A 57,671-nucleotide genomic window follows, 5' to 3' on the forward strand; every position below is an offset into this window, starting at 1 on the left:
ATATTTACCATCCCATTCATTTGAAAAATACAAGCCTCTTTCCTGAATCCAACCATCAAAATCTTTTGCCGTAATTTTGTTTGGAGCATTCAAAATCGGATGTTCAGGCTTCAAAAATCTTATTTCGGCCTCCTCTACTGTAACACGGTCACGAGAAAGTTTGAAGTCGTAAGGTCCTAAACCTCCATCAATTTTTTGTAAGTTATTATTCACCTGATATTGCACTACCATGTTTCCTCCACTTTGTACATATTCCATCAATTTCTTTTGATAGAATTTCAGACGTGGTTCCGTGTTATAGGCACGTACACCAACCACAATAGCGTCGTATTTACTCAAATCTTCATCCAATTCCTTCTCTCCTAACATAGTAACTTTATAACCAATCTGACGCAATGCCGCAGCCACTTCGTCACCCGCACCCATGATATAGCCAATATTATTACCCTTTTTCTTGATATCTAACTTCACAATTTTAGCCTCTGCTACAGGGAACAAGGTTTGTGGAGGAATATGGTCATACGCCACTGTCAACAAACCTTTGTCTGAAGTACCACTTGGAGTCGTTACCACCGCTCGGAAAGTTGCTTCACTTGCACTTGCATGCGTAATATCCGCTGGCGATACTTTAAACACTACTTTTTGTTCTTGGTATTTATTAGAGAACTGAAAAATGGTGGTGGTCGGGTCCACTTTCCATCCTTTTGGCACTTCTAATGCTACACTACCACGTGCATCTGCTTTGTTTGCCTTCAGGGTTACCTCCACTTCCTTCGGTTGATTATCAGCAAATACATATACCTTATCAGCAATGTTGGCAGTTACTTCAGGACGAATTTCGTAGGTACGATACAACTCGCCTCTAACCTCGTCGGTATATTTATAAATAACAGGCGTTTTGAAAGTAAAATCTTTCCCTTCAATCGTGAAAGTAAGTTCAGCTTGCAAATCAGCAGGTTTTTCAGGCAAACCGATAATAGCCGCATCATCTACACGGTACATTCCTTTGCCCATTTTCTTTTCGGCTAACCAATACGGTTGTGTCAAAGGTTGATTGGCAGGAATCGTAACAGGAAAAGTAATGCGATTTAACTCATTATTACCAAGCGATTGAGTCAAAGTTGTATCTTTTTCAAAACCAGTCAAATGTACTTTTTTCAGAGAAACATTCGCCTCAGAACGCTTGATATAGCTTAAAGCCACATTCACTTTTTCGCCACGCACCGCCGAAAATTCATTCGGGTTTGCTTCAAAATAAAGTCCAGAGCAAGCTACAATTAGGCTTTCTAATTCTTTTTTCTTCTGAGTTTTCCAATACTCATCCTGAATTCCTTCTACTTTTTGGTACGCTTTTACCAAAATAGGCACAATAGTTTCAGGTTTTTCTGGATTAAACTTTGAAACAGCTTCATTGATTAAATCCTGAATACCTTCACTTCCTTTTACGCGACTCCAAGTAATATCAACGCCATCAAAAGCATCTTTTGTGGCCTTTTCTCCCGCCTTGTGCACCAAATATTCAGGACGAGCACCACGACCACGAGGTACGCCAAAACCTTGAGATTTATGTTGAGAACGGCTTTCAGCGGCAATTTCGTTATAAGATTTACCCAATAGAGGATTATAAACGCCAATGTCGACTTGAATAAAATCCTTTTCAGCAGGTTTTTGCGTTTGAGCTACTGTGCCAAAATTGAAGGTATTCCAAACGATACGCTTGGCTTGCCAAGGTTTCACAAATTTTAATTGCTCAGAAAACTTGGTAGGGTCCGCGGCAGCAGCAAATGCCTCTTCTGCCAAAGCAGCGGAAGCAGAGTGGTTGCCATGTCCTGCACGAGCATCAGGCGGAAAACGGCAAATAATAACATCTGGACGCAGATTACGAATACGCCAAACTACATCACCCAATACGGCGTCTTTTCCCCAAATTTGAAGCGTTTCTTCCGTTGTTTTTGAAAAACCAAAATCATTGGCTCTTGTAAAATATTGCTCAGGACCGTCAATTGAACGCGCTGCCAAAAGCTCTTGTGTACGAATCAAGCCCATGAGTTCCGCTTGCTCTGGACCAATCAAGTTTTGACCGCCATCTCCACGTGTAATCGACAAATATGAAGTACGAACTTTTCGCTCTTTTGCCAACCAAGACAACATAATGGTATTTTCGTCGTCGGGATGAGCGGCGATATACATCGCAGAACCTAATACATTTAATTTTTTTAGATTGAGAATCATTTCGCCAGTGGGCATGGGCTTAATGACTTGGGCAGTTGCGCCAAAACTTAAAGCCGAAGCCGCCAACACTTGGCAAATCAAACGGTTTAATGGGTGGTTTCTTCGCATGAGAATAAAATCGATTTTTATGAAGTCTTTCTAAAGGCAGTATTCGTCTTTACAATATCTACAAAACTAAACTTTTCCCTTGGGTGTTTGGTGCAATTCAGACCAATTGTCATGTAAACTCGACCAATTGGAGGTAGCAACAGATTTATGTAGTCTAGCTATGGAGTCGAGAATTGATAAATATCAGTATGGCTTCGCCATTTTTCTTTTCTTTTTCCGCCTAAAAAACATACAATTTGCCCATTCGAAAGTATACATGTACTCCCGAAACAATCATATAGAATAAATACAATAAAATCTTGGAATAATTTTTTTATATCAAAGCAAAAATTATATTTGCATAGTAGGGCATTTTGCCCAAACACGAACGTAAGTGTTCTTATAAATCTCATTTACTCAACATTTTAACCAACCAAACTATTTAACTCTTATGAATGACATTATTTATTTAGTTCCTGCTCTGGGTCTCGTTGGCTTGTTGTACACATTTTGGCGTTTTAACTGGGTTTCGAATCAACCAACGGGTGACGAAAACATGCAAAAACTCTCAGGATATATTGCCGACGGAGCTATTGCTTTTCTGAAAGCCGAATGGAAAATTCTAGCCTATTTTGCAATTCCGACGGCTATCCTACTCTTTTGGCTAGGTTCTGACGAAGGAACACCAGACCACCCTATTCATTCTTCACCAGTAATTGCTTTAGCCTTTTTGATTGGGGCGGTATTTTCAGCCACTGCGGGTTATATCGGAATGAGAGTGGCAACCAAGGCCAATGTGAGAACAGCTCAAGCTGCTCGTACTTCATTAGCAAAAGCTTTAGAGGTGTCTTTCACTGGTGGTTCGGTAATGGGTATGGGTGTTGCAGGCTTAGCGATTCTTGGTCTGGGTGGTTTATTTATCGTATTTTATCAAATGTTTGCCGCAGGTCATGAGCTTACTTCTGTAGAAATGAAAAAGGCAATTGAAGTACTAGCAGGCTTTTCACTTGGTGCTGAATCTATTGCATTATTTGCTCGTGTGGGTGGTGGGATCTACACAAAAGCAGCCGATGTGGGCGCTGACTTAGTGGGTAAAGTAGAAGCTGGTATTCCTGAAGACGACGTACGTAACCCCGCTACGATTGCCGATAACGTAGGCGATAATGTAGGTGACGTGGCTGGTATGGGTGCCGATTTATTTGGTTCTTATGTGGCTACTATTCTGGCAACCATGGTTTTGGGTCAAGAAATCCAAGTGACCGATAATGTAGGTGGTTTTTCTCCTGTCATTTTGCCGATGTTGATTGCAGGTGTTGGACTTTTGGCATCTTTGGTATCTACCTTTTTTGTAAGAATTTCTAGCGAAACTGCTTCTGTTCAAAATGCATTGAACCTAGGCAACTGGCTTTCGATTGCTATTACTTTCGTATCTTCTTATTTCTTAGTACATCATTTATTACCTGATACCCTCAATTTACGTGGATTTGAGTTTACCTCAAATGGTGTATTCCTTGCCATCATTGTTGGTTTAATAGTTGGCGCTCTAATGTCTGCTATTACCGAATATTACACTGCAATGGGCAAACGTCCTGTATTGTCAATCATTGAAAAATCAGGAACTGGACACGCCACCAATATCATCGGTGGATTGGCAGTAGGTATGGAATCTACAGTATTGCCGATTCTTGTATTGGCAGCAGGGATTATCTTTTCATATAAATTTGCAGGCTTATACGGTGTATCTATTGCAGCAGCAGGTATGATGGCAACTACAGCGATGCAATTGGCAATCGATGCGTTTGGTCCAATTGCCGATAACGCTGGTGGTATCGCCGAAATGTCTCAACTGCCCTCAGAAGTACGTGGTCGTACCGATAATTTGGATGCTGTAGGTAACACAACTGCTGCCACTGGAAAAGGCTTTGCTATTGCTTCTGCTGCATTAACTTCATTGGCTCTCTTTGCCGCATTTGTTGGTATTGCAGGTATCAAGGCTATTGATATTTATAAAGCTGATGTTTTGGCTGGCTTATTTGTCGGCGGTATGATTCCATTCATTTTTAGTGCTTTGTGTATTTCTGCGGTAGGTAAAGCTGCAATGGAAATGGTAAACGAAGTACGTCGTCAGTTCCGTGAAATCCCAGGCATTATGGAATACAAAGCTGAACCAGAATACGAAAAATGTGTGGCTATTTCTACACAAGCTTCAATTCGACAAATGATATTGCCTGGTGCTATTGCCTTGATTTCTCCCGTATTGGTTGGTTTTACTTTTGGTCCTGAGGTATTAGGAGGTATGTTGGCAGGTGTAACAGTATCGGGTGTTTTGATGGGTATGTTCCAGTCGAATGCAGGTGGAGCTTGGGACAATGCCAAAAAATCATTTGAAAAAGGGGTTCAAATCGATGGTGTAACCTATTACAAAAAATCTGAACCACACAAAGCTTCAGTAACTGGTGATACCGTTGGTGACCCATTCAAAGATACTTCTGGTCCATCGATGAACATTTTGATTAAATTGATGTCGATTGTTTCTTTGGTAATTGCACCATATATCGCAGTAAAATCTGATGCTTCAGTTGGGCAAAAAGAATTACAAAAAATTGAAAAAACTGCAGCAAAAGTTGTGAAGATTTCAACTTCTAACAAGGGTTAAATTTTGATAATTATTTCATTTAAAAAGCGCTCAGAAATTTATTTTCCGAGCGCTTTTTTTATACAATCATGCTACATTTTACTTGGCTTAAGACGCAAGCATTGCGTCTCTACTGCTGGAATACCAATTTTAAACTAGTCATAAAATCAGGGATGACTAGTATTTAGGGGTAAGAAAGATGAAATAAACAATATATTTGAGAGATTTACTGATTATACTCATCTGATAATGAGTGCATTCCGATAACTGATTCACTATTAACTAATAACCTCCTTTTTCTTAGATGAAATAATCCTAAATATCCTCCCTTTCCTAATTCATTCTTTTTGAATATTCTTCCAAGGCAGCCTTTTCACTGGTGCTCAAGCTATCTATTCCTTTGGAAGCTATTTTATCCAAAATTTCATCTATTTCATGCTGTTTCTTGACTTTATTGGCATTGTATCTTTCGTCAATGGTATCTTGTTGTTGGTTATTTTTGAAATAAAAATTATCAATCAATAACATATATGGACGAGTCACAATGATATAGATAAACACCAAAGATGGGATTAACAACAGTAATATAACCCACAAATTTTCCTGTAAAATTTCGGGAATAAACAGAATGGCTAATAGCATACCGATGATAGCTCCACCTAAATGTGCATCGTGCCCAATATTGTCTTTATTAGATTTGATGCCATAAATGGACACTCCTAAGTAAAGTAAGCCAAATATCCACGCTGGCAATGAGATAGGAATAAACATAATTCTTAGACCCATATCTGGAAATACTGCAATAGAAGCAAACATAATTCCAAACACCCCACCAGAGGCGCCCACCGAGGTGTACCCATCGTCTTTTCTATGAATCAATACAGAAATAAGGTTGCCCCCAACAATGCTTCCCAAATAAAGAATGAGAAATTTCGCTTCTCCAAAAATATTAATCGTCAGTCCTGAAAATACATACAAACTGTACATATTAAAAAAGAAATGTAGCCAGTCCACATGCAGAAATCCTGAGGTCAACAGGCGTTTATAGTCCTTTTGTAATAGTACTGGAAAAACGTGAAATTTATATTTATCAAAAAACAAAAAGTCACGAAACCCTTGATAGGTGAATACTAGGGTGATTCCGATGATGAGTATTGCAATCATGGTGAAGTGGTATAAAATGAGTTAAGACTACTAAAGTACATTTTTTCAGATAACAAACTAAATCGTTCTTTAGGTCTTTACCAAAAACACCAAAGCCCCAAATTTGATTTTTGGGGCTTCGATTTGTAAATATTTAACTTTTTTTAAGAAATCTTCTCGCGGTTGATATGTCCTATGAGCCATTGATGCGGGAAAGTCGTACACATCACCAACAAATACATCATCGGAATGGGATTCATACTTTTGGCAAAGGCAGCCCAGAAATACGCGTAGCCCAAAGTCATTACCACAGCAATAAGCGTAATCGGCATGGCATGTAACCATAGCTGAAAAGCTGAATTGATACTACGTCCCTCAGGCAAAAAATAGCGATGCGCATCAGAAAATGCATTTACAGCATGCCAGCCACCAAAATATAATGCCAATGCCGGTAACAAGGGCAGATATTCGCACAATACCAAGATAACTACCAAGGATATAACTTTTCTAACAGTAAAACTTGATGGATTTTTATATTGTGCTAAAAACAACAAAAAAAGCGTAATAAGGCAAACAACGCCAATAATCAACTCCTTTGAAGCGATTAATGTCAACCAAATTTGCATCATTAGCATATCTTGGCGTGTAATACTCGCCCACAAAATACTAGCTTGACTTCCATGACCTAAAAAAAGCCATAAAACAATCATCGTTCCATAGCTGTAACGCGTCAATGTCCATAGCATATTATTTGCCTGTGGCGATTTCAAATCAGACTCTCCAATATGCCAAGCGGTAATCAATAAAAATAAAAACACGCTCCCTGTAGGCCAATACCACCATAAAGCGGCAAAAAGTATGATAGCAAAAAGATAACGAACATAAAAAGTCCATTTTTTGTACGCCTTTCCTTCTCTTTTACACATCTCTTGTTCCAACCAAATATCCAAAGTTCGATGAGGAATTCCGATCAGAAATACAAAACCAAAGGCAAAAAAGATTTGTACCCAAATAGACAAACTTCCCTGTAATTCCTGCCATAACAGCAATAAGGCGCCCAAAATAATCGTCAAACTCGTAGGATTGTAGGCAATACTCTTCAAATACTTTATCACGTGCGATTGAATTTTTACTTGAATAACAAAGATAATCAAATGTTGTTGCTTATTTGTAATGTACTGTTGTCTTGAAAAAAATCCCAAGATTTATTCTGCTAATTTCTTGCTTTTATCAAAGGTATATTATTCCTTTGAATCATATTTAACCAAATGGTTAAACCTTTTGATAAAATGGAAGTAGAGATAACAACAGAGGAAAAGATTTTAATTGCAGCGAGAAAGGTTTTTATCGAAAAAGGCTGGGATGGCGCTCGTATGCAGGAAATTGCGGACAACGCAGGCATTAACAAAGCTTTACTACATTATTATTTTAGAAATAAGGAACAATTATTCAAAAGAGTATTTGCAGGAATTGTAAGCAAACTCATTCCCAATCTCAATACCATTATTCAATCTGAGCAACCCATTTTTGAAAAAATTCAGGCGTTTATCGATGCCTATCTTGATTTTTTACTGGCCAACCAAGAACTACCGCTTTTTGTGGCCAACGAGCTCTCAAGAAATGCTAATCTTATCGTGGGTGCTTTTGAAGAAAACGGACTCAAGCCAATGATTGGTAAAATGGTTATGGAAATTTTTCAGGCGATTGAAAACAAACAAATCAGACCTATTAATCCTGCACACTTACTCATGAATATTGTTTCAATGTGTGTTTTTCCATTTATGGGAAGGTCAATTTTTCAAAAAGTGTTGATGCAAGTTCCCGAAGAAATGTATCAAGAACTATTAAAACAACGGAAAAAAGAAATTTACGAGATGGTCTACCATTCTATCGTTTTGTAAAAGTTCTTTTCTTTCAACAAAGTAACAAATCAGTAGTCCGCCCAAAGAATACTCTACTTGTTTGTTACTTTTTTAAAAATAGATTTTTAACCAAATAGTTAAACATTTTAGTTAAAACCATGAGAAAAGCGTTTTATATTCTCCTTATTTGTTTGATTGTCAAGCACACGCAAGCGCAAGAGGTTCTTCCCTTGAGCCAGTGTTATACTTTGGCCAAACAAAATTATCCGATTGCCAAGCAAAAAGGATATATCAATGAAAGTCTAGAGCAACAAATCGCTCAACTAAAAAGTAATTTTAAACCTCAAGTTGACCTTGTCGGGCAGGCTACCTATCAGTCGGATGTGACTTCTGTTCCTATCAAAATTCCCAATATTGATATTCCTCAAATTTCTAAAGACCAGTATAAAATATATGCTGAGGTAAAACAAAGTTTGTACGATGGAGGTATCACTCAAGCTCAAATTTCAGTGCAAAAGGCAGCTTCCCAGACCGAGCAGCAAAAATTAGCCGTTGAGCTCGACAAACTAAAAGAGCGTGTTAGTCAGAGTTATTTTAGCATTTTATTGAGCCAAAATCAGCTCAAATTGATAGATATTATCAAAAATGAGTTGCAATCAAAAATCAACAGAATTAAAGCTGGTATCCAAAATGGCGTAAGTACCCAAGCCAATTTGAATCAGCTCGAAGTAGAAATTCTAAAGCTAGAGCAACGTACCAGTGAAGTAAAATCTCAGGAATCACTAGGGAAAAAGATCCTTGGTCTGCTTATCAACCAAGACCTATCGTCGGTTCAGTTAGTCTCTCCAGAGCTTTCAACGAGTCAAGACTCTAAAATTCAACGTTCTGAATTGACGCTTTTTCAAGAACAACACAACCTTTTAAGTACTCAAGAACAACTCATTAATGCCAAAAATATGCCTAAAATTGGGCTATTCTTACAAACTGGATACGGTAGACCAGCACTGAATATGCTCGAAAATGACTTTAAAGGATATTATATTGGAGGGTTACGATTCAATTGGTCATTAGGAGGTTTGTACACCAAAAAGCAAGAAAAAACTCAGTTGTTAATTTCTTCTAAAAACGTAGATGCGCAACAAGAGGCCTTTTTATTAAACACAAATATTGCTTTACAACAGTTGGATGCCGAAGTCAAAAAACTGGATAATATGATTGAGCTAGACCAAAAAATTATTGTTCTAAGAGAAAAAATCACCAAAACCTCTAGCGCTCAGCTCGACAATGGTATCATCACCGCAAGTGACTATGTAACAGACCTTTCGGCTGAATTACAAGCCAAAGAAAATCAGTTGATTCATACCCTACAACAAGCACTAGCGAAGGCCAATTATCAAAGCACTTTAGGACTTTAATATCCTATTTTTAGTATCAAACCGCGAAATTCGCACAATCCTATATTTGAAATGAAAAAGCAATTTATCTTCATATCGCTTCTAAGTACGCTTATTTTTTCTTGTAAAAAAATGAACAAACTTCGGATGCCACAGGCACTTTCGAAGCAACCGAAACCATTATTTCTTCAGAAGTAGCAGGCAAAATTCTCCATCTGGATTTAGAAGAAGGAGACACTGTGGGTTTGGCTCAAAAGGTTGGGAATATTGATGTGGCAAACTTACAACTACAAGAAGCCCAAATTGAAGCAAGTATCAAAAGTTTACCTCAGAAATTCAATGATGCTTCAGCACAAATTAAAGTATTGGAAAATCAAATAGCTGTCCAAAAAGAGCAACTTCGAATCCAACAAAGAGAATTTCAACGCTTGACAAATTTGGTGAAATCTGAGGCCGTTCCAAGTAAACAACTCGACGATATAGAAGGAGCTATTGCTTTAACCAAAAAACAAATTAGTGTACTAGAAAGCCAAATTAGCGCTCAAAAAACGCAAGTATCTATCCAAAATCGTAGCATCAACAGCGAACTTACTCCACTAGTAAAACGTGCCGACCAAGTGACTGACCAAATCAAGCGTGGGGAAATTATCAACCCTGTTCGAGGTACTGTTTTGACCAAATATGCAGAACAATACGAAATTACAGCTCCAGGAAAAGCACTTTACAAAATTGCAGATTTATCGGAAATGACTTTAAAAGTATATGTTTCGGGTAATCAATTGACTAAGGTTCAGCTCAATCAACCAGTAAAAGTGCTTATCGACAAAGCTGAAGGACTTTCAGACACATTACAAGGAAAAGTGTATTGGATTGCTTCAAAGGCAGAATTTACGCCAAAAACAATTCAAACGAAAGAGGAACGAGCAAACCTTGTTTATGCCGTAAAAATCCATGTCAAAAACACGGGAGCATTGAAAATTGGTATGTATGGCGAAGTGATATTTTAACCCCAATCGCAATGAATGCAATTATCGCAAATAGCCTTTTTAAATCATTCGAAAAAGGCAAAATCAAGGCATTGGAAGACATTTCTTTTGAGGTCAAACAATCAGAGTTATTTGGACTAATTGGCCCAGATGGTGCAGGAAAAACCACACTTTTTAGGATACTTGCGACCCTTCTATTGGCCGAATCTGGCGAGGCAAGCGTCGATTCGCTCGATGTGAAGAAGGATTATAAAGCGATTCGAAAAAGAGTAGGTTATATGCCAGGGAAGTTTTCCCTGTATCAAGATTTGAGTGTAGAGGAAAATCTCAACTTTTTGCACATGTTTTTGGGACTACTATAGAACAAAACTATCACCTTATCAAAGATATTTACCAGCAACTTGAACCTTTCAAAACTCGCAAAGCTGGCAAATTATCTGGCGGAATGAAGCAAAAGTTAGCCTTATGCTGCGCCTTGATTCACGAGCCAAGTGTATTGTTTTTGGATGAACCTACTACAGGGGTTGACCCAGTTTCGAGAAAAGAGTTTTGGGAAATGCTGAAATACCTCAAATCGGAAGGTATTACGATATTGGTTTCGACACCCTATATGGACGAAGCCAGTTTATGCGATAGAGTTGCTTTGATGCAAAAAGGAAAGATATTGGATATTGATACTCCAGAAGGCATTATTGAGAAATATCCAAAAAAATCTGGTCTATTCATGCCTCCAATATGTATGCTTTGTTACAGGTGGCACGGGCATTTCCAAACACCCATACCTGTTTTGGTTTTGGAGAAAGTCATCACTTGACGCTCAAAAACGATGAGAAGGATTATGAAGATTTTTGTAATTACGTACAAAAGCATTACAAAGAACCTTTCCAAATCCAAGAAATTACGGCTACCATTGAGGATTGCTTTATGGCTTTGTCCTGATGCTTTCAAGAAATAAAATGTGTAAAACATGGAAAATAAAGAAATAGTCATTCAGGCTCAAGGACTTACCAAACGATTTGGGGATTTTATCGCCACCAACGCCATTACTTTTGAAGTTTATAAGGGCGAAATATTTGGTTTTTTGGGAGCCAATGGGGCAGGAAAAACGACAGCCATGAAAATTCTCATTGGTATATCCAAACCAAGCGGAGGCGAAGCAAAAGTGGCTGGTTTTGATGTGTATTCTCAAACAGAAGACATCAAAAAAATATCGGTTATATGAGTCAAAAATTTTCACTTTATGAAGATTTGACTATTCGTGAAAACATTCGATTTTTCGGTGGAATTTATGGTTTAGATCGTAAAACTATTAAAGAAAAGACTGATATTTTGCTCAAAACATTGGGTTTTGAATCAGAAGCAGACAAATTAGTCTCTTCACTCCCATTGGGTTGGCGACAAAAACTATCATTTTCGATTGCGATATTACACAATCCCAAAATTGTATTTTTGGATGAACCAACAGGTGGAGTCGACCCAGTGACACGTCGTCAGTTTTGGGATTTAATCTATGAAGCCTCCAATCGTGGCGTGACTATTTTTGTCACCACACACTACATGGACGAAGCCGAATATTGCAATAGAGTGTCAATCATGGTAGACGGAAAAATAGAGGCACTTGATACTCCTAAAAATCTCAAAAAGCAGTTTCAAGCCAACTCTATGGATGAGGTATTTCACCAGTTGGCTCGTAAGGCTAAAAGGAGTGAATAAGTTTGATCAAAACACTAATAAATCAGTCAAACATGAAATTATTCTTAGCATTTATCACCAAAGAATTCAAGCATATTCTAAGAGATACTAGAACCTTAATCATTCTTTTTGGGATGCCCATTGTTCAGATTATCCTCTTTGGCTTCGCTTTAACCAATGAAGTGAAAGACTCCCGCATTGGTATTTTGGATTACTCAAAAGATCAAGCTAGTCAACAAATTATTCAAGAGCTTGATGCCAGTAGGTATTTTGATGTAGAAGCCAATTTTAGTAATCCTAAGCAAATTGACCAAGCCTTTAAGGAAGGAAAAATTCGATTAGCAGTGGTATTTCCTGCCAATTTCAGACATTCGCTTTTTCAACAAAATACAGCTTCAATCCAGTTAATAGCCGACGCGTCTGACCCCAATACTGCGAGTACTGTGGTCAACTATGCTAGTGCCATTTTGAAATCGTATCAGGACGAAATTCTAGGAGAACAAACTTTACCCTATACCATTCAGCCAGAAATTCGTATGTTGTATAATCCACAACTCAAAGGTGCATACAACTTTGTGCCTGGCGTTATGGCGATGATTTTGCTCCTTATTTCGGCCATGATGACTTCCATTGCCATTGTTAGAGAGAAAGAACTTGGGACAATGGAAGTACTTTTGGTATCGCCAGTCCCTCCTATTTTGGTCATTGTTACCAAGGCAATCCCTTATGTTTTACTATCATTTATCAATGTAAGTACCATCCTAATTTTGAGCGTAAACCTCCTCGATGTTCCTATTCAAGGCAGTTTACTACTTCTTTTGGGCGAAAGTATGCTTTTTATTTTTGCGGCTTTGGCACTGGGTTTATTCATTTCGACGATCACCAATTCGCAGCAGGTAGCTATGTTGGCCTCTTTAATGGTGTTACTATTACCCACCTTGATTTTCAGTGGCTTTATGTTTCCTATCGAAAATATGCCCAAACCGATGCAATTTATCTCAAATTTGATTCCCTCAAAATGGTATTTTTTCATTGTTAGGGACGTGATGATAAAAGGCCTAGGCTTCAAGAGTGTCCTAAAAGAAAGCCTTATTTTGGTAGCAATGACGATAGGTTTTGTGTTAATAGCTTTAAAAAATTACAAAACGAGGTTGGAATAATGAGAAGTGACAAAGTGGTAAAGGCACAAAGTAGCAAAGTGTTTTGATGATTGTAGCACAGTTACTCAAAGCGCCTAAAAAAACACTTTGTGCCTTTGTGCCTCTGTCACTTTGTCCCTCTTTGATAACCATTCCCAAGCAATTATGAAAACACTACTTTTTTTACTAGAAAAAGAGTTTCGGCAGATATTTCGTAACTCATCGATTATTCGTATCATTTTCGTGATGCCCATCATCCAGCTGATTGTACTGCCCATAGCTGCCGATTATGAGGTAAAAAACGTGAATATTGCTGTGGTTGACCACGATCACTCAAGTTATTCGAGACAGCTGGTTCAAAAAATTATTGGATCAGGATATTTCAGATTAGTGGAAAATACAGACTCTTACAAAAAAGCTCTCAAAAGTGTCGAACAAAACGATTCTGATGTAATCATCGAAATTCCAGCGCATTTTGAAAGAACTTTAATCAAGGAAAATGAGGCCAAATTATTACTTGCCATCAATGCCGTAAATGGCACAAAAGGCAATATGGGTGGAGCGTATCTCAACTCCATTATCAAAGATTTTAATCAGGATGTGCGTACGGATTGGGTTACTTTTCCAAGAATGAACCCTATGCCTTTGTTGGATATTGTTCCTCGTTTTTGGTACAACACCCGTATGAATTACCAGCTATTTATGGTTCCTGGGATTTTGGTTATTTTAGTTACCATGGTTGGGAGTTTCCTTACAGCATTGAATATTGTTAAGGAAAAAGAAGCAGGAACGATTGAGCAAATCAACGTTACACCGATCAAAAAACATCATTTTATCTTGGGAAAACTGATTCCTTTCTGGGTGCTTGGCTTGATTGTTACAGCCATTGGTCTGACCGTCAGCAGAGTAGTATTTGGTATAGTTCCTGTTGGGAGCCTACTCGTGATTTTTGGTTTTACTGCTATTTTCCTTTTGGCAGTTTTAGGACTTGGCTTACTTATGTCTAATTTCTCTGACACACAACAACAAGCCATGTTTTTTGCCTTTTTTATGATAATGGTTTTTGTTTTGATGGGTGGACTATATACTTCCATTGACGGAATGCCTAACTGGGCTAAAATTATGACCAAGTTTAATCCCGTCGCCTATTTCATTGATGTCATGCGAATGGTAGTCATCAAAGGATCAGGGCTTTACGAAATAAGAACCCATATTTTTGCCATATTGAGTTTCGCCATCGTATTCAATGGATTAGCCATTTGGACCTATAAAAAGCAAGTGTAATCTGAGTGATGAGTTTTGAGTGATGAATTGTCCTTTGTGCTTGCCTAAAAAATTCGATTCTAAGAATTTAAAGTATTGACATAAAAAAACCGCTCTGTAAATTACAGAGCGGTCATCTATCAGTAGTGGATTTGTGAAAATTAAGAGTTGATTTTTCCTCTCAATGCACGTGGGATATCGATAGTTGCAACTGGGTTAGTTGGGTTGTTCAAGATAGAAACACCTTCAACTTTCAATTTGCTAACTTTGATAGTTTGTCCCAAGTCCAAACCTGTAATATCTGCTTCAACAAAATCAGGAATGTTTTCAGCTAAACCTTTCAAAGTAACTTTGCGAAGTTTCTGAACCATTTTACCCCCTTTTTGTACACCTGGAGCGTTACCAACGATTTTCACTGGAACGTCAATTTTGATAGCTTTGCCATCAACGATTTCCAAGAAGTCAACGTTCAAAATAGTTTCGTTAACTGGGTGGAATTGTGAATCTTGTAAGATTGCACGACGGATTTCTCCTTCAATGTTTAATTCAACTTCAGCAACTTCTGGAGTGTAAATTAATTCACGGAACAAAATCATTGGAACAGCGAAGTGAACTACATCTTTTCCACCGTACAATACACATGGAACTAATGCTTCGTTACGTAAATCTTTCGCTGATTTTGTACCTAAAGTTTCTCTTTTGAAACCTACAACTTCAATCTTTCTCATTTGAGTGATTTTTGTGTTACTAGCCTTTCGCGAACTGCTATCTTCTAGTAACTGTTTAAGTAATTATTGTTTTATGAAAAGTGAACTGATAGACTCGTGGTCACGGATTCTTCCAATAGCTTTAGCAAACAATTGAGCTACTGAGAGAACTTTAATTTTATCACAACCAGGTTTTACAGGAATGGTATTGGTTACCACTAGCTCTGTAAGCACTGAATTACTGATATTTTCGTAAGCATTGCCAGATAATACTGCGTGAGTAACGATAGCTCTTACTGATTTGGCACCTTTGTCCATAATCAACTGTGCGGCTTTACACATCGTTCCACCTGTATCAATCAAGTCATCGACTAATACTACGTCTGCACCTGTTACATCTCCGATCAACTGCATTGAAGCAACTTCGTTGGCACGTTTACGGTGTTTGTCACAAATAACCATTTCAGCGTTGAAGAACTTCGCAATGTTACGAGTACGAACTACACCACCTACGTCTGGAGAGGCAAACAAAATGTTATCTAAGCCTAATGATTTCAAATAAGGTACAAAGATAGCTGTTCCTTCCAAATGATCTACAGGAAAATCGAAAAATCCTTGAATTTGTCCAGCATGTAGGTCAACGGTCATCAAACGGTCAGCACCAGCGGCAGTCAAAAGATTTGCAATTAATTTTGCACCAATACCTACTCTTGGCTTGTCTTTACGGTCTTGGCGAGAGTAACCGAAGTATGGAATTACCACTGTTACATAGTGCGCCGAAGCACGACGAGCCGCATCAATCATCAATAACAATTCCAACAAATTATCAGCTGGTGGAAAAGTTGATTGAATCAAGAAAACATCACAACCTCTGATTGATTCATCAAAACTTGGAGAAATCTCACCGTCTGAAAATCTTTGAATTGTAGTTGAACCTAATTCTTTACCGAAATACTGAGCGATTTCTTTTGCTAAATATTCAGAAGAAGTCCCTGCGAAAATTTTAACTTGATTTATGGAAGCCATTTTTTGTGGGGGTACAACGCCTTGCTTTTGCGAAGTACTGATTATTGTTGGATCTGTTTGCAATCGTTAATACCCAATTTTAAAATTTTCCGCAAAAGTACAAAATCTAGCGGATATATACTAGCAATTAAGACTTGTATTTTTGAATTTGCCTCGCTTTTTTTTCTATACCCTTCGCTAAGTGGTTATATCTTACCGAAATGCCTCTCTTTTGACCGAAACAAAGAATTTTAAACTCAAATAGCGTCAATAAGACACATTTACTGTATTCTAATCAACGCTACCTTTATCTATCTTTTTTTCTGGAAATAATTCAGCATTTCCTCAAAAAATACAATTCATTTTTCAAGGCGGATTGGGGATTTCTGATTTCGGAAATAAAGCCAAATCCCTTTATTTTTTACAAAATATGGAAGCTTACACTTCCGAAATCCAACATCAGATATATGAAATGGATGGGTTTTACATTCCTTCGTACACTACAAATTCTCTATCCGTAATATTTATCGAAGCTAAAACTGCTATTCAAAAGTTTTTGTGTTCGGTCTTTTTTCCATTGCTCCACATCGTTGTTGATGACCGCCTGCACGACACTTCTTTCATCGATAGAACCTAATCCAGAGGCTGAATAAATTCCTTGCGAACTAGCTGCTTGAGTAACCGCTTTTTGAAGTACAGCCAAAGAACCAGATAGACCTCTATTCACAGCCAAATCTACACGAAGAGCAATGCCTCCTTCTGAAAACAAAATACGATTTAAAGGAACTTGCTGACCAAATATTCCAATTCCTGTAGCATCAGAAAGTGCTTTATTCATGTACTCCTCCTGCGCGATTTGAATCTGTGCTCGTATCATTTCTCTTTCAAAACCCGCCGCGATAAATACTCCTGTCAATTGCAAATCATTGGCGACCGTGGTAAAGGCTGCATCACCCGAAGCGCCTCTGACACTTACGACTGGGGCTCCATAACCCGAAACATCTACACCAAACTTGCCAAAAGAATTATAGAAAGCATCACTATTGTTTTGCTTCATTCTTTGTAGTACTTTACTCAAAATAGAACCACTCGCCGAAGCACCTGTAAACTGAATAAAACCAAATGAGAAAATAGCTTTATCATAACTATTTACCGCATCAAAACAACCTTCATTTTTTCCAATAAAATGTAAAACGTCTGCGTAAAAAGGCTTAGGTAACAAATCTTCAAATTGATAACGTTGTGAATCAAATGTCGATTTGCCGAAATAAGAAACGCCTCTTGGGTTTACCAAATTAGGCGAAGGATAGTTGTCTCGCATTGTGCCAGTCGTGTCTGTTCCATAACTTGATGGATAAGAAATTACAATACTGTTGTAACTACCCTTATTATCTTTTCTTACAACAAAAGACGAAATACTTGATGCCATACTGCCGCCACTTCCTGAACCTGAATAGCTACTTCCTCCACCTGACGAATAACTACCATAATTTGGAGTGGAGTTATTTGGGTAAACTGGATCAGTATTCGGGTAAACAGGGTTATTGCTTGGATACACAGGATCGCTGTATGAGGGTGTATAACCTCCTCCTGACGAAACATTTAGCGTCTGACCAATAGAGATATTATTGTCATACAGATTGTTAAATTGCTTCAACTGGTCTACACTAATGTTAAATTTTTTCGCAATACTGTAAAGAGTGTCTTTGGGTTGTACGGTATAAGTTGCCATAGTTTTGTGTGCAATACATTAAAAGGTTCGGTTGATATTCGAAATTAAACAAATACTATGCAGAAAATAAAGTCTAGGTTCATAACTGAGTAAAAGGCACTGCTGGCACGGGTAATAGCATTGAATTATCATACCATTTCTGATTTGAGATTTTGGATTGCTGATTTCGGAAATATTTAATCAACAATTAGACCTGTACGAAGAATTCTAAAACTGTCTATTCCGGATATAGGATGTTGGATTTCGGAAGTGTAAGCTTCTATGTTTTGTAAAAAATAGAGGTATTTTACTTTATTTCCGAAATCAGAAATCCAAAATCCGCAATTCTTATAATGGTTTATTTCCAAAAACTAAATGAACCGTCTAGCAATTTCAAGATTCTTTGCTTCTTCAAAGCATCTGGCTCATTTTGTGCCAATACTTCCACCACTCTACGCTCGTTGATTTTGGCTAATTGCATACTGGTAGAAAGCTTAGCCTCTTTCGCTACCTGATTAATAGCCGCCTGAATGGGAGCTAATGACCCAGTAAGACCACGATTAACAGCCAAATCGATGCGAATTGCAAACCCTCCTTCTGTTTTGAGAATTTCATTAAGCGCTATCAACACGCCATTTACATTGATTTTTACTGTAGGCGCTACCGCCTTCATGACGTATTCCTCCAAAGCTAATTCTACTTGTGCTCTCACCATACTGCGTCTATAACTACTAGCAATAAAGGCTCCTGTCAACGATAGATTATTCGCTACCTCCATATACGCAACATCATTTTCCAAGATACCTTTAGTCGTTTCAACTCTAAAAACAGGTTTGGCTCCTGCTATTATATCCATGCCATACTGACCAAAGCAGTCATTGAAGGCATATTCATCTCGTTGTTTGAATCGATTAAGGACTTGCGACAAAATCGAGCCTGAAGCTTGTGCACCCGTAAATTGCAAAAAACCAAATGAAAAAATGGCTTTGTCATAACTATTGACAGCATCAAAACAACCTTCGTTCTTGGCGATATGATGTAAAACCTCCAAATAAAATGGCTGTGGACACAAATCTTGAAAATAGCTAGTATTCGTCTCAAAGGCATTTTTTCCAGCATAACTTACGCCGTTGGAGTTTACCCTGTTGGGCGAAGGGTAATTATCTCTGAATATACCTGTTTTTTGCACTCCTGCTGGAGTGGGATAGGTTATAGTAAAAGTATTATAGCCCACTTTGGGAAGCTTCTCCACAACAAAAATTTTTCGCTTTTCGTAGATTGACTTAACTGTCGTAGTAGGTTTGTTAGGTGTAATTGGCGTTGGCAATGACACTAGTAAATTCTGACCTATTTTAAGATTCGTAGAAACGAGGTTATTGAGTGAAATAATCTGTTCAACGGTCAAGCCATATTTTTTAGCAATGCTGTAGAGGGTTTCTTTGCTCTGAACGGTATGCGTCATAGGTTATCGTGGGTTCTAATAAATGATTTTGTAAGAAGGTACGAATGTACGGAATTAGCGTCAAATCATGATATTTCGATTCAAATTGTTGGGAGGTAAAACTACAGTTACGTATTCTGGTCTCTTTTTTGATTGGCAAAACTAAAATTAACTAAATAGGCGGATTAGTGTAAAAGCTCTTTGCAATGCTTGGGTAACTACCTTTGTTGGGGATGGCGTAATGGTTGGAATGATTTAAAATTGACTTTGTTTGGTTTAATAACCACAAACTTCATATGGCTATGTGTCAAAGTTGTTATTTGAGTATGGCATGAAAAGAAGAAAGAATATGTCTATCAATGATAGATTTATTACTGCTGAATTGCCCAAAAAAACGAAATGCCTTTTTTCTCGACAATCACCTTTATACGTCAATTATAACTACACAAATAAAAGAAAGAAAGGATACTAATCCAAAGATTGGTATCCTTATTATTCAAAATATTGATAATTGTTAAGCAAAACTCATATCGTCGGCACTAGGACCATAACTTCCTGGGATTGGAATGTTTAACAATCTTAAAAATACACCCAATTGTGCTCTATGATGAATAATTTGTGAAAATGTCATTCGAATTACCTCTACCTTCGGATCGGAACTGTAAATGGTTTCGCCTGCTCGTAAAGTCCATGCTTTGTCAAAAGTACTTTCGTCGGCAGTTGCTAGGGCATCACGACAATCGATCAAGTTTTTTCAAAAAACTCCACCAAGGCTTCAGTGGTATTTAGGTTTGGTAAAGTGTAGGGATTTTTTCAAAATCTAATTCATCTGTCTCCAATATCATGCGAACCCAAGTTGGTAGTTCGGCCACATGAATCGACAAACTTCTTAAGGTCATACTTTTGGGATGAGGTTGCCAGTCTAGTTGGTCGGCTGGGACGATGCTCAACATTTTACGAGTTGTTTTTGCTTCATTTTCAAGCTCTTGCTGAAGTGCTGCTAATACGGTCATGGTTTTAAGGTTTATTTATTTATTTTGTTTGAGTAATAGGAAAGATTAAATTAATAGTATATGCGAGTTGTATTTTAAACATAACCTTTTGATTATGAATAACTTAAATCAATCAATATACAATTAACCTGATTACTGGACAAAATTGTTTTCTTCGGGTTTAGGTCTAATTTTCTTGGTGTTATATTTTTCAAGGCACCATTCTAGTAAAAGTACCAATTGTTGACAATGTTTAGAAATTAGGCTATATCCCTTTCTAAAAATAGATTCATATTTGGTATTCGCTTTTTGTCTGACAGTGATTTGTTTGAAGTTTTTGAGTCCTTCACTGACACATAAAACGTAACAGGCAATAACAATGCAAAATAACAACCGAATCTTTTTATTTTCTTTGAAAGCTATCATTTCTAAATTAAAGCCGTTGCTTTTGAGACATTTAAAAAGGCACTCAATTTGCCACCTAAGCTTATAGACAGCGAGAATTTTTTGTCTTTTCAGCGACAAATTTGTTATAAGAATGATTAAAGAGTCGCCCTGATTTTCAGGTGTTTGATTCTTTGTAGCAATGATTCTTAATGTTTGATTTCCTAGGATAAGTGTTTGTTCAACAAGTTTCCCTTTTCTAGCTTTTTTAAGCAATTGAGTATAAGACTTTCCTTGACATTGAAGATCGAGTTTATAATCTGTTTCTGAAATTCGAATAACAAAGTTGAGTTCAAATTTTTCGATTAAGTCATTAAACCATTGACGACCTACATATTCTCGGTCTGCTATTAGAGTCATCCCTTTTAAGGGATATAAACAATTAGCCATTTGAAGAAAGCGCTTACGCTCCAAATGATTGGAACACCCTTTTTTAGCTAAGTTTATAAAGAAAATAGGCAGACTAATTCCTTGATAAACAATACTTAATGTCAAAAAATGAAACTTGGTTTTTCCAAACTCCCAAGAAGTACCATCAAGTAGTAAATACTTCGACATACTACGCTTGTCCAAAGTAGAAATTACTTGCTGTATTACCGTTTTAAGAATCATTTTCCAAAGTTGATACTTACAAAATGGAGTATCAAAAAAACGAGTTAGGCGGCGGTAATGAGAATTAGCTAAGGTATCTTTCTTATCCGTAATCACACCAACTTGATTTTTAAGTTTGTTGAGATTTACGTTTTCTTTAACAATGATACTACAAATAATAACAAACAAGGTTTTTAACAAAGTTTGTTGGCTTTTGGGTAAATCAGTCTTAAATTTGTCCAAAAGCGAGACTAAAAGTTGTTGTTGGGTTTTCACATATTCTCAACAACTTTTTTCTCGCTTTTATTCATTTTGTCCAGTAATCAGACAATTAACTAATAACGTCTTACTACTCATGATTGAGAACAGTACAAAATAACAAACCCAAAGTGACAGCCCTATGTCAGTAGGGTTGTCACTTTTTTTACCATTTCTATAATTTTTCCAAAATTTTCAAAACAATACCTTTCACCATACCTTTAAGTTCAAGTGGCTCTAGGATTTCGGCATATTCGCCAAAGTTCAAAAACCAATGCGCAAAACCTCTGACAGAAGCCGTTAGAAATGTCATTTCTACTTTATCGCCCCGATCTTTTTGGTCGACAAAACCATTGTAATATTTCTGGTCACCAAAGTAACGTAGTGCATTTTTTTGTACCAAAATCTTCACTAAAGTCAGATTTTCTCGTTGACTAAACTTGGGCAAATAGGTTTGTAATGAAGGATGTTCGCTCGAAAAACTCGAATTCGTCTGCTTCAATTCCTTTACTCTATCAATTCTGAAATGTCTATAATCTTTTCTTAAATGACAATACGCTATCAAATACCAAGCAGTAGCCTGCAAGAATATCCCGACGGGTTCAATAATTCGCTGACTATCAACTTGACTATGATTGGCAAAATAAAGCATTTCTACACAACGCTTTTCGGCTATACTTTGGAGTAAAGTTTGGATATGACTGCTTTCATCATGATGCTTCGGAAGATAGGGATTGTCCAATACCTCGATATGATTCGAAATCGTATCGAGATAATCTTTTTCCGTCATTTTCAAGACTGCTTTTACCTTAAAAAGTGCCGACTGATAGGTATTTCGAGTTTGTTCATCGGTAAGTTTTTCCACCAATTTTTCGGCCGTCAAAAACGCGGTAGCCTCTTCTTTGGTAAACATCACAGGTGGCAATCTATACCCTTCCATTAGGCTATATCCAATCCCAGCCTCGCCGATAATGGGCACACCTGCCTCCTCAAGCGTACGAATATCGCGGTAAACAGTACGGAGACTAATCTCAAACCTGTCGGCAAGCTCTTGAGCCTTTACCACTTTTTTGGATTGAAGCTGAATCAAAATGGCGGTTACTCTATCGATACGATTCATGAAATAATAGTTGTTGCAGGTTTGGAGAAAATAATCTAAAGTGCAAATTTCGTATTTCTTAGGCTGATATAAAATTCCTTTTAGTATATTTAAGCTACACTTCGAACGAATTATGAAAACTAAAACGCTCTTCTGCTGCTACGCTATTATTTTCAGTTTATCGGCTCAATTTTCTAAGGCACAAAACAGAACTATCGAACTTTGGAAAAGTCGCTTGCAAACCGAGACCCGAGAAATCCCAAAAACTGATATTCTTTTGAATCTTTCGAAAGAATATGAGCTCGAAAATAATCTCAATGAATCATTGACATACGCCAATCAGGCCTTGAGTTTGGGCGAAAAAGCTAACTATAAAAAAGGGATGGCTTTTGCGTATCTGCAACTTTCATTGGTCAACGGCAAACTGGGAAACAAATCTACTGCCCGAAAACAACGTAACAAGGCCAATGATTTGTTGGAAGAAATCAATCAACATATTGGCAATGATATTGTACAACTACAAAAACAGCAACTTTTAGCCGAAGAAGAACTCAAAAAAGACCAAGAAGAATTGGCTTTACAAAAAGAAGAAGCTGAAAAAAAACGCTTAGAACTGGAACAAAAAAACGCTGAAGTCGAGCAGTCAAAAGGCGAAATAGCCCTTTCCTTACAAACTATTAATGAACTCAGTGGGGATATTTCGGAGAAAGAATCAATGCTTCTCAAAAAACAAAGACAACTCGACAAGCAAGCTGATAAAATTAAAATTTTACGACAAGAAAAAGCTATTCAAGATTTAGCTCTCGAAAAACAGAAAGTAGTCCAAAAACTGATGTTGGTGATTGTTGCAGCCATTTTGCTATTAGTGCTTTTTCTTTTGATTTTGTATTTTAACAAAAAGCGAAGTAATCAAAAATTGGAAGAAAAAAACGAAATCATCGAAGTTGAAAAACAACGTTCTGATGAATTATTACTCAACATTTTGCCTTCCGAACTCGTTGATGAATTAAAGGAAAAAGGTACTGCAACTACCCAATATTACGAATTGGCAACGGTCATGTTTACCGACTTTAAAGGTTTTACTCAAATCAGTGAACAACTTTCACCGCAAGAGTTGATCGAAGAAATTGACTATTGCTTCAGAGGTTTTGATTTAATTCTTGAAAAATACCCGTCCATCGAAAAAATCAAAACCATTGGTGATGCCTATCTCTGTGCTGGGGGGATTCCTATCCCCAATGCACAACATCCAGTAGAAGTGGTTCGGGCAGCTTTGGATATTTTGGGATTTATGAAGAAAAGAGAAATACAGCGAAAAGAACTAGGAAAGCCCTTTTTCGAGATTAGAATTGGGATACATTCTGGTCCTCTGGTCGCGGGAGTTGTTGGTGTCAAAAAGTTTGCTTACGATATTTGGGGCGATACCGTCAACACGGCCTCTCGCATGGAAAGTAAAAGTGAAGTTGGTAAAATCAATATTTCTGGCAATACTTATCAACTTGTTCAGCATCACTTTTCATGCCATCATCGAGGAAAAATTCAGGCAAAACACAAGGGTGAAATAGATATGTATTTCATTGAAAAATCGCTCACATAGATAAGTGGTGAATTGTGAGTGGTGAATTGTGAATTATTTTTTATTGTCAATATTTTATCTTCAGCAGCCTGTAAGCTCTATGAAATAGGCAAAAGCTTAAATATATTTCTTATAAAACGATAAAACATTTTGCCGAATGTCCATAGCAGACTGCCAAAACCCCAACAACCGTAATTTTCATAACATACGATGAACCTTGCTTTAGCTCAAAGATATATTTTAGAACGATTGACGACGGAGCTCTCCTCCGATTTTAGCTATCACCATGTCAATCATACATTGGCGGTCGAAAAACGAGCGCGTGAAATTGCGTTATCAGAAGGGATTGTTGACGAAGAAAGTTTGATATTATTGTCTACAGCTTGCTTTTTCCACGATGCTGGTTTTTTGATTTCTTACGACCAGCATGAAGATTTTAGTTGCCAAATCGCTGAGGAGATACTTCCTCAGTATGATTACACCTCTGCGCAAATCAACCTCGTAAAACATTTGATACAAGCTACCAAAATACCTCAATCTCCTGACGATTTGCTTTCCAACATCCTATGTGATGCAGACCTAGATTATTTAGGTGGCTCGGATTATTACGCCATTGTTGATACTTTGCATCAAGAGCTCACACATTTCAAACGACTTGATCCAATTCAAGATTGGGTCCAAATCCAGATAGATTTTCTGGAAAAACATTCTTATTTTACCCCAACAAATCAAAAAGAGCGAACAGAGGAAAAGAAAAAGAGAATTGAGGAGTTACGCTCATAAAAGAATACCTCAATAGGCTAACGTTGCGATTTTATCCATCATCTCAAAATCTACGGCAGCACATAAACAAATCTCAAATCGAATAAATAAACTATGCAACAAAATTATCCAATAAAAGACTATCAACATGATTTATTGGTGAATAGTCTATCTAGTGTTTTTGGCAAATTTGACACACAAATGTTGGGGCTTATCGAGCCGCAATTGGAGTGGATAGAATTAGCTGGAGGCGAAATCTTGTTTCGACAAGACGAGGTAGATGATTCCTTGTATTTTGTTATTAGCGGTCGACTACGAGCCTATGTTACCACCGCAGAAGGTGAAAACTTGACGGTTGGAGAAATTATAAGGGGTGAAACTGTGGGAGAAATGGCCTTGTTTACAGGCGAACCACGTGGCGCCAGTATTGTGGCCACAAGAGATAGCGTACTTGTAAAGCTCACAAAAGTCCTTTTTGAAGAAATTCTGAAAGCTTATCCGCTGATTTCGATGAGTGTTTCCAAAATCATCATCAATCGTCTTCGCAATTCTCAGTCGCTCAAAAAAAGTATCAAAAAACCTGTTAATATTTGTTTTGTAGGAGTTTCCCCTACGCTCAATCATCGTGATTTCATTGATAAACTTTTTCCTTATCTCGAGCGAAAAGGCAGAACACTCTTACTCTCCTCTGAACTCATCAATCACACCCACGAAACCGAAAATTTGGCTCAAGCGGCCAAAAGTGATACAACACATTATCGAAAACTCAGTCAATGGCTCGACGAACAAGAGTCTAAATATGACTTAATGTTATACCTCTGTGATAATGCAAACACAGAATGGACCAAACGTTGCATTCGTAATGCAGATGAAATTTATCTGCTAGCTTCAGCAGAAGATTCCCCAGAGTTGACGGCCTTTGAAAAAGAAATATTTATCAAAACTCAGGCAAAGCCAGCTGTTAAAAACTTGATTTTATTACATGACGAAACAACCCGAATTCCTCACTTTACTGAAAAATGGTTGAAACCTCGTAATGTACAGCGTCACTTTCATATTCGTCCGTATCTTATTTCAGATTTGCAACGTCTTGCAAGGGTTATTTCTGGCAATGCCATTGGGTTGGTGCTTGCAGGTGGAGGTGCCAAAGGATTTGCTCATTTGGGAGTTTATCAAGCTCTGAAAGAATTTAACATACCTATTGATTTTGTGGGAGGTACGAGTGTTGGAGCTATGATGTCGTCATTAGTTGCCTTTGATATTTCGCCAGAGATGGCAAAACAAAATGCCAGAAAAGGCGCATTTTTCAACCCAACCAAAGATTATACCTTACTACCTTTTGTGTCTTTGATTAAAGGACATAGAATCGAAAAAATGATTTCGGATAGTATTGTAAGTAGTGTTGGCAAGGAAGTTAATATCGAAGACACTTGGATTCCCTGTTATTTTGTCTCTAGTAATTTTACAGAAGCACGCGAAGTCCTACATACCAAAGGTTCTATTACCAAGTATTTGCGTGCGAGTAGTTCAATACCTGGGGTTTTTCCTCCTGTAATCGACAATCAGGATTTTCTTGTAGATGGTGGTACATTCAATAACTTCCCTACGGATATCATGAATAAATTGGGGGTAGCCAAAATTATCGGGGTTAACTTCTTTATTGATAAACCTAATAAACTTTCTATCACCAAAATGCCTTCTGGCTGGGAGATTTTGAAAGATAGATTTCGAAGTAAAAAAGACCAAAAATACCGGATGCCCCTGCTCATGTCTATCATTTTGAATAGCACGGTGTTATACAGCGATGCCCGACAAAGCGAAACCAAAAAATATACAGACCTCTATATCAATCCAGATTTGCGCAAATACAGTATTCTCAATTGGCAGGCTTTTGATGAAATCTACGAAATCGGCTATCAGCATGCCAAAAAGATGTTTGAAAATATGTCAGAAGAAGAATTAAGATTTTATAGAGAATAGTTTTGTTTAAATCAAAGCTAAGTAAGTAATCGTGCAGAATTAAGTTTTGTGTTTTAGGCATAAGGCAACAGGCACAAGGCAAAGAGTGTTAAATCGTTATTTTGTAAGGATCGATAAATTTTCGCCGAATGCCCAAAGCTGAAATCCGAAAGCTCAATAATTAAACTTTATTTTGCCTACTAACTTAATATGGTAAAGTTTTTAGGCAACAGGCACTAGGCAAAGTTTTTTAAAAAACCACAGAAATGTTTTTTTAAAGCCCATCGCCGAGAGCCGATACCTGAAAGCAGTTAATCTAAAATTTAAATTTATCTGGAGAAAAAAGTTTCTTGGTTAAATGACTAGTTCTTAACTAACAATTCCAATTAGCTGGTGAATTTATTCACCCTAAACCCCAAAAATACCTCTCATAAGTTCAATTTTTTAGCAAAAAAATATCATTTTCAACTAAGTTTTGCAACGAAAAAGATCTCTATTTCGTTTAATTAATAGAGAGTCAGAACCACATATTCCATGATGAAAGTTAATACAAAACCTACTTTTCAAGAGTGTTTTGTTATTTTATTCAATCTAACTTGCTTTCCATAAATGAGTGGAAAGCTTAAAACATCAAGGCTATGAAAAAGGTGATTGTTGCAACGAATTTTTCGGAAGAAGCCGAAAATGCTACTATATATGCGGCACAAGCTGCGGCTGCATTAAACTTGGAGTTGGTATTGTTCAATTTACACAATGTGTCGATTCACGCACTGAACGCCCGAACTTCAAGTAATTCAATGAATCATGGATTAGCCTTGGCGAAGTTAGAGTTGGCCGAAGCTGCCCAAAAACTCGAATCTGAGTACCACATCAAAGTAACGCCACATATCGCTTCTGGAGATATAACCGACGAATTAAATCGCTGTTTTGTGGTGCATGAGGCCGATATGCTGGTTTTGGGAATGCCTGAAAAATCGGTGGAGCAGGATTTATTAGGAAATACCACTACACTCGTAATCAACAAAATCAAATATCCCATTATGGCGATTCCTAAAAGTGTAAAATTTGAAGGAATCAAAAAAATTCTATTTGCCTGTGACGTAACCAAAGGCGTTCATGGAATGATACTAGGAAGGGTAAAATCAGTTGCCAGAAGTTTTGGCGCTAAAGTGGAGGTATTCTATGTTTGTCGTAAACAACACGAACTAAGCGCTGTAGATGTCGAGCATTTGGACAGCATTTATGCAGGTTTGGATGGCATCGATTACTCCTACAACAATGTTACATCAGACAGTGTGGTCGAATCCATCAAGGATGAAATCAAAGAAACACATTCTGATTTATTAGTCATGGTACCTTACAAATACGGTTTTCTGAGCTCTATGATACATAGAAGCAAAACCCGTATGATGGCATCAGAAAGTAATGTTCCTTTACTCTCATTGAACCTTTAACATACAAACTGTTTATTGAGTGAGTTGCGATTGAGTGAATGAGTGATTAATATCATTGATTACTAGACAAAATTGAAACTAGTAGTTCAAGACTTAGTCTTGGACTTACTATTGTAAACAGTTTTAAAACTGAATCAATAACTGATTCTAGACAAAGTCAAAACTATTGAATCGCTTTTACCCGTTTTGTCCAGTAGTAATAATCACTCATTCAATCAATCTCAAATCACTCAATAAGAGAACCTTAGAAAAGCTTTTCCTGCGGTGGCTTTGCTCCTGCTAAGCGAATATAAACCGTTGTTTGACCTCTGTGGTGTGTTTGATGCTCAAAACATTTAGCAAAGGCTGTACCTTTTGTCATCTCAAAACGATTGAACAATTTGATTGTTTCACCCATCTTGTCTGCTGGCATTTTTTTCAAGCTGTTAATCACAAAATCATATCCATCTAATACAATTTTGGAGACATTTGCCTTGGATTTATCTGTTGTTTTTTCCAATTCTCCTGGGGCAAAAGCACTTTTCTCGCCAGAAGCCGCTGCGGCAAAACCATAGTTACCGTCTGTCAGGTGCAACATTTGTTCAGCAAATGAGCGCATTTCTGGTGTAGGTTTCAAGGCATAACCAGACTCAGGCATAGCGTCAAGATATTCCTTTGTATAGGTCTTGGCTCTCTCCCATTCTTTAATCATTTCATCCTTAGATGTTTGTGCGTTTGCAAGGCTAGAAATAGCCAAAAACAAACAAATCGTTGAGAGTAATTTTTGAAATTTCATGAGTTGGATTGATTAACAATAAATATTCTTCGAAAGATAAAACACACTGTCCAGTCATTTTCATAAATCAATTCAAAAATTACCCATTCTTTGCAAATTTTAACCCAGACGTATATTGCATCGGACAATTAGGTAAATTGCTTTCTTTACCTTCATTAACCTTTTAATTGTACAATTTCGATGAATAACTATATCAAAATGGGTCTTAGGCTGCTAGTGATTGTATTATTTGTAGTTTCACAACATACAATGGCTCAATCTTCAAAAAAAGCTTTATTTAATTATACCATTGATTTTACTAAACCTCAAAATCAAAACTTTACGGTTCAATTAAGTAGCGCTGGATTCCCGAAGGACACTTTAGATTTTACAATGCCACAGTGGATGCCAGGATATTACCAAATCATGTCGTACGCCAAACAAATCAGTAGCATAGAGGCCAAAGATGCCAAAGGAAAGGCGTTGACCCTCACTAAAAAAGCTGATAATATTTGGCAACTAATTTTACCTAAAAATACTCCCTTTACCCTCAATTATACGGTGACTGCCAAACGCAATTTTGTGGCAGCAGCTGTGGTGGATACCACTCATGCCTACGTAGTTACGACTGCTGCTTTTTTGTATGTACCCGAATTTCTTCAGAGTCCAGTACATGTTAAAGTAAAAACGCCATGGAAGGATGTAGCCACAGGACTAACACTAGTTTCGGGGAAAAAACATGAATTTACTGCACCCGATTTTGACATTTTATACGACTGCCCTATCCTTTCAGGAAGTCTTGAAGAGTTACCATCTTTTGTAGTTGGTGGCAAGAAACACCGATTTGTGGGCTATAAAATGGGTGAGTTCGACAAGGTGCGACTCATGAACCAACTTCAAAAAATTATAGAACAAGCGGCAACGCTTATTGGCGATATTCCTTATAATGAATACACTTTTATTGGAATTGGCCCAGGAAATGGCGGTATCGAACACTTAAATAATACAACCGTTAGCTTTACAGGTGAACAACTAAGCAATAGAGATGTTGAAATAAGGATATTGAACTTTTTAACACACGAATATTTTCATCACTATAATGTCAAAAGAATTCGTCCTTTCGAGTTAGGACCTTTTGACTACAGTCAGATGAATCATACCAATCAACTTTGGATCAGCGAAGGTTTGACGGTATATTATGAGTATCTTTTGGTAAAAAGAGCAGGTCTTATCTCTGAAAAGGAAGTATTGAATAATCTGTCAAATAACATCACAAATATTCAAAACAACCCTGGAAGATTACATCAATCGCTGGCGCAAGCTAGTTATGATACTTGGAAAGATGGTCCGTTCGGAACTTCGGGAAAAGATGCTTCAAAATCTATTTCATATTATGAAAAAGGTCCATTGGTAGGCTGGATTGTTGATTTAGCCATTAGAAACGCGACTGATAACCAAAAATCCCTAGACAACGTCATGAGTTATTTGTATCATTATTATTACAAAAAACTCAAGAGAGGTTTTACTGACGCCGAATTCCGTCAGGCATGTGAAACCATCGCAGGACAATCACTGAGTGCTGAATTCGACTATATCTATAGTACCAAAGAGTTGGATTATGCCACTTATTTGGGATACGCTGGTTTGGAAGTAAAAGTAGACGACACAACGCATAAGTGGACTGTTTCAAGAAAAGCCACTATTACGCATAGACAAGAGGCTATTTTAAAAAGTTGGTTAGGGGACAAATAACAATTCCTAATAGGTTGCGACTAAAATCGCAACCTATTAGGAATTTATAAAATACCTCTAGTATATTCAGATAACAGATACACCATTAACTGATAACTTCACAATACCTACAACATCACTGGTAATCCAGTTTTAACAGATTCATCACAAGCAAAGGCAATTCTTAGACTATTAACTGCATCCTCCACGTGGTCATCCAAATTAAGGTCTTCTTGGATTGCTTTCAAGAAATAGGCTTGTTCTCGATTACAAAGTTCTTGATGATCTGGCTCGTCCGTAAGATTAATCCATTCATCAGGTTTGGTAAAAGCATTATTGCCATCAATATCTGCATAGTGTACACGCAAAGATTCTGTTTTGGTATGGGCATCTACATTATCAGATTTACCAACACCCCCTGCCTCTTTGGCAACGATTGATACACAGCCTTTAGGTCCAATCACATCTTTCACAAAAAAGGCCGTTTCGCTCATCATAGGTCCCCAACCCGCTTCGTACCAACCCACTGAACCATCTTCAAAGCGAATTTGTAATTGTCCATAATTATAATTTCCTTCAGGTATATCATTGGTCAATCTCGCACCAATAGCATTGACTTGCAATGGTTTAGAACGAGTCATTTGACACATCACATCAATATAATGAACGCCACAATCTACAATCGGACTCAGGCTTTTCATCAAATTTCTGTGCACATCCCACATATAGCCATGACTTTGTTGGTTGAGATTCATACGCATAACCAAAGGACGTCCTAGTCCCGAAGCCACTTCCACAAACTTTTCCCACGAAGGATGATGTCTCAAAATATATCCAACAACAACTTTCTTATTTTTCTCTTTTGCTTTAGCAGCAACTCTTTCGGCACCAGCTACAGTGTCGGCTAATGGCTTTTCAATGAAAACATGACAATCAGCCTCTAATGCCTGAATAGCAAAGGCTTCATGGGTATCAGGATAAGTAGAGATACACACAGCATCGGGCTTAGTAGCCTCCAAAGCTTCAGCGTAGTCGTTAAAAAGTGCATACCCTCCTCCTAGTTTCTCGTTGAGTACTTCCTTACTTTTTCCAGTAGAAACAATTCCGCAAATCTCGAAATTTTCTGAATTGTGATAAGCTGTGGCATGCGAAGCACCCATATTTCCGCAACCTACAACCAATACTTTGATTTTTTGAACTGACATTTTTTTGGTAGTTAAATCAATTTAGATATGTGTCTGTAATCTGTTTATAAAACAATCAACTACATTCAATATCCTTTCTTTTTATGAAAATTGGATATGATGTGATTTCTCACTGTTTAGCTCAAATCTATGAATTTATGATGAATTTATTGTCCTGTCGAGTGAAGTTCCTTTGGAAAAGTGCCTAGTAACAAAGGCATAAAAAGAAAGACAAGTTTTATCATTTAACCCAAAACTCTCTCTATGCCTTATTTTTATGGTTTGTACTCAGTAAATGGGCAGCATTACTAGCTCAAGACTTCGTCTTGGACTCATTTTTTATATAGTTTAAAACTGAAACAAACACTAGTCCGAGACTAAGTCTCGAACTAGTGAAGCATACAAGCAACTAATAACATCTTGACACTTATGAAATTTTGAAGGAAGTCATAGAAATGGCACCTAAAACTGTTTTATCATTAAATACGCTCACTTGTTCTTGAGCTTGCTGGGTGCCAACGGTATAGAGTAAAGGCAAATAATGATCTGGAGAAGGCGCGGATAATTGTACCGCCGAGCCCAAACTTTGATAGTTAATCAACGATTTATGATCTTGATTCACGACCATTTTTTTCAGCATTGCATTTGCTTCCAAAGCCCAATCATACCCATATTCTGGCAAATTAATTTTGTCCCAAGCCAAACGACGCAGGTTATGAACGATATTGCCACTACCCACAATCAATACGCCTTTATCGCGTAATTTGGCAATTTCTTTTGCCAAGTCATAATGATATTGAGGCGCTTTTGTATAATCCAAACTTAACTGCAAAACTGGCACATCAGCCTTTGGATAAATATGCTTGATAACACTCCAAGCGCCATGATCTAGCCCCCATTGCTCGTCGAGACCAACCTCTGTCGAGTGGATAGCCTGCTTAGTTTCCAAAGCAATCGAAGGACTTCCTGGCGCAGGATATTGCACATCGAATAAGGCCTGTGGAAAGCCCCCAAAATCATGAATCGTTTTCGGTTTGGGCATCGCTGTAACAAAAGTACCTCTTGTCTCCCAGTGTGCCGAAATACATAAAATAGCACGTGGTTTAGGTAAATCTTGTCCTATTTTTTTCCAACCTCTCGAAAACTCATTATCCTCAATCGCATTCATTGGACTTCCATGTCCTAAGAAAAAAGCAGGCATTCTCTCCATCTTTGGAGCATTAGCCAATTCATTTAAAGCCCTGATATCCATATTTATAGTGGCTGGCAGTATTGCCATAGCCTTTAAAAACTCTTTGCGATTCATGTATATACATTAAATTTCTATAAAGTTAACAATAAATCCATTCTATTTATTTCATTACTAGTAAAATTTAATGTATATACACGAATTTTGTTGCGTGAGTTCGGTATTGAGTGATTCACACAAGTAGAGACGTAATATTTTACGTCTATCTTTCCTACACAAGGATAATTGAGCTTACAAAAGGGTTTTTGAAGGTGAAATTTACAAGAACTTTACTTTAAAGAAGCCGTATTGATATTGGATTTTGATCATAGCGCCATAATCAATATCGACTGCGAAGACTTTTTGGGCGGGAATTTCTAAAATTAGGTGTAAAATCGTTCGTATCACACCTCCATGGCAAACAATGACCTTATCATTTGTAGATTGCTGCAAAGTTTCTTCCCAAACAGATTTAACTCTTTCTATCATCTGGGAAAAACTCTCACCATTTGGAGTCGTAACATTGACAAAGTCTTGCATCCACGGCTGACTTTCGTCTTCAGGAATATCGTTCCAAAGTTTCATTTCCCAATCGCCAAAATTCAATTCCATCCACCTTTTATCTGTTTGGAATACTTTTTCTGGAAACAAAAATTCCATCAAATTAGTACAACGACTTAGTGGGCTTGAATGTAAATCAAAATCCACTTGGGTCGATGGAAGTTTCTTTTGTATAACTTTTGCTTCCTCCTCAAAGGTCTTTGCCAAGTGAACATCACTTTGACCATAACACAGTCCCTTGGGAACATCCACAGAAGTATGTCGAATCAGGTATATATCCATGACGAAATCTTATTTTACTGTCCAAATTCCAACTAAATACAAATAGGCAATTACCTCTGTTAATTGTTGAATGCTACCTAAACAATCGCCTGTGTAACCTCCAAGCCATTTGGTAAAAAACCTAGCAAGATAGGCTCGCATTAGGAATATAGGAACCAGTATACCAATAATTTTCCAATCTTGCGTTACGTAAACCACGATACACATAGGTAACAGGGCAAAAATAGAAGCTACAAAAAAGGCATCTATTCCAATTTTTTGCCAATAGGTTTTGCTTTACTTAGGGCGTCTTCTCGAACATATTCATGGGTAAAAATCATCGACAATGCCGCATATCTGCTGAGTGGATGCACCAACATAAGTGCATATATTTGATAGTCTTTTCCAATGTAAAAAAGACTACTTACTTTTAAAACCAATGCTAATCCGAGTCCCAACAAGCCAAAAGTTCCCAATCGGGAGTCTTTCATAATATCCAATATTTTCTGTTTGGTCCAGCCACCTCCAAATCCGTCACAAACATCGGCCAATCCATCTTCATGAAAGCCTCCAGTAGTCAAAATACTCGCAACCAGACTCAAAAGTATAGCAATAGGAAAAGGGAATACCAACGAAAAAAGGTAAAAAACGAGGCTCGAAATAGCGCCTACAATCCAACCTATCACTGGGAAATAAACAGTTGCTTGATTAAGCATATCCTCGTCATGTTTCATCCAGTTGGGCACAGGAATACGGGTATAAAACATGAGAGCATTGAGAAAAATATGGAACTGTCGAGTTAGCATAATAAGATATTTTAATTTTTCTGATTTAGGCGCAAGGCAACAGGCACGAGGCAAAGAGTGTTAAAATGTTTTTTATAACCACCGACATGATTTTTACAAAGCCCACTGCCGAAAGTCATTACCTGAAAGCACAAGGCACAATCTTCTATTTTATTTTGCCCATTAATTTTTAGATTAATGCAAAATAAAATTGCATTAATACGCTTTTCGCTATAAGCTAAATGCCCATAACTGACCGCCAAAAGCCCAAAGCTAAACATTGGATACTCCTGCTGACTCAAAACTTGCCATTTCGTTCATAAAGTTTACCGCAGATTGGATAATAGGATATGCCAAGGCACAGCCTGAACCCTCTCCCAAGCGTAAATCTAGTTTCAATAAGGCATTTTCCCCTAAATAATCCAACATAGCTTTATGTCCACTTTCATCGGATTGATGACAAAAAACGGCATAGTGCGAAATATTGGGTTCTATTTGATGCGCGATCAAATAGGCAGAAGTGGCAATAAAACCATCAACCAACACAATCATGCCTAGTTCGGCTGCTTGTAGCATAGCTCCTACCATTTGTGCAATTTCAAAACCACCAAATGCTGTCAATACTTTTAGTGGAGTATCTAGTTTACGATGTAAATCTTGGGCTTTTTGTAGGACTTGTAATTTAGTTTTTAAAGCTTGGTCATCCAACCCTGTTCCCCTGCCGACGCATTCTGATAATGGTAATTTGCAAATTTTACTCATGATCAGACTTGCTGACGAGGTATTACCAATCCCCATTTCCCCAAAACCAATGATATTACATCCATTTTCGAAAATCTTTTGAATAAGTGCCGCTCCCCTATCAATGGACTTTTGTCCTTCCTTGATACTCATGGCAGGCTCTTTCAAGTAATTTTTTGTGCCAAAAGTATTAGGAATTTTATTATGAATAATAGGCAGATTTTTCTCAAAAGTCCCATTCACACCTGCATCAACCACTTCTAGGGTAATGTTATGTTGACGACAAAAAACATTAATTGCGGCACCACCTTGCACAAAATTCATAACCATCTGATAGGTCACTTCGGGAGGATATTTACTGATGCCTTCTTGTGCAGCACCGTGGTCACCTGCAAATACGACTAAATGAGGTTTTTGTAAGGAAGGATTTAAAGTTTGTTGAATCAGCGAAATTCGCAAAGCAAGTTTTTCTAATTGCCCCAATGCGCCTACTGGTTTGGTTTTGAAATCTATTTTATGCTGAATAGCGTCTAAAATAGATGAATCTGGCACGGGGATATGGAAAGTTTTCATAAAGGAATCAAATCTGTAAAGTAATATGTTGTGCGATGCATATTGAGGGCTGCATCCTTGTATTCGTAGGTCTTGTCAACGGTCTCTCCTATCTCAAACTTAATTTCTTGACTAAAATAGGGTGCTTTAAAAACGAACGTATGAAATTCTCCATTTTCACCGCAAGGGTCAATATTGGGAGGAAGGTCATTGACAAAATCTTTATCGAGTATCCTTCCACAAAAGCTTTTATCTAAAAGACTACCATTTACGCTCACGACAATGGTTTGAAAACCCAAAGACCAAAACTCTTCTAGCAGTTCCATCGAATCCCTTTTCCAAATAGGAAAAACACCCGTAATGCCTTGCTGAGCCAAACGTTCTTCTCGATGTTTGCGAAGGTCTTCCAAAAAAATATCGCCAAAAATAGAATGGGTAATTCCTTGTGCCAATATAGGATTAAGTGTTTCTGCCATTCGTTGCTGATATTCCTCCATGGAAACTGTTTCTGGTAAACGAAGCGTTACGAGAGGCTTTCCGATATTTTGGGCTTGCTGTTGGAGCAATTCCTCGCGCACTCCATGCATAGAAATACGCTTGAACGAATCATTAACCGAGGTAAGAAGCGTCTCGACACTCAAATTAGGGTCTTTTAGCGCATGATAAAGACTCAATGCTGAATCTTTACCACCCGACCAGTTCATGAGGGCTTTGTGTGTCATGAAATATAATAGTTTAGGAACAAAGTCAGTTACACCTACTTAATCTGCACAGGAATACCGCTTACCATCAAGGTTGCTTTTGTTGATTTTTGGGCAAGATATTGGTTGACCCACCCTTGCAAATCCACAAATTTTCGTCCCATTTCAGTTTCTGCATGCACGCCCATCCCTAATTCGTTGGTAATAAAAATAATAGTTGCATTAAGCTTTGCCAATTCATCAATTTCTTGTTTCGCTTTGATTAGGCAAGCATCAATATCATATTTTTCATCAATAAAAAAGTTGGTTAACCAAAGTGTTACGCAATCAATCATGTACACTTTTTCAGCTTCGATTACTTTACTGATATTTTTTTCTTCTTCTATCAAAGTCCAACGCTCGTCGCGGTCACCACGATGGCGCTCGATTCGTTTTTCAAAATCTCCATCCCAATGCCTTGCCGTGGCAAGATACGTTGGGGATTGTGAAAAACTGAGAGCAAGATTTTGTCCGTAGCTACTTTTTCCACTTCTGGCACCGCCAGTAATCATCCAAATCATGGTATTATATTTATAGCTGTTAGTTTGGGGCTTTCAGCATTCGGAATTTCATTTATTTAGGTAGAGACATTTTTACACTCAAAACTCAGCACCAATATTTACACCAATACTGATTCGTAAATATTCACAGCTTTGTGTTTCAAATGTGCCGGAATTTCAAAAATTTCTGGATGGAATAATGCCGCCAATACCTCTATCCCATTGACCAAAGTGGAAGCACTTGGTTGAGTAAACATATCAAAATCTGCCAAATACACTTGTTTATTCTGAACCGCTTGGAGTTCTTCCCAACCCTGTTGTTTTTCAAGCAGGAACAACTCTTCTCTAGCACGTTCGGTTTCGAATCCACAAGGGGCAATCACCAAAACTTCTGGATTATAACGTTTTATTTTATCAAAATCAGTCACAATGCTGTAGCCCGCAGGGTTACTGAGCATATCTATTCCTCCCGCAAAAGCAATCTGATAAGGTATCCAGTGCCCACAATTATATACGGGCTGAATCCATTCTAACAGACTCACTCTTCTTACAGGCGCCTTGTGTTTTCGCAAGGTATCAATCACCACATCAATTCTAGCATTGAGTTTTGACAAATATTCATAAGCTGCCTCTTCTTTGCCCAAAGCCGTTGCAATCTGAATGGCACAATCAAAGACATCCTTGAGATTTTTGGGTGTGAGCGCCACCAATTCTGGCACCTTTGGCAATTGAGCTACCGCACTTGCTGTACACACGGTATCTATTTGACAAACCTCACATACATCTTGTGTAAATACTACATCAGGAGCGGCATTTTCCAATCGCTCTTGCTCCACATAATACAGGCTTTTTCCTTGTGCTTTGTAGGAAGAAAAGATTTTATCAATCTCATCGCTCGTGTAGTTGTTGTCCTCCAGCACGCAACGCACCACGATAGGCTTTTCACTACGAGATTCGGCACTACACTCAAATGTCACGCCATGCAAATGACCTTGAAGGTTCATATCATATATCATTTGGGTGGCAGCAGGCAAAAAAGAACAAGCTTTCATATTGGCTATGGGGTTTGTGGGTAATGGGCTTTGTGATCTGGGCAGACAGCTTTCGGAAAAGGTTTCTATGCTTGCCGAAGAAACATTTTAAACTTTTACCTCAAGACCTATCGAATTCCATCTAATGCAGATAAATACCTCGTTATCAAAAACTTAAAATTCATTATTAAAAAAGGTGAGAACTATTGTATTTGATCCGAGTATATATTAAACAATAGGTTATAGGTTTGATTTAGAAATTAAATCTGGTTACTTTGAAAAATTAACCAGATTTTTCAGAACTAAGTACTAAGCTTGTTCAAAGGCAAGATTCGGTAATTTTATTTTTGCAAATTCAATAGCGCCAAACATCACGGCACCGTAACCCAAGGTTCCTGCTAGGAAATTGAGCATATACGGATACCCTTGGATATAGCATTGGATTAGTCCGTTCAAATCTCTTGAAAGTGGTCCACCTGTGCGAATATCCATACCTCCACCAAACCAAACACCAAAGTCAACCAACAACCAAAATCCTACCGATGCAGCTACGCCACTCAAAAGGAAATTTTTAAGATTTACTTTTTTCATCAAAACTTTTCCTAATAATACAATTCCTGCAAAAATGGCGTAATTGTACATCCAGCCACTATACATGATACCGTATTTGCCACCGTAAATCATCCCATTGATGATAAGGTCAGAAAATAAAAGTGTCAATAATGGAAAAGCAAAGGCTTTCCAGCGTTGAGAAAAATACGTACCTCCAAATAAGCCCATTGCACCGATTGGCGTAAAATTGCTCAAAGGATTGAGGCACGAGGCATTGATCAGGCGTGCTGTTCCTACCAAAATCACAATTGATAGTAGCAGACTTACACGTGGATTTAGTTGTGTTTTTGTCATGTTTGTAATCGTTTTTACTGTTAGCAAGGCAGAAAGACTGAGCAATCTACCTTGCTTTGCATTTTAGTGAATACTAAATACTGCTCCAGCCATGAAATTACGACGGCGACTATTGTAGCCAGGCACGTCAGAAAACTCCTTGTCTGTAAGGTTTTTCAAATCAAAAAATAATTTAATTGTCGAATTGATTTGATACTCTGTATAAAAATCTAATGTTGTGTAATTTCCGAGAATAACTTTAGCATCGTCGTAAGGACCACTGCTAGCCTTGCTTACTGAACGAAGTGCCAACTGTGCCGACCAATTTTTCAAAATCTGGTAGGACACATTTACATTAACCGAATGTTTTGGACGACGGAAAAGATTGGCATAAGTAGTATCTTTTCCTGCAACTTGTGTAGTAACTTCACCATCTACAAAAGTATAATTAGCCTTAATTTGTGCCTTACCAATACCTAATTGAGCATCTACTTCGAAACCATGGTCTTTTTGCTGACTCAAATTTACATAGCGTCCCCACGGGTCTTGACTGATACTGATGTACGCAATCACATCCTTGATATTACGATTGAAGTACACACCACGAATATAAGATTGATGATTTTTGCTGAAATACTGAGCACCAATTTCACCAGTTTTACCTACCTCTGGCTTTAAAGCTTCGTTTCCGTAAGGAGAGAACAATTGATATAATGATGGTGCTTTGTAGCTAGAAGAATAAGTAGCTAATACTTTTAATCTACCTCCAATCCAATAGAACGGATTAAGGTTATACGTAAAATTGTTACCATAGATAGAGTGATTGTTGTAGCGTCCACCAAGTTCTAAACCAAAGCCATTAAAGTCTTGTAAATTCAAAGAAGTGTAGCCACTAAACAAACTGGTATTGGCAGTTGAAGCTTTTATCGCTGGACTCTCATAGGGGCCATAGCTACTGATAGACAAATACGTTTGGTCAGTATTTTGCCAACGATTTTCAACACCTAACAACCATTTAACTTTATCCGAAAAAGTATGTGCATAATACGCCTCGGCAAATCTTGCCACACCGCGATAGTAGCCATAAGAGTATTTAGCAAAAGCGCCAGCCTCTACATGTGCAGAATCGTCGACATATACCCTTTGACCATTAGTTTGCTGAAAATTGACCGTTAACTTTCCATTTTTCAACTGATATGCGCCACCAACGGACCAAAGCAAGTTTTTGTTTTCAAAAGTATAGTCTTTTTCATCTTTGAAAGCCCCTGCATCCAAGTCAGTTTTGTAATAATTACTCATCAAATCAGCTCTTAAGGTTAAGTTTTCACCCACTTGTTGACCCAATTTTACCTGAAAATTATTTTGCTTGAATCCGTCATTATCATAAGGAGTTTTGGCTGTTTCTGGCTGTTTAGCAGCAGAAATACCGTTTGATTTTGTACCATTCCATGACAAACCATAGGTCGTTTTTTTGTACTGACCACCTGCATTTATGCTCGCACGATAGGTATCATAGCTACCGCCAGCCAAACTTCCACTAAGACCTAATTTTTTACCACTATTTTTGGTAGTAATGATGTTAATGACACCTGCAACAGCATCGGAACCATACAAACTTGACTGACCACCTTTTAAAATTTCGATACGCTCGATTTGGTCGATCGCAATCAAGTTGATGTCAAACGACGTAGACGCACCAGAAGGGTCATATACAGGCAAACCATCAACCAAAATCAAGGTGTAGCCAGCGCCTGCGCCACGCAAATACAAATCTTGGTTTGTACCAAGTGTATTTTGAGAACCAATAACAGTAAGTCCAACTTGCTGGTTTAGCAACTCGCCTACAGTTTTACCTTTGCTACGTTGAATCGTAGCCGCATCAATTACTGACACCACTTTACCCGATTGAGATTGCTTTTGTGGGTACTTGTTGGTACTCACGACAACTTCATCAAGAACTTGAGATTTTTCAGCATTTTGAGCAATACTTTCTACACTTGCGCACAAGGCAAGCAATACAACTGATGGAAATAACTTTGAAGAATAAAACATTTAGAATTTGAACTTCCATTTTCTTATTCACCCACTTCAAAACATTCATTCCAATACTGCAAAAGGCAGCACAGAGAACTGTTTAAAAATGTTGATAATGGTCAATAAAAAAAGCGAAAATACTTTGCGAACGCTCGATTTTTGCTCATCCTCCGTAAGCGCGTATCAAGAATAATCTATGGCAGGTCTCCTGACTTCACTCGTCATACTCGAACCTTCCCGAAATAAATTCAGTGGTTATGAGGATTGAGTTGACACGATTGAGTGTTACAGTTGCGGGGACAGTTCAGGTATCACACCTGATTCCCTATTAAGCTTTGAGGTTTTTGCTGGGAAAAACTAAAGCACCATAAACTGTTTGCAAAGTTATGGAAAAAATTAGGACAAAAAAAATAGCGTATCAACTAAATCGATACGCTATTCCAAACTACACCAAATATTATTATGATAACCACAATTGTGGCTCTCGAAAGTCTTGTTTCATTTAAAAGCACTTTGATTTTACAAATTTGAGTATTTATTATTAATAATAAAATGAGTAAAATTACTTAATTGTTAGCAAAATTTATAGATTTAAAATAAATGCTTTCTTAAATTACTCAAAAAAAACCGATAAAGTCACAAACTTTTATTTTTCGGGCTCTCATGTAAATGCGTATAATCATTTCAAACAAATCTGTTAACTTCAAAGCCAATCTCAATTTTTACATTAATTCTATAATCAAACATTTTTTTACTCCCTGAAATTTTAAAAAAATGACCCATTTTCTAAAAAACTCAAAAATCTTAACACTTTTATTCGGCAGTTTGACTCTTGGCACACAAGCCCAAACCGTTGATAAAGTAAATGACCCCGTAGAATGGATTAATCCATTGATGGGTACAGCCTCAAAACCTAGTCTCTCTACAGGAAACACGTATCCAGCAATCGCTTTGCCTTGGGGGATGAATTTCTGGATGCCACAAACTGGCAAAATGGGCGATGGTTGGGCTTACACTTATGATGCCGACAAAATTCGTGGCTTCAAACAAACTCACCAACCTAGTCCGTGGATCAACGATTACGGCCAGTTTGCGATTATGCCAATCACTGGAAAAATTCGTTTTCAGGAAGACCAACGTGCCAGCTGGTTTTCGCACAAGGCCGAAATTGCCAAGCCGTATTACTACAGTGTGTATTTGGCCGATCATGATGTGACCACCGAAATAACACCTACCGAGCGCGCGGCGGTCATGCGTTTTACTTTTCCCAAAACTGACAGCGCCTTCGTAGTAATTGATGCTTTGGACAAAGGTTCTTTTGTGAAAATTATTCCTGAAAAAAATCAGATTATTGGATACTCGACCAAAAATAGTGGCGGAGTTCCAGAAAACTTCAAGAACTATTTTATCATCCAATTTGATAAGCCTATTACCTACAAATCTGTTTGGAAAGCAAAGGAATTGCTTGCGAACGAATTATCTGTTACAGATAACCACGTAGGTGCTGTTGTTGGCTTCAAAATTTCAAAGCGTGGTGAGCAAGTAACTGCTAAAATTGCTTCTTCTTTTATCAGTTTCGAACAAGCTGAAATAAACCTAAAAGAAGTAGGAAGTCAATCTTTCGAAGAGATTAAAAATCTAGGAAAAGGCATTTGGAATACCACTCTTTCAAGAATTTCAGTAGAAGGAGGTAGTGTAGACCAAACTCGAACTTTTTACTCGTGTTTGTATCGTACAATGCTTTTTCCAAGAAAATTCTATGAGCTAGATGCCAAAGGGAAAGTTGTACACTATAGTCCGTATAATGGTCAAGTATTGCCTGGTTATATGTTTACTGATAATGGATTTTGGGATACCTTCCGCGCCGTGTTTCCATTCTTTAACCTAATGCATCGTAATTTGAACTCACAGATTATGGAAGGATTGGTAAATGCCTACAAGGAAAGTGGATTTCTTCCAGAATGGGCAAGTCCAGGACACCGCGATTGTATGATTGGCTCAAACTCAGCATCGTTGATCGCTGATGCTTATATCAAAGGCGTGAGAGGTTTTGATGTTGAAACACTCTATCAAGCGATGTTGAAAAACAGTGAGAATGAAGGGCCATTGTCATCGGTAGGTCGTAAAGGTGTAAAATACTACAATGATTTAGGATATGTGCCTTATGACGTAAAAATCAACGAAAATGCTGCTCGTACACTCGAATATGCGTATGATGATTTTTGTATTTATCAATTAGGAAAAGCGCTCAACAAGCCTGCTTCAGAATTGGAGAGATTTGCTAAACGTTCACAAAATTACAAGAACCTATATGACCCAAGTCACAAATTGATGCGTGGCAAAAATGCGGATGGCACTTTCCAATCACCATTTAATCCATTCAAATGGGGCGACGCCTTTACAGAAGGGAACTCTTGGCATTACACATGGAGTGTATTCCATGACATAAAAGGATTATCAAATTTGATGGGTGGTAAAAAGGAATTTGCCAATATGTTGGATTCTGTTTTTGTAGTTCCACCAGTTTTTGATGACTCATATTATGGTTTTGTGATTCATGAAATTCGTGAAATGCAAATTATGAATATGGGTAATTATGCGCATGGTAATCAACCTATTCAGCACATGCCTTATTTGTACAATTACGCAGGGCAGCCGTGGAAAACGCAATATTGGGTACGTGAGGTAATGAACAAACTCTATCAGCCAACACCAGATGGTTACTGTGGTGACGAAGACAACGGTCAGACTTCAGCTTGGTATGTTTTCTCAGCAATGGGCTTCTACCCTGTTTGTCCGGGTACAGACCAATATGTTTTGGGTGCTCCTTTGTTCAAAAAAGTAACCTTATCACTTGAAAATGGCAAACAGGTTGTCATCAAAGCGCCAAATAACAGTGCTGATAACAAGTATATCGGAAATCTAAAATGGAATGGTAAAGATTATTCTAAAAACTGGTTGAGCCACAATGATTTGCAAAAAGGAGCCACATTAGATTTCTTGATGCAGTCAAGCCCAGCGACCAATAGAGGTGTATCTGAGACAGACATTCCCTATTCGTTTGTGAAGTAATATGGTTTGATTAGTTGTGGTAATTTTGGAGAACCTCCACAACTTCTGTTTACTTATACAAGCACAATATACATTTTAAAAGCGCTTTCTGATGAATATCAGGAAGCGCTTTTTCAGTTTATAATTAGCCGTATTTTAACGAGTTAAAAATTTTCAGAGTAGTCCTAGAGTAGTTCTTAAGTAATCGTGTAGAATAAGATGTTTAGGCAATAGGTACAAGGTAAAGAGTGTTAAAATGTTTTTTAGTAACGATGAATAGGTTTTTGCTGAATGCCCACAGCTGAAAGCCGATAGCTAAAAAATTAAATTTGATTTTGCCCACTAACTTACTTAAGCACTGAAAAAGTGTGATAATTTCTCGTTTAATAATTTAAAGTGACAAATCTTGCCTTGTTTTCGTTTAAAGGTAAAATTTGTACTTTATTAATAAATTCACTTAAATCTTAGGACATTCTCGCCTATGAAATCACAACAACTACTCCTTGCTATAGGATTTGCTATTATTATTACCTCCATTTATCAAGTAATTTCAGTCTGGAACACTCCGATTACTTTCAATATTCCAGTTCTGTTTTTCAATGTTTTTTTACTGGCGCATTTCGCTTTGGCTTTCAAACATGTTTTGGCATCACAGAAACTTCCTTATTTCTATTTAGGTGGTTTATTGGCAGCTTTGAGTATCAATGGATTTATGCTAAAAATGGAAGAAGCATCCTTGATTTCACAAGTTTTGCTTACAGTTACCACCATTTCACTGAATTACATGAAATCCAGTATTGACGAGCAAAATTGGGAAGAAGATAATTATGTATTACTCGATAAGAGAGAATTAGTGGAATTGTAAGTACTCGTTTAAAACGAGCAACTCTTTTTAAGAAAAATCCTTGATAATTGTTCGTGTCGTAATATTTACGCCGAACAATTATCAGGGATTTTTCTATTAAATCGTAAAAATATTCAGTCAAAATCTATTGGTTTTTGATCACAACTGATTAATTTAGGAGTGGTTCACCTTTCAATTTTTCAAAAGCAATTATATGAAAAAGTTCTTAATCCCTCTCCTGATATTAGCAACGGTAAGTTTGATTCTTTTTTGTCATTTCTTCATTGATATTTACCCAACACTAGACCAATTCCAGCTATTTTATGGAAGTATGCTTATGGTGGTAGGGCTCTACCATTTGTACAATTTACAAACCATTTTCAAGTCAATAGATTCTTTTAGGGATTTCATTTGGGATTATTTTCCACTTAGTTTTTCTATTAGTATTTTTCAAATCGTCTGTAGCTATTCCGTATCAATCTGGTCATTATTGGGCTTATTTTCTTTAAGTGCTGCCTACCGACTTTGGAAAGTGGACAAAAAATACCCTCGAAATAGTATATTCCACTCAATTTATTTCACCTAAACTATCGCTCATGATGAATCTTCCCAAATGGCTACTTGTAGCTGGTATACCGATCATTGTCAACGTATGTTTTGCACAATACAAAACACTCTATTTTCCTTTTGACAAAGGCTCTATTTTATCACTTTCATTGATATTCATCAACCTTGTACTTTTTTATTTTTTGAGTAAATATCTTAGAACTCCTGAAGGGAAAGACTCGCCTTTGAGCGTTGAGTATATTTATGCTGGTTTAGTCATGAATATTGGTATTTGGATAGCTGATGTTTCGACAGTTTTTGTGACTATTTGCTTGCTTATCATTGTGATGCGTCTTTATTTTCTCCAGACTCGAAATGTTTAAATAGCCAAAATATTAGTCATCCCGAATCTTTAGGATTGGGATGATGCCCCAAATTTTATCAAAAAAGCGGTCGGAAAATATTTTTCGACCGCTTTTGTTCAACTACCTTTATGTCGCGTTTTATAAATTTATCTGTTCCGTATATTCATTCCCAAATCTATCTGTAGCTTTCACAACAATGGTTTTGGCTTGCGCAGAAGGTTGTACAAAAAACAGGTGGTCGGTCAAAGTTGGATCTACAAACTTATGTTTCTTTGGTAAATCTGGTCCTGCAAAAAGCTCCACAGCTAATGGATCCAATGAAACTTTTTGCTCCATTGCTCCTTTTGCAATGCCATCTTCCCACCATTCAACTTTCCATTTTTTATCCCAATTCCAAACATTGGCTACAATGCTATCGGGAAACTCTTTACTAGCACCTTTCGGATATACCTTCAATTGATAACTTGCAGGTTTTCCCGTTCCTTTATAATACCAGGAAATATTTCCACCATCGACCTGATACACGCCATATCCACTTGGAGAGCCATCCGTACAGATTGGGCCTGTCCACCAAGCACCACAAACCGTTCCGTGAACGTGTTCTATGATGTTGCCCTCCTCCCATTTTTCATTCACATGGGTATGTCCCGACATAATATGCGCTTGGAAAGGTTCAAGCATTTTATACAATTGACGTCTGTTGGCAACAGTCCCCCCAAGTTCCTCCTCTTTGAGTTTATTACGACGAGCATGACCTGTGTTGGTCGGGATATGTAAACTTACCACGACGGTTGAGCCTTTGGGCACAGAAGCCAAATCTTGCTCTAACCAATGCAATTGGTTTTCAGTGAGATAGCCAACGTATTTCTTAGCTGTTCCCATAAAGAACACATCGTCTAAAACTACATAGTGAACCTTGCCACGGTTGAAAGAATAGTAGGTTGGGCCAAAAGTATTTTTAAAGGTTTTTGAAGAAAAATCGTCAGTTCTAGCATCCAAATCCATGTCATGGTTGCCAATGACACTAAAAAATGGAATCTGAGCTTTTCCAAAAGCTGAAATATAACCATCCAACAATTCGAAATGATCCCACACTAAATCGCCACAACCAATACCATGAAAAAGAGTATCCTTCGGTGCTGTTTTTACCAATTCAGCCAAATCTTCGCCTGACTTTTGAAGTTCCTCTGCATCCTTTTTAGAAATAATCTGAGGGTCAGCCCAGACTACAAATTGGTGTTTGGTATCATCAACAGATAGTGGCTTCAGGGTAAAATTTGCTTGAAAAGTACTTTTAGTCGTATCTATTTTTTGATAAAAACGAGCAACTCCCTTTTCATTCGGAAATTCATATCCAGATGGCACACTAATATAAACAAACTCAGCTTGGGAATGCGCCTTAATTTGGTATTTACCACTATTATCGGTTCTGACAACGGTATAACCATCCGTAACCGATACTTGAGGAATACCCTTCCCATTGGCAGAAATGGTTCCTTTTATGGTTACAAATTCAGTAGAGGTAGACAGTTCATTCGCCATGACCGACGGCGTACTAAGCACTGCCCCTCCTATTCCAAAATTCTTAAGAAAACTTCTTCTGTTAAACATATATTTTGGTTGATTATGTAGCTAAACATTAAAGCTGAATTGTGAATTAGTGGTGTAAGAAGCTTGAGTTTTATCATTAAAATAAAAATTGATGTAGCGGCAACCGCAAGGGTTGCCGCTACACCCCAAAAATTCTAAATAAGAACTTTATTGAACAAAATAAAAACCTTCATTCAGCACTAATTTCAAGTGCAAACTTTACATATAAAATACTGATTATTAAATCTTTACATTTAAAATTCATCACTCACATTTCACCACTAATAATTACCTCATTACTTCGTCCACCAAGTTTTGGTATTAATATCGTCTGCTCCCATTTGCGCTACAGCTTTGTCGTAATTTGCACGGTTAAGCGACTGGGTTGATAAGGGATATTTTAATCTCATCGGCATTTTGCCGTTATTTTCAACACCTTTACCAACTGGCAAAACAGGATATCCTGTACGCTTATATTCAAACCATTGTTGCATATCATTGAAAAACAAAGCAATGTATTTTTGCGTCATGATTTGCTGGAGAGTTCCGTTATAAGCCACGCCCGAACGGGTCAAAAAATCTGTCGGTTGAGTTGCCCCCCAATATTTCATCGAAGCAGCAATCCCTTTTTCATAATGGTCTTTGGGACTGTCGGTGGTATAACCTTTCAACGCAGCCTCAGCTAACAAAAACTCTACTTCCGCATGCTGCAAGATAGTACCTAAAATTAAAGAAGTTTTAAGGTTTTTGTTAAGTTTTGAAGAACTTATCGCGTTCATCGCTGGTCCCTCGGCTATGGTATATCCGCTTGGGATGCCTGTATATTTACCACTGGCTTTGGTAGCCCAAATATCCAATCGAGGGTCAGACCAAGTACTTAAGGTTTTGATAAAAAACTCTGAAACCGCATTTGCTCCATTAAAATCATAATCACGAGTACTGGTAAAAGGATTCAACAAGGGCGTAACTTGTGTAAATTTCAGCGCTGCACTTTCATCAGCACTTTGCATTAATGGATATTTGTCTGGACTTGACAACATGGTTTTTAGCTGTGCCTGAAAAGCAGGGGATTTTGCTTCACCACGCATCAATAGGCGCAAACGGAGGGAATTAGTAAATTTTTTCCAACGTAAAGTTCCTACCGTACTTTTATCTGCCCCAAACAAGGCATCTTGCCCTAAAGTCAGTGTTTTGGTCACATCATACAAGGCATTTGCGGTATCCAATTTGGCAATCAAATCTTTATAAACGTCCTCTTGTTTATCAAAAGTAGGATTTACAACATAATTGGGATAACCTTTTAGTGCCTGTGAATATGGGATATCGCCATAAATATCAGTCAAGTTCGCAAATAACCAAGCCTTTAAGGTCAGTCCAATGGCTAAATAATTGGGCTGAGACATGACTTTTGCCTTTTGAATCATATCTTCGATATTAGTCAATGACAAATAGTAATTGCTCCACATATAATCTGACTCACTCGGAAAAAGCACATAACGGTGAAAGACCGTATTGCCTTCAGTCAAGGAAACTGTTACTTGCATCAACTCATTGTTGAGACGATGACTTCTACTTAAACCCGTATTGACCCCTTCCAAAATAGCAGTGTTCATAAAACTTCCTGCTGTTGCCGACGATACACCCTCTGGGTCGTGATTGAGTTCCTCCATGCCTTCTGTACAAGACGTCAGAGCTAGGACAAGGAATGCATATAAAAAGATTAGTTTTTTCATATTCAGATAATTAGAAAGAAATAGTAAGGTTTGCTCCCATTGTACGAGTAGATGGGAATTGTCCAACTTCTAAGCCTGGTGTGATGGTGGCATTGTCGAGCGTAGATGTTTCGGGGTCAAAAGCTGGGAAAGTTGACCATACGAATAAATCACGACCGTAAATTCCGATACTGGCAGTTCTCAGGAAAGTCTTACGAAGTATTTTTGCTGGAATCGTGTAAGCCAAACGAGCTTCACGAAGTTTTACAAATGAAGCATCAAATGTATTAGCTTCTACATTGTCACGACCATACCATTTGTTGTAATACGTTACGATATTAGTCGCCTTGGTGGTATTTGGCACATATTGACCGTCAGCATTGAGGGTTACTCCTTCGCCAATAATACCGTCGTATCTACCTGCTAATGTAGCTGTATTCTTACCTTGTTCACCTAAAATAGAGTTAGTCAATGAGAAGATTCTACCCCCTTGACGAATATCTAGCAAGACAGAGAGACTCCAGTTTTTGTATTTAAAATTATTTGAAATACTTCCTCTCCAATCAGGATTTGTGTTGCCTAGGTTCACAAACTGGTCAGTAAGCACAGGGTATCCATCTTTGTCAAATACAATTTGTCCTTCTGGCGAACGCTTGAAGCCAAGCCCGTAAATTGTTCCTAAAGGTTGACCTTCTCTAGCCTCCACTGTTACACGGCTACCAACGTATTTTGCCAAAATAACACTTCCAGTTTCGTTATTTAGCTCCAACACTTTATTACGGTTCATTGACCAGTTTACTGTCACATCCCATGAGAAACCAGCATAATTTTTAACAGGATTACCGTTCAAGGTTAACTCAACGCCTTTGTTTACTACCTTACCCATATTGATGAGCGAAGAACTATATCCAGAAGCAAATTCTACAGGCGCATACAGAATCTGGTCGATAGTGGTTTGCTCATATACGGTGGCGTCTAAACTCAAGCGATTTTTGAAGAAACGCCATTCTGTTCCTGCTTCAAAAGAGTTATTTCTCTGTGGCTTCAAATTCGGATTGGCAATCACATTAGGACTTTCTAGTTCGCCGGGGAATGTACCAGAGTTATAGATTTTTTCCAAGTTATATGTCCCAAGGCGAGCGTCATATCCTACACTGGCATACGCCCCACGGATTTTACCGTAGCTTATCCAATTCGGCATATTGGTCATTTGAGATAAAACCAAACTCAAAGTAGCTGATGGATAAAAGAAAGAATTATTTTGTTTTGGTAAAGTGCTACTCCAGTCGTTACGACCAGTTACATCCAAAAAGGCAAAATCTTTGTAGCCAAGGTTTACAAAACCATACAAACTGTTGATTCGCTTCTCGGCACGATCACTTTGAGTGAGTGGTAATTGCTCAGAATTTGCCAAATTATATACCCCAGGAATCACCAAGCGGTCAGCTAATTGATTGGTAAATTTTTGACTTTGTTTCAAAATATTTCCTCCCAAACTGGTTGTTACCTGCCAAGTTTTTTCAAGTGGCAATTTGTATTTCAACAAAAAATCAGAGTTAGATTCGAGGTTAAATACATTTTGCTGACGGTACATACCTGCTTGAAATTTTTGGGTATTCTTCGGACGTTGTTGCGAACGAAATTCATAACCCATATCCAAACCAGTACGCACCGTCAAATCCAAGCCTTTCAAAATATTATAGGTAGCCGACATGGTACCCGTTACATTATGACGACTCGATTTGTTCAGCATTTCATATACAATCAAATAAGGATTATCAATCAAAGAGCTAAAAGGGTGATTTTGTTCTAGGCCTTCTTTTCCCGGTAACCAGTAAGGCTGATACCAATCCAAATTTACATTCGGGTTTTGGAAGGCAATGAAATACATAATCGACTGGTTGTTGTAGCCCGTCGACGGAAGGTTATCGCTAAATTTATTGTAATAGTTCACCTTAGCAGAAGTACTCAGCTTAGCCGAAATCTGTGAATTATTTGAAAAACCTAAACTAATGCGCTCATAACCCGTATTTGGCAAAATCCAGTTATTCTTCATTTGCGAGAGACTCAAACGAGTATTGCTTTTGTCTTTCACATTGGTAATCGAGATATTGTTTGATAAGGTTACCCCTTGCTCAAAAAAGTTTTTGCGATTGTCAGTGTAAGGTTTCCAAGGAGTTCTTTCAGTAAAAACACCATTGGCATCACGAGGCGAGTTGTACTGATAAAATGATTGACCATCAAATTTTGGCCCCCAAGCCGAACTTGTACTTTGCGTTCCTGCACCATCTGCCGTTGTGCCATAGGAGTAATAATTCTGACCAGCCGTTCCCTGACCGTACTGATATTGGTAGTCTGGCCAACGATTTACTTGGTCAACACTTACATAAGAGTTAAACGAAACCCCAAGCCCTTTTTTGTCCTTACTTGCGCTTTTGGTCGTGATAATAATGGCTCCATTTCCTGCACGAGAGCCGTACAAGGCAGATGCAGCAGGACCTTTCAATACGTTGATAGACTCAATATTATTCGGGTCAATATCTGTCAGAGCACTACCAAAATCGATGGGAGAATCGCCACCCAAATAGGCTCCATGTCCTACACCTTGAAAAGAAGTATTGATCGGTTCGCCATCGACCACGATTAAAGCGCCTGGCGAGTTGAAATCCAAAATACTTTCCCCACGCAATGTCACGCGACTACTGCCCATTGGCCCATCGGTTTTGGTTAGGTTCAAACCCGCGACTTTACCCGAGAGTGCGTTCATAAAATTGTTAGATGGGGCATCCGTCACAGCCGAGCCGTCTAATTTTTGGGTTGAATATCCTAGGGCTTTTTCTTCCCTTTTGATACCCAATGCGGTAACTACTACCTCATTGAGATATTTGTTATCCTCTGATAACTGAACATTGAGATGGTTTCTTCCTTTGATTGGTACCTCTTGAGAAGAAAATCCCACAAAGGAAAATAATAATACAGCGTCTTTATCTGAAATACTAATTTTAAAGTTACCGTTAGCATCAGAAGTGGCGCCTTTACTTGTGCCCTTTACCGATACGTTTACCCCAGGCAAAGCATCTCCTGTTTGAGCGTCGGTGATTTTTCCACTTACCGTAGTGTGGTCTTGCGACTTTGGGCTTGCTTTTAGAACAATTTGATTATTTCCAGAAAAGCTAAAATCGATATTTCTGTTAGAAAAAATACCGTTCAGCACTTGTTTCAGGTTTTGATTTTGGGCAGAAAAAGTGACTTTATCTTTCTCAGAAATCAAACTTCCTGCATAGACAAAACGTACGCCAGTTTGTTTTTCGATTTGAGATAAAACGTTTTCTAAACTCTGATTTTGAGCCTGAACCGAAACTTTGGTGTTCAATACTTCTTGTGCTTGGGATACTTGTACATGACATATACCAAGGCCTAAGGCCAACGAGAGTGTTGGCACCGAGATGATTCGCCTAATTATTAGCGAGAATCGTTTTTTTTGCATAAGTTTGCTTGAGATAATAACCTATAAGGGCACCTTGTAAAAGGGGCTACAACATGGGGATTGTTTGCAAGGTTAATGAAGCTCGACCCTTCATTGACCTTTTTTATTAGTAAAATAGTCTAAAACTATATTTTGGACTCATATTTATTGGCAAATTCCTTTTATAATAACCTCCTTTCCTTTGATTTGATATTGTATTCCTAAGGACGACTGCATCAATTGTAAAACTTCTTCTAAGCTAGCATTTTCGAAAGAAGCAATCCATGTACAATCTAATAACCGAGGATTTTTAACTTGAAATGACACCTCATACATTCGCTCTAACTTTCTAAAAACCAAATCCATACGCTCACGCTTGAAGTAAACTTTTCGTTCTCTCCAACTGATTGACTCTCTGGCATCAATGACGTTTGATTGACTTAAATTCGCTTTTTCACTTTGATAAGTACAAACTTGATTAGGAAGAATGAGACAATTGCGTTGTGGATTATTGGCCATTTCTACCGCTACTTTCCCTGTCAATACGGTCACGTTGGCTTGGTTGTCTTGTGTGTAATCATGCACATCAAAAGTGGTGCCTTTCACCGTGGTATTCAAGTGTTTTGAGCTAACGATAAAAGGCTGTTGAGGGTTGTGAGTTACTTCAAAATAAGCTTCCCCTTCTAAATATACGTGACGAGTTTGTCCATGTAGTTTTGTGGGAAAACGTAAACTTGAGGCTCCATTCAAAAATACCTTCGAACCATCCTCCAAAGTAACTGTGGCGTGCTCTCCTGCTTTTGTTTTGATAGTCTGATAACTTAACTCATACTCGGGTAATGGTTGGTTGTATTTGCCAATCCACTTCCACGCCAACATAGAAATTAACAAAACACTAGCGGCGATTCCTGCACTAAGTGCCCACGAAGTTGCCAAACTAATGATTGGGGTATCTTTTTTAGTGGATATATTTACCCACATTTTTTGCTGAGCGTTCGATAAAGCCTCCTCAGAGTCCGAAGGTTGAAAAGACTTATCCTCATAGAGCGATTGCGCCCATTGGTCAAAAAGGGCTTTTCCCTCGGGGCTTTCCTTGCCACTTAGGTATTCTTGTAAAATTCGCTCCTGCTCTTTAGAAATCATTCATGTAAAGGGAAATGGGGATGTTTTCCTTCCCTTTCATGTATGTATTCGTGTGAGATAAATTTTAGTACTATGCCGAAATACGATTTTTTAAAAAAAAGTAGATAAAAAAAGTCCAAGGGTTGCAAATTCTCTTAATCGAAAACGAACCATTTGTAGCGCTTTGGATAGTTGATTTTTGACGGTTTGAGGGGAAATCTGAAGCTTTTGGGCAATTTGATCAATGGTAAGTTGTTCAAATCGGCTCAATTGAAAGACTTCTTTACATTTTTCTGGTAAAATATTCACCGCTTGATGAAGATGATTATCTAAATCGTTGGTCAAAATGGTTTGCTGAGTCGAGAAATCAGAGTCTGAAGAAGTTTGGCGAATTATCTTGACATAATCTTCTCGCACATATTGTTTTCGAATTTTATCCAATAATTTATTTCGAACCATCGCAAACAAATAAGACTCCGAAAATACTGTAGGGTCTATTTGTTCTTTTTGTGTCAATAATTGTGCAAAAACATCTTGAATCAAATCTTGAGCATCTTCTGCGCTCGGAGTAGTACGACGTGCAAAGACATAGAGCTTTCGCCAATACTTTTGATAAAGTACCTCAAAAGCGCCTGTATCGCCTGCTTGCCATGCTTGAATTATAGCAATATCATTTTGAAATTTAGCCTTTGTCATAACGCAAAACCAATTTTGCTACAAAGGTAAACCTTGGGGTTTCCTAAGCCTTTAAGCTTAAGTTATACTTTCATTATGGTAATGTTACGAAAATTTGTTAAATAGCTCCGCATATTCAATTTTTTACAATAATTAAACCTTCGCAAACATTCAAAATCTAAATGGAACAAAACTCTAGGCACAACATACTATGACTTTTTCAAGCAAACAACTTCAAGCAGGTTTGGAGGAATATAAGGGAGAATGGAGCACTCAACAGATTACCCATTTACTCAAGAGGGTAATGTTTGGCGCAAAACCTTCCGATGTCAACTATTTCAAAACCAAAACCTTAAGTCAGTCAGTTGAGGAACTGCTAAAGCCTCAAATATACCCAGAGCCTCCGCTCAACTATTATAATACCAGTGATTACACAGATCCAACAGGTATTACACTGGGAGCTACTTGGGCATTTGCCGCTTATGGTGATGGTACACTCAATGGCAAAAGGAGAAATAGCTACAAAGCTTGGTGGCTCCAACAAATGTTTTATCAAGGACGAAGTATCCACGAGAAAATGATTCTGTTTTGGCATAACCATTTTTCTACCGAAGCAGATACCGTGAGTGATGCTCGCTATTTGTATAAACATCATTCACTTTTACGAAAGTTTGCTTTGGGGAACTTCAAAACTTTCGTTCGAGAAATGTCCATCGACCCTGCCATGTTGGTGTATTTAAATGGTAATAAAAATACCAAAACAGCCCCAGACGAAAACTATGGACGAGAGCTACAAGAGCTCTTTACGATGGGAAAAGGCTCTGGCTCCAAATACACTGAAGACGACGTAAAAGCCGCCGCAAAAGTCCTGACTGGTTATGTTGTGGATGCACTGAAAATAGATTACAGCTTTACCCCGAGTAGGCACGATACCAGTGATAAAACATTTTCCGCCTTTTACAACAACACGGTTATCAAAGGAAAATCAGGTACCGATGGCATATTAGAACTGGACGAACTGATCAATATGCTTTTTCAAAAAGAAGAACTGAGTAAGTTTATTTGTCGGAAAATATATCAGTTCTTTGTGCATTATGATTTGAATGAAACCGTTGAAAAAAACGTCATCACGCCACTCGCCGAAATATTTAGAAAAAACAATTTTGAGATTACTCCCGTTCTTTCTACCCTCTTTAAAAGTCAGTTTTTTTATGATGCACAGCTCTACGGAGCAGTCATCAAGTCTCCCCTAGATTTAGTCATTGGAAACCTTCGTGAATTTGATGTAATATTCCCAAATCCGAAAACGGAATTTGTGGATGTGTACACATTTTTTGTGGAAGTCGTTCGTCAAGGAACCATCATGCAACAAAGCATTGGTGACCCTCCCAATGTGGCTGGTTGGGCTGCGTATTATCAGCAACCTATATTTTACGAAGCATGGATTACGGCAGATACTTATCCCAAAAGAGTACAATATACTGATACCATGATTGCCAATGGAATAACTCGTAATGGAAAAAGAATACAGATTGATGTCATTGCTTTTGCCAAGAATTTACCCAAACCCAACGATCCCAATTTGTTGATTACTGATTCCATAGCCTTATTATACAAAGTACCCGTTTCAGCAGAAAGAATTGAACAACTCAAAAGAGACATCCTACTTTCTGGGCAGTCGAGCGACTATTATTGGACCGAAATCTGGGATACCATGCTGGTGAGACCACAAGATACCATGACCCTCGTAAAGAGTAAATTACAATCGCTTTACCAGTATTTATTGTCACTACCAGAGTATCAGTTGACTTAGTCATGAGTGATGAATGGTGAATTGTGAATTAGGGCTGAACGAAGGATTTTCAACAATTTCGGATTTGGGATTTCTGATTTTGGATATAAAGTAAAGTGCCTTTATTTTTTTACAAAATATAGAATATTACACTTCCAAAACCCAACATCCGATATCCGAAATAGAGAGTTTTGTATTTCTTCGTACACTACTAGTTATGAGTGGCGAATTGCCAATACCAATATTTCACTCTTGCAATTTATCAAAATTAAATTTGCACATTATTTCTTCTATCTAAAATCTATTTCTATGAAACGCAGAGAATTTGTTCAGCAGTCAATATCAGGATTCTTAATGCCTGCATTACTCAGTGGTTTTTCGGTAAAGGCCTTAGGAAATGTTGCAAAAAATCAGAGTGGAGACGAAAATACCCTTGTGGTGATCCAACTCAATGGTGGAAATGATGGCTTAAATACAGTAATACCAATTGATAAATATGGGCTTTATAAAAATGCCCGCTCCAATATTGCTCTACCAGAATCAGCCTTATTGAAGGTATCCCAAAACGGAAATATTGGACTGCACCCTTCTATGGCAGGGGGCTTGCATAACCTTTTTATGGAAGGTAAAGCCAATCTAATACAAAGCGTAGGATACCCAAATCCCAACTTTTCTCATTTTAGGGCGACAGACATTTGGAATTCGGCCTCGGATGCCAATCAGTACGTGTATAACGGCTGGCTTGGAAGATATCTGGCTCTACAGCATCCTACATTTCCAAACAATTATCCCAATTCACAATTTCCTGATCCTTTGGCCATACAAATTGGCTCAACAGTAAGTACCGCCCTGCAAGGCCCTATCTCTTCTATGGGCATGGCTATTACTAACCCCAGCAGTTTCTATAATTTGGTACAAAATAAGGTGGAAGATGCACCAGATACGCTGGCAGGCAAAGAATTGAAGTTTTTGAGAGAAGTCGCCAACCAAACGAATTTGTACGCTAGTTCAATACGAGGAGCCGCAGGTAAGGCCAAAAATTTAGTAACCTACCCCAATACCAATTTGGCAGGACAATTAAAAATCGTG

At 37.9% G+C, this 57,671-nt stretch carries 49 protein-coding genes, 1 pseudogene and 1 riboswitch (2 of these 51 running past the window's edge); of the genes and pseudogenes, 21 read left to right on the forward strand and 29 right to left on the reverse strand.

Translation table 11 applies throughout. The features are described from left to right. On the reverse strand, window positions 1–2,340 hold the 5' portion of the coding sequence (locus BWI92_RS18545) for a PIG-L family deacetylase (protein ID WP_095165482.1). It extends 177 nt beyond the left edge of the window; only the first 2,340 of its 2,517 coding nucleotides appear in the window; its start codon is at window positions 2,338–2,340; its stop codon lies beyond the left edge, outside the window. 430 nt (window positions 2,341–2,770) lie between these two features. Between BWI92_RS18545 and BWI92_RS18555 the strand changes: the two genes are divergently transcribed. Next, a complete protein-coding gene (locus BWI92_RS18555) occupies window positions 2,771–4,975 on the forward strand; it encodes a sodium-translocating pyrophosphatase (RefSeq protein WP_095165486.1) in 2,205 nt (734 codons plus the stop codon). A 312-nt stretch (window positions 4,976–5,287) separates the two neighbouring features. Here the strand turns inward: BWI92_RS18555 and BWI92_RS18560 are convergent, their stop codons facing one another. Further along, window positions 5,288–6,118 (reverse strand): rhomboid family intramembrane serine protease, encoded by an 831-nt coding sequence (locus BWI92_RS18560; protein WP_095165489.1) that lies wholly within the window; start codon window positions 6,116–6,118, stop codon window positions 5,288–5,290. A gap of 143 nt (window positions 6,119–6,261) precedes the next feature. Then, entirely contained in the window at window positions 6,262–7,212 is a 951-nt protein-coding gene (locus BWI92_RS18565) for a Brp/Blh family beta-carotene 15,15'-dioxygenase (RefSeq protein WP_176464477.1), read from the reverse strand. A 174-nt stretch (window positions 7,213–7,386) separates the two neighbouring features. On the opposite strand from BWI92_RS18565, the gene BWI92_RS18570 reads away from it, so the two are divergent. The 9 genes and pseudogenes from BWI92_RS18570 to BWI92_RS18600 all read left to right on the forward strand — a co-directional run bounded on the left by BWI92_RS18570 (window position 7,387) and on the right by BWI92_RS18600 (window position 14,454). Next, window positions 7,387–7,998 carry a TetR/AcrR family transcriptional regulator gene (locus tag BWI92_RS18570; RefSeq protein WP_176464478.1) on the forward strand — a complete coding sequence of 204 codons (612 nt, stop codon included), beginning with the start codon at window positions 7,387–7,389 and terminating at the stop codon, window positions 7,996–7,998. A gap of 119 nt (window positions 7,999–8,117) precedes the next feature. Beyond that, window positions 8,118–9,374: a TolC family protein gene (locus tag BWI92_RS18575; protein WP_095165495.1), complete on the forward strand. Its 1,257-nt coding sequence runs from the start codon at window positions 8,118–8,120 to the stop codon at window positions 9,372–9,374. A gap of 218 nt (window positions 9,375–9,592) precedes the next feature. Continuing rightward, the gene (locus BWI92_RS18580; RefSeq protein ID WP_229363309.1) at window positions 9,593–10,360 is read left to right on the forward strand and encodes an HlyD family efflux transporter periplasmic adaptor subunit; all 768 of its coding nucleotides are present in this window, start codon (window positions 9,593–9,595) and stop codon (window positions 10,358–10,360) included. 11 nt (window positions 10,361–10,371) lie between these two features. Beyond that, entirely contained in the window at window positions 10,372–10,701 is a 330-nt protein-coding gene (locus BWI92_RS28300) for an ATP-binding cassette domain-containing protein (protein ID WP_255406836.1), read from the forward strand. Window positions 10,702–10,784: 83 nt separating this feature from the next. Beyond that, a complete protein-coding gene (locus tag BWI92_RS28305) occupies window positions 10,785–11,153 on the forward strand; it encodes an AAA family ATPase (RefSeq protein ID WP_229363369.1) in 369 nt (122 codons plus the stop codon). 153 nt (window positions 11,154–11,306) lie between these two features. Continuing rightward, window positions 11,307–11,743, forward strand: a pseudogene (locus tag BWI92_RS28310) (ABC transporter ATP-binding protein); the annotation flags it as partial. Beyond that, window positions 11,726–12,052 carry an AAA family ATPase gene (locus BWI92_RS28315; protein ID WP_229363370.1) on the forward strand — a complete coding sequence of 109 codons (327 nt, stop codon included), beginning with the start codon at window positions 11,726–11,728 and terminating at the stop codon, window positions 12,050–12,052. The pseudogene BWI92_RS28310 and the gene BWI92_RS28315, both read left to right, overlap by 18 nt. Before the next feature lie 32 nt (window positions 12,053–12,084). Continuing rightward, window positions 12,085–13,191 carry an ABC transporter permease gene (locus BWI92_RS18595; protein ID WP_095165499.1) on the forward strand — a complete coding sequence of 369 codons (1,107 nt, stop codon included), beginning with the start codon at window positions 12,085–12,087 and terminating at the stop codon, window positions 13,189–13,191. Between the two features lie 144 nt (window positions 13,192–13,335). After that, window positions 13,336–14,454, forward strand: coding sequence for an ABC transporter permease (locus tag BWI92_RS18600; RefSeq protein ID WP_095165502.1), 1,119 nt, complete (start codon window positions 13,336–13,338; stop codon window positions 14,452–14,454). Between the two features lie 140 nt (window positions 14,455–14,594). Here BWI92_RS18600 and BWI92_RS18605 read toward each other — a convergent pair whose 3' ends face one another. The 8 genes from BWI92_RS18605 to BWI92_RS18635 all read right to left on the reverse strand — a co-directional run bounded on the left by BWI92_RS18605 (window position 14,595) and on the right by BWI92_RS18635 (window position 22,702). Then, the gene (locus tag BWI92_RS18605; protein WP_095165504.1) at window positions 14,595–15,161 is read right to left on the reverse strand and encodes a 50S ribosomal protein L25/general stress protein Ctc; all 567 of its coding nucleotides are present in this window, start codon (window positions 15,159–15,161) and stop codon (window positions 14,595–14,597) included. Between the two features lie 63 nt (window positions 15,162–15,224). Further along, window positions 15,225–16,166: a ribose-phosphate pyrophosphokinase gene (locus tag BWI92_RS18610; RefSeq protein ID WP_095165912.1), complete on the reverse strand. Its 942-nt coding sequence runs from the start codon at window positions 16,164–16,166 to the stop codon at window positions 15,225–15,227. 490 nt (window positions 16,167–16,656) lie between these two features. Further along, on the reverse strand, window positions 16,657–17,877 hold the full coding sequence (locus tag BWI92_RS18615) for a LysM peptidoglycan-binding domain-containing protein (protein ID WP_095165506.1): 1,221 nt from the start codon (window positions 17,875–17,877) through the stop codon (window positions 16,657–16,659). A gap of 337 nt (window positions 17,878–18,214) precedes the next feature. Continuing rightward, window positions 18,215–19,318: a LysM domain-containing protein gene (locus BWI92_RS18620; protein ID WP_095165508.1), complete on the reverse strand. Its 1,104-nt coding sequence runs from the start codon at window positions 19,316–19,318 to the stop codon at window positions 18,215–18,217. Between the two features lie 493 nt (window positions 19,319–19,811). Beyond that, on the reverse strand, window positions 19,812–20,045 hold the full coding sequence (locus BWI92_RS28740) for a hypothetical protein (protein ID WP_310588932.1): 234 nt from the start codon (window positions 20,043–20,045) through the stop codon (window positions 19,812–19,814). Between the two features lie 37 nt (window positions 20,046–20,082). After that, window positions 20,083–20,310 (reverse strand): hypothetical protein, encoded by a 228-nt coding sequence (locus BWI92_RS28745; RefSeq protein WP_310588933.1) that lies wholly within the window; start codon window positions 20,308–20,310, stop codon window positions 20,083–20,085. 132 nt (window positions 20,311–20,442) lie between these two features. Next, entirely contained in the window at window positions 20,443–21,600 is a 1,158-nt protein-coding gene (locus BWI92_RS18630) for a transposase (protein ID WP_095165510.1), read from the reverse strand. A gap of 157 nt (window positions 21,601–21,757) precedes the next feature. Next, window positions 21,758–22,702, reverse strand: a complete 945-nt coding sequence (locus BWI92_RS18635; protein ID WP_095165512.1) for a YafY family protein — start codon at window positions 22,700–22,702, stop codon at window positions 21,758–21,760. A gap of 112 nt (window positions 22,703–22,814) precedes the next feature. Here BWI92_RS18635 and BWI92_RS18640 point away from each other — a divergent pair, with 112 nt between their 5' ends. The 4 genes from BWI92_RS18640 (at window position 22,815) to BWI92_RS18655 (ending at window position 28,432) form a co-directional block, all read left to right on the forward strand. Beyond that, complete coding sequence (locus BWI92_RS18640) at window positions 22,815–24,278, forward strand: adenylate/guanylate cyclase domain-containing protein (RefSeq protein WP_095165514.1); 1,464 nt, start codon at window positions 22,815–22,817, stop codon at window positions 24,276–24,278. Window positions 24,279–24,467: 189 nt separating this feature from the next. After that, window positions 24,468–25,040 carry an HD domain-containing protein gene (locus tag BWI92_RS18645; RefSeq protein ID WP_095165516.1) on the forward strand — a complete coding sequence of 191 codons (573 nt, stop codon included), beginning with the start codon at window positions 24,468–24,470 and terminating at the stop codon, window positions 25,038–25,040. Window positions 25,041–25,133: 93 nt separating this feature from the next. Beyond that, complete coding sequence (locus BWI92_RS18650; RefSeq protein ID WP_095165518.1) at window positions 25,134–26,999, forward strand: patatin-like phospholipase family protein; 1,866 nt, start codon at window positions 25,134–25,136, stop codon at window positions 26,997–26,999. A 617-nt stretch (window positions 27,000–27,616) separates the two neighbouring features. Then, on the forward strand, window positions 27,617–28,432 hold the full coding sequence (locus BWI92_RS18655; RefSeq protein WP_095165520.1) for a universal stress protein: 816 nt from the start codon (window positions 27,617–27,619) through the stop codon (window positions 28,430–28,432). Window positions 28,433–28,676: 244 nt separating this feature from the next. Here BWI92_RS18655 and BWI92_RS18660 read toward each other — a convergent pair whose 3' ends face one another. Then, window positions 28,677–29,207: a DinB family protein gene (locus tag BWI92_RS18660; protein WP_095165522.1), complete on the reverse strand. Its 531-nt coding sequence runs from the start codon at window positions 29,205–29,207 to the stop codon at window positions 28,677–28,679. Between the two features lie 249 nt (window positions 29,208–29,456). On the opposite strand from BWI92_RS18660, the gene BWI92_RS18665 reads away from it, so the two are divergent. Further along, a complete protein-coding gene (locus BWI92_RS18665; protein ID WP_176464479.1) occupies window positions 29,457–30,938 on the forward strand; it encodes a M61 family metallopeptidase in 1,482 nt (493 codons plus the stop codon). Between the two features lie 107 nt (window positions 30,939–31,045). Here BWI92_RS18665 and BWI92_RS18670 read toward each other — a convergent pair whose 3' ends face one another. The 12 genes from BWI92_RS18670 to BWI92_RS18720 form a co-directional block, all read right to left on the reverse strand. After that, window positions 31,046–32,122: a Gfo/Idh/MocA family protein gene (locus BWI92_RS18670; protein ID WP_095165527.1), complete on the reverse strand. Its 1,077-nt coding sequence runs from the start codon at window positions 32,120–32,122 to the stop codon at window positions 31,046–31,048. A gap of 406 nt (window positions 32,123–32,528) precedes the next feature. Next, window positions 32,529–33,380, reverse strand: a complete 852-nt coding sequence (gene ygiD, locus BWI92_RS18675) for a 4,5-DOPA dioxygenase extradiol (RefSeq protein WP_409024756.1) — start codon at window positions 33,378–33,380, stop codon at window positions 32,529–32,531. A 228-nt stretch (window positions 33,381–33,608) separates the two neighbouring features. Further along, on the reverse strand, window positions 33,609–34,172 hold the full coding sequence (gene cobC, locus BWI92_RS18680; RefSeq protein ID WP_095165531.1) for an alpha-ribazole phosphatase: 564 nt from the start codon (window positions 34,170–34,172) through the stop codon (window positions 33,609–33,611). 9 nt (window positions 34,173–34,181) lie between these two features. Continuing rightward, a complete protein-coding gene (locus BWI92_RS28520) occupies window positions 34,182–34,379 on the reverse strand; it encodes an adenosylcobinamide-GDP ribazoletransferase (protein WP_255406841.1) in 198 nt (65 codons plus the stop codon). A 38-nt stretch (window positions 34,380–34,417) separates the two neighbouring features. Continuing rightward, window positions 34,418–34,957, reverse strand: a complete 540-nt coding sequence (locus BWI92_RS28525; RefSeq protein WP_255406842.1) for an adenosylcobinamide-GDP ribazoletransferase — start codon at window positions 34,955–34,957, stop codon at window positions 34,418–34,420. Window positions 34,958–34,968: 11 nt separating this feature from the next. Further along, on the reverse strand, window positions 34,969–35,238 hold the full coding sequence (locus BWI92_RS18690; protein ID WP_141234836.1) for a hypothetical protein: 270 nt from the start codon (window positions 35,236–35,238) through the stop codon (window positions 34,969–34,971). Continuing rightward, a complete protein-coding gene (gene cobT, locus BWI92_RS18695; RefSeq protein WP_095165535.1) occupies window positions 35,210–36,250 on the reverse strand; it encodes a nicotinate-nucleotide--dimethylbenzimidazole phosphoribosyltransferase in 1,041 nt (346 codons plus the stop codon). Before cobT ends, BWI92_RS18690 begins: the two co-directional genes overlap by 29 nt. Next, on the reverse strand, window positions 36,247–36,951 hold the full coding sequence (locus BWI92_RS18700) for a diphthine--ammonia ligase (protein WP_229363312.1): 705 nt from the start codon (window positions 36,949–36,951) through the stop codon (window positions 36,247–36,249). Before BWI92_RS18700 ends, cobT begins: the two co-directional genes overlap by 4 nt. 35 nt (window positions 36,952–36,986) lie before the next feature. Further along, a complete protein-coding gene (locus tag BWI92_RS18705) occupies window positions 36,987–37,490 on the reverse strand; it encodes a bifunctional adenosylcobinamide kinase/adenosylcobinamide-phosphate guanylyltransferase (RefSeq protein ID WP_095165537.1) in 504 nt (167 codons plus the stop codon). A gap of 98 nt (window positions 37,491–37,588) precedes the next feature. Continuing rightward, on the reverse strand, window positions 37,589–38,521 hold the full coding sequence (locus BWI92_RS18710) for an ABC transporter substrate-binding protein (protein WP_095165539.1): 933 nt from the start codon (window positions 38,519–38,521) through the stop codon (window positions 37,589–37,591). Between the two features lie 288 nt (window positions 38,522–38,809). Then, window positions 38,810–39,406 (reverse strand): DUF6580 family putative transport protein, encoded by a 597-nt coding sequence (locus BWI92_RS18715; protein ID WP_095165541.1) that lies wholly within the window; start codon window positions 39,404–39,406, stop codon window positions 38,810–38,812. Between the two features lie 63 nt (window positions 39,407–39,469). Further along, on the reverse strand, window positions 39,470–41,437 hold the full coding sequence (locus BWI92_RS18720; RefSeq protein WP_095165543.1) for a TonB-dependent siderophore receptor: 1,968 nt from the start codon (window positions 41,435–41,437) through the stop codon (window positions 39,470–39,472). A 162-nt stretch (window positions 41,438–41,599) separates the two neighbouring features. Further along, window positions 41,600–41,804: riboswitch (cobalamin riboswitch) on the reverse strand. Between the two features lie 389 nt (window positions 41,805–42,193). Between BWI92_RS18720 and BWI92_RS18725 the strand changes: the two genes are divergently transcribed. From BWI92_RS18725 to BWI92_RS18740, 4 genes are all read left to right on the forward strand, one after another. Next, complete coding sequence (locus tag BWI92_RS18725) at window positions 42,194–44,491, forward strand: GH92 family glycosyl hydrolase (protein WP_095165545.1); 2,298 nt, start codon at window positions 42,194–42,196, stop codon at window positions 44,489–44,491. A gap of 460 nt (window positions 44,492–44,951) precedes the next feature. Then, window positions 44,952–45,335 (forward strand): hypothetical protein, encoded by a 384-nt coding sequence (locus BWI92_RS18730; protein WP_095165547.1) that lies wholly within the window; start codon window positions 44,952–44,954, stop codon window positions 45,333–45,335. A 193-nt stretch (window positions 45,336–45,528) separates the two neighbouring features. Then, window positions 45,529–45,900 carry a hypothetical protein gene (locus BWI92_RS18735; protein ID WP_095165549.1) on the forward strand — a complete coding sequence of 124 codons (372 nt, stop codon included), beginning with the start codon at window positions 45,529–45,531 and terminating at the stop codon, window positions 45,898–45,900. A 10-nt stretch (window positions 45,901–45,910) separates the two neighbouring features. Further along, entirely contained in the window at window positions 45,911–46,243 is a 333-nt protein-coding gene (locus BWI92_RS18740) for a hypothetical protein (protein ID WP_141234837.1), read from the forward strand. A gap of 120 nt (window positions 46,244–46,363) precedes the next feature. Here the strand turns inward: BWI92_RS18740 and BWI92_RS18745 are convergent, their stop codons facing one another. The 5 genes from BWI92_RS18745 to BWI92_RS18765 form a co-directional block, all read right to left on the reverse strand. After that, window positions 46,364–47,836, reverse strand: coding sequence for a calcineurin-like phosphoesterase family protein (locus tag BWI92_RS18745; RefSeq protein ID WP_095165553.1), 1,473 nt, complete (start codon window positions 47,834–47,836; stop codon window positions 46,364–46,366). 275 nt (window positions 47,837–48,111) lie between these two features. Next, a complete protein-coding gene (locus BWI92_RS18750) occupies window positions 48,112–49,548 on the reverse strand; it encodes a SusD/RagB family nutrient-binding outer membrane lipoprotein (RefSeq protein ID WP_095165556.1) in 1,437 nt (478 codons plus the stop codon). Window positions 49,549–49,558: 10 nt separating this feature from the next. Next, complete coding sequence (locus tag BWI92_RS18755; RefSeq protein ID WP_095165559.1) at window positions 49,559–53,014, reverse strand: SusC/RagA family TonB-linked outer membrane protein; 3,456 nt, start codon at window positions 53,012–53,014, stop codon at window positions 49,559–49,561. A 144-nt stretch (window positions 53,015–53,158) separates the two neighbouring features. Further along, window positions 53,159–54,136 (reverse strand): FecR family protein, encoded by a 978-nt coding sequence (locus tag BWI92_RS18760; protein ID WP_095165561.1) that lies wholly within the window; start codon window positions 54,134–54,136, stop codon window positions 53,159–53,161. A 90-nt stretch (window positions 54,137–54,226) separates the two neighbouring features. After that, window positions 54,227–54,811, reverse strand: a complete 585-nt coding sequence (locus BWI92_RS18765) for an RNA polymerase sigma factor (RefSeq protein ID WP_095165563.1) — start codon at window positions 54,809–54,811, stop codon at window positions 54,227–54,229. A 190-nt stretch (window positions 54,812–55,001) separates the two neighbouring features. Here BWI92_RS18765 and BWI92_RS18770 point away from each other — a divergent pair, with 190 nt between their 5' ends. Together BWI92_RS18770 and BWI92_RS18775 are read left to right on the forward strand one after the other, a co-directional pair. Continuing rightward, the gene (locus BWI92_RS18770) at window positions 55,002–56,603 is read left to right on the forward strand and encodes a DUF1800 family protein (RefSeq protein WP_095165565.1); all 1,602 of its coding nucleotides are present in this window, start codon (window positions 55,002–55,004) and stop codon (window positions 56,601–56,603) included. 288 nt (window positions 56,604–56,891) lie between these two features. Next, window positions 56,892–57,671, forward strand: the 5' end (the start) of a protein-coding gene (locus BWI92_RS18775) for a DUF1501 domain-containing protein (RefSeq protein WP_095165567.1). 783 nt of this gene lie beyond the right edge of the window; only the first 780 of its 1,563 coding nucleotides appear in the window; it begins with the start codon at window positions 56,892–56,894; its stop codon lies off the right edge, out of view.

Origin of the sequence: Flectobacillus sp. BAB-3569, assembly GCF_002270355.1 — a bacterium.
GTDB classification, from domain to species: Bacteria; Bacteroidota; Bacteroidia; order Cytophagales; family Spirosomataceae; genus Flectobacillus; species Flectobacillus roseus.

What these genes read in the sequence shown, in the direction of transcription:
- BWI92_RS18555 (WP_095165486.1), top strand. Translation starts at nt 2,771, where the DNA reads ATGAATGACATTATTTATTTAGTTCCTGCTCTGGGTCTCGTTGGCTTG.
- BWI92_RS18560 (WP_095165489.1), bottom strand. Translation starts at nt 6,118, where the DNA reads ATGATTGCAATACTCATCATCGGAATCACCCTAGTATTCACCTATCAA.
- BWI92_RS18570 (WP_176464478.1), top strand. Translation starts at nt 7,387, where the DNA reads ATGGAAGTAGAGATAACAACAGAGGAAAAGATTTTAATTGCAGCGAGA.
- BWI92_RS18575 (WP_095165495.1), top strand. Translation starts at nt 8,118, where the DNA reads ATGAGAAAAGCGTTTTATATTCTCCTTATTTGTTTGATTGTCAAGCAC.
- BWI92_RS28300 (WP_255406836.1), top strand. Translation starts at nt 10,372, where the DNA reads ATGAATGCAATTATCGCAAATAGCCTTTTTAAATCATTCGAAAAAGGC.
- BWI92_RS28305 (WP_229363369.1), top strand. Translation starts at nt 10,785, where the DNA reads ATGAAGCAAAAGTTAGCCTTATGCTGCGCCTTGATTCACGAGCCAAGT.
- BWI92_RS18595 (WP_095165499.1), top strand. Translation starts at nt 12,085, where the DNA reads ATGAAATTATTCTTAGCATTTATCACCAAAGAATTCAAGCATATTCTA.
- BWI92_RS18600 (WP_095165502.1), top strand. Translation starts at nt 13,336, where the DNA reads ATGAAAACACTACTTTTTTTACTAGAAAAAGAGTTTCGGCAGATATTT.
- BWI92_RS18605 (WP_095165504.1), bottom strand. Translation starts at nt 15,161, where the DNA reads ATGAGAAAGATTGAAGTTGTAGGTTTCAAAAGAGAAACTTTAGGTACA.
- BWI92_RS18610 (WP_095165912.1), bottom strand. Translation starts at nt 16,166, where the DNA reads ATGGCTTCCATAAATCAAGTTAAAATTTTCGCAGGGACTTCTTCTGAA.
- BWI92_RS18615 (WP_095165506.1), bottom strand. Translation starts at nt 17,877, where the DNA reads ATGGCAACTTATACCGTACAACCCAAAGACACTCTTTACAGTATTGCG.
- BWI92_RS18620 (WP_095165508.1), bottom strand. Translation starts at nt 19,318, where the DNA reads ATGACGCATACCGTTCAGAGCAAAGAAACCCTCTACAGCATTGCTAAA.
- BWI92_RS28745 (WP_310588933.1), bottom strand. Translation starts at nt 20,310, where the DNA reads ATGACCGTATTAGCAGCACTTCAGCAAGAGCTTGAAAATGAAGCAAAA.
- BWI92_RS18635 (WP_095165512.1), bottom strand. Translation starts at nt 22,702, where the DNA reads ATGAATCGTATCGATAGAGTAACCGCCATTTTGATTCAGCTTCAATCC.
- BWI92_RS18640 (WP_095165514.1), top strand. Translation starts at nt 22,815, where the DNA reads ATGAAAACTAAAACGCTCTTCTGCTGCTACGCTATTATTTTCAGTTTA.
- BWI92_RS18645 (WP_095165516.1), top strand. Translation starts at nt 24,468, where the DNA reads ATGAACCTTGCTTTAGCTCAAAGATATATTTTAGAACGATTGACGACG.
- BWI92_RS18650 (WP_095165518.1), top strand. Translation starts at nt 25,134, where the DNA reads ATGCAACAAAATTATCCAATAAAAGACTATCAACATGATTTATTGGTG.
- BWI92_RS18655 (WP_095165520.1), top strand. Translation starts at nt 27,617, where the DNA reads ATGAAAAAGGTGATTGTTGCAACGAATTTTTCGGAAGAAGCCGAAAAT.
- BWI92_RS18660 (WP_095165522.1), bottom strand. Translation starts at nt 29,207, where the DNA reads ATGAAATTTCAAAAATTACTCTCAACGATTTGTTTGTTTTTGGCTATT.
- BWI92_RS18665 (WP_176464479.1), top strand. Translation starts at nt 29,457, where the DNA reads ATGGCTCAATCTTCAAAAAAAGCTTTATTTAATTATACCATTGATTTT.
- BWI92_RS18670 (WP_095165527.1), bottom strand. Translation starts at nt 32,122, where the DNA reads ATGTCAGTTCAAAAAATCAAAGTATTGGTTGTAGGTTGCGGAAATATG.
- ygiD (WP_409024756.1), bottom strand. Translation starts at nt 33,380, where the DNA reads ATGGCAATACTGCCAGCCACTATAAATATGGATATCAGGGCTTTAAAT.
- cobC (WP_095165531.1), bottom strand. Translation starts at nt 34,172, where the DNA reads ATGGATATATACCTGATTCGACATACTTCTGTGGATGTTCCCAAGGGA.
- BWI92_RS28520 (WP_255406841.1), bottom strand. Translation starts at nt 34,379, where the DNA reads ATGTGTATCGTGGTTTACGTAACGCAAGATTGGAAAATTATTGGTATA.
- BWI92_RS28525 (WP_255406842.1), bottom strand. Translation starts at nt 34,957, where the DNA reads ATGCTAACTCGACAGTTCCATATTTTTCTCAATGCTCTCATGTTTTAT.
- cobT (WP_095165535.1), bottom strand. Translation starts at nt 36,250, where the DNA reads ATGAAAACTTTCCATATCCCCGTGCCAGATTCATCTATTTTAGACGCT.
- BWI92_RS18700 (WP_229363312.1), bottom strand. Translation starts at nt 36,951, where the DNA reads ATGACACACAAAGCCCTCATGAACTGGTCGGGTGGTAAAGATTCAGCA.
- BWI92_RS18705 (WP_095165537.1), bottom strand. Translation starts at nt 37,490, where the DNA reads ATGATTTGGATGATTACTGGCGGTGCCAGAAGTGGAAAAAGTAGCTAC.
- BWI92_RS18710 (WP_095165539.1), bottom strand. Translation starts at nt 38,521, where the DNA reads ATGAAAGCTTGTTCTTTTTTGCCTGCTGCCACCCAAATGATATATGAT.
- BWI92_RS18715 (WP_095165541.1), bottom strand. Translation starts at nt 39,406, where the DNA reads ATGACAAAAACACAACTAAATCCACGTGTAAGTCTGCTACTATCAATT.
- BWI92_RS18720 (WP_095165543.1), bottom strand. Translation starts at nt 41,437, where the DNA reads ATGTTTTATTCTTCAAAGTTATTTCCATCAGTTGTATTGCTTGCCTTG.
- BWI92_RS18725 (WP_095165545.1), top strand. Translation starts at nt 42,194, where the DNA reads ATGACCCATTTTCTAAAAAACTCAAAAATCTTAACACTTTTATTCGGC.
- BWI92_RS18730 (WP_095165547.1), top strand. Translation starts at nt 44,952, where the DNA reads ATGAAATCACAACAACTACTCCTTGCTATAGGATTTGCTATTATTATT.
- BWI92_RS18735 (WP_095165549.1), top strand. Translation starts at nt 45,529, where the DNA reads ATGAAAAAGTTCTTAATCCCTCTCCTGATATTAGCAACGGTAAGTTTG.
- BWI92_RS18740 (WP_141234837.1), top strand. Translation starts at nt 45,911, where the DNA reads ATGATGAATCTTCCCAAATGGCTACTTGTAGCTGGTATACCGATCATT.
- BWI92_RS18745 (WP_095165553.1), bottom strand. Translation starts at nt 47,836, where the DNA reads ATGTTTAACAGAAGAAGTTTTCTTAAGAATTTTGGAATAGGAGGGGCA.
- BWI92_RS18750 (WP_095165556.1), bottom strand. Translation starts at nt 49,548, where the DNA reads ATGAAAAAACTAATCTTTTTATATGCATTCCTTGTCCTAGCTCTGACG.
- BWI92_RS18755 (WP_095165559.1), bottom strand. Translation starts at nt 53,014, where the DNA reads ATGCAAAAAAAACGATTCTCGCTAATAATTAGGCGAATCATCTCGGTG.
- BWI92_RS18760 (WP_095165561.1), bottom strand. Translation starts at nt 54,136, where the DNA reads ATGATTTCTAAAGAGCAGGAGCGAATTTTACAAGAATACCTAAGTGGC.
- BWI92_RS18765 (WP_095165563.1), bottom strand. Translation starts at nt 54,811, where the DNA reads ATGACAAAGGCTAAATTTCAAAATGATATTGCTATAATTCAAGCATGG.
- BWI92_RS18770 (WP_095165565.1), top strand. Translation starts at nt 55,002, where the DNA reads ATGACTTTTTCAAGCAAACAACTTCAAGCAGGTTTGGAGGAATATAAG.